Below are 57,671 nucleotides of genomic sequence, written 5' to 3' on the forward strand. Positions count from 1 at the left end.
ACGATCAGTAATGGCACTAGCGATGTACACTGCTTTTGAGACAACCCGGTTGTGTTCCCGGACCTTTATATACATGGCATCCGCAAAAACATAAGGATAATACATGACATTTAAAGGTCGCTTGGACCATTCGTTAATAATGGGGTCAAGCTTTTGGGTAAGGGACGATACAAACGACTTTGAGATGTTTTCCCCACAGAGCTGCTCGACAATGTGAGTGACCCTCCGGGTCGAAACGCCGTTAATAACCATTTCAAGCATGGAGAGAACTAGAGCTTGATCACAACGCTCATACTTTTCAAAGACCGAAGTAGAAAATTCGCCATTTCGGGTCCTGGGTACCTTCAGCTTTAACTTGCCAATACCTAGAATCAATTCACGTTCATAGTAACCGTTTCGGTAGTCCCGGCGCTCCGCAGATCGTTCATAGGCAGCCACCTGTAAATAATCGTCCCTTTCTTTTTCCATAAATTCATTAAGAACTAAGACAAGCGCTGATTTAATCACCATATCTAGGTTAGAATTGATGACGGATTCTTTTAAAAGGTCCATATCTAGGTTAAACTGTAAGTGAGTCATTTTTATTCCTCTTTTCATTGTTTATCGTGGTTGAAAACAGTGTTGCCAAGAGTGAATAAAATGACTCTTTCTTTTTACACAATTATATGGACTTTATCGTCTTGGATACAAAACAGCATAAAAAATAAACAAAACTGTCACCAATAAGCCGTCTTAAAGCACAAAAACCACGTAGAAACCCCATCAAATATATGATCCCCACTAAATTCTTTTAAATTTTCCACAAAAAGTTAATGTCGAATCCAGAATAATTTTTTATAATAAAAGAATATGGGTGAAAATTAATCGAGTCCTAATCGGAAATTGGTTATAATATAAAGTAACTATCTAGATCCGTAAGCAATAACAAAAAAACGGATTCCGGCAAAAGGGGAATAAAGAATGGCTTTAAATCAGGAACAAGTAAATACGAGGGAAGAATATAAAAAAACAAAGTCTCAATCGGTTCAGAAGAAAGACCAAAAGGAAAAGACGGAAGCAGCGGAGAAAGTAACTAAACGAATCAGAATCCGTCTAATTCCGATATGGCTGCGTCTCATCTTGTTGGTCGTCTTTATGGTTGTAGGTTTAATCGGGGGGACTGTTGTCGGATATGGAGTGCTCGGCGGCGGGAAAGTGGCAGATGTGTTTAAGCAGTCCACGTGGACACATATTATAGATTTAGTCGATAAGGAGAAATAATAAGGGAGGGGCGTGATGGCCCTTCCCTTTTTCATACTTTTAATAGTAAAATAAAGTTATTATGTAGTATTAGTAGGAGGTACTAACCAAATGCTTGATATTGATCAAATTAAAGACATCATCCCACACCGTTATCCATTTTTACTTGTGGATCGCATTTTAGAAGTAGAAGAAGGAAAACGTGCGGTAGGCATCAAAAATGTTTCTGCCAATGAGGAATTTTTCAATGGACATTTTCCAGAATACCCAGTTATGCCCGGGGTATTAATTGTAGAAGCACTTGCGCAGGTAGGGGCAGTTGCCGTTTTAAAAAAGGAAGAGAACCGAGGCCGCCTAGCATTTTTTGCAGGAATTGATAATTGCCGATTTAAAAAGCAAGTTAAGCCTGGCGATCAGCTTCGGCTTGAGGTTGAAATGGTTCGTCTGCGCGGACCAATTGGCAAAGGTAAAGCGGTGGCAACCGTAGATGGAGAAATTGCTTGTGAAGCGGAAATCACTTTTGCTTTAGGCGAGAAAAAAGAATAGATCGTTCGTAAATTGTAAATAATTGGCCGGGAGGAAATTCCCGGCTATTTTTTGTTGAAATTTAAACAGCGGACAAGGTATGTTTAGCAAAGAATATTAGTAAAACCGCTATTTAAAGCCAAAGAATAGTTCGACAAATTTCTCAGGAAATATTCCAAGAAATCAGCTATTTCCAAGAAAAGTCTTGGAGACTAGCGCTTTTCCCGCTGCAATTAGTGTTGTCGAAAAAAGGTAGGAATACTGGGGGTTTTAATTAAATCCTCTAGACCTTGTCCCGTTTGTCTAATTTGTGCATAAACCCTTATCCAAGCTAATACAATGATTACAAACCTTTACAAAGAGAGTGTTTGAGGTGAGGAGTCGTTTGAAGTTAGCGGGAATTCAGCCGGGGACATGATTATTCATCGTATGATTCAGAAAGAATAACTTTCTGCCGCATGGTGCCTGACACCCAATTCTGTCGTCGGGACTGTCCACTCCACGTGGACAAATGTCTTTTTGTGGTGCCTGACACCAATCAATATTTCCACCATGCGGATGCAGTATTTCGTCACAGTGATAAGCGGGTCTCATTTCACACTCCACATCCAATTTAGGGAGGGCGAGAGTGTGCACGATTACATCAAAGAGAGGACTATCAAGATTGGAAAGTATATCGTGGAGACGAGGAAAACGGTTCGCGTTATTGCGAAAGAGTTTGGCGTATCCAAAAGTACAGTCCATAAGGATTTAACTGAGAGGCTTCCTGAAATTAATCCTGAGCTTGCAAACGAGGTAAAAGAAATTTTAGATTATCATAAATCGATCCGTCACTTAAGAGGCGGGGAAGCGACCAAAATGAAATACCAGAAAGAAGAAAAGGAGGGAGAGGCGGTAAAATAGCAGCTGATCTAATTAGTGTAAATTTCAAACCGTCTTTCCAGTCTAACCCAATGTATTCTTGAAATCCTCGGATTCCGACACTATTCATCAAAAATTTACATTTACCAATGAAAATGTTATGGAATTTGTAATAAATATGGTAGAATAGACAATTAGGAAAAGTATGTGGAATCTTTCGAGGAGGAAAGAGAAGGAATGTTTGCAAGGGATATTGGGATTGATTTAGGAACGGCTAACGTGCTAATCCACGTAAAAGGCCGTGGAATTGTATTAAATGAGCCTTCTGTTGTTGCCATAGACAAAAATACAAATCGTGTTCTAGCAGTTGGAGAAGAAGCACGCCGTATGGTTGGGCGTACTCCTGGGAACATTGTCGCGATTCGTCCGTTGAAAGACGGCGTAATTGCTGACTTTGATGTAACTGAAGCAATGTTAAAGCATTTTATTAATAAGCTGAATGTAAAGGGCTTTTTATCAAAGCCGCGAATCTTAATCTGCTGCCCGACGAACATTACAAGCGTTGAGCAAAAAGCCATCAAAGAAGCTGCTGAAAAGAGCGGTGGTAAAAAGATATATTTAGAAGAAGAACCAAAGGTGGCTGCAATCGGAGCTGGCATGGATATCTTCCAGCCAAGCGGAAACATGGTAGTGGACATTGGAGGAGGAACGACAGATGTTGCGGTTCTTTCAATGGGCGATATCGTTACTTCTTCCTCCATTAAAATGGCTGGCGATAAATTTGATGCAGAAATCTTGAACTATATTAAGCGCGAGTACAAGCTATTAATTGGTGAACGTACATCTGAAAATATCAAAATTAACATCGGAACCGTCTTCCCTGGCTCACGTTCAGAGGAAATGGAAATCCGCGGGCGCGATATGGTTAGCGGTCTGCCGCGTACCATCACCGTTCGTTCCGAAGAGATCGAGCAGGCATTGCGTGAATCAGTGGCTGTCATCGTACAAGCAGCAAAAAGTGTTCTTGAGCGTACGCCGCCAGAACTATCTGCAGACATTATTGACCGGGGTGTTATTTTAACCGGCGGCGGGGCTTTGCTGCATGGAATTGACATGCTGCTGGCTGAGGAACTGAAAGTACCCGTGCTTGTGGCTGATAATCCAATGGATTGTGTAGCAATTGGAACAGGTATCATGCTTGATAATATTGATAAAATTCCAAATCGGAAATTAGGATAAATAGGAAAAAGTCCCATGAAGCAGGCCGTCACGGCCAAATTCATGGGACTTTTTTTATTATGGCCAAACCACCCAAGGCACTTTACGCATATATATACAATTTTCTGTCGAGTTGAGTCATTTCAATGAAAGCGGTTAAAATAAAGGCATATGAATTCAGGAGGAATTAATGATGACTAGGAAACTTTCAATTATTGGAATGCCAATGGATTTAGGACAAATGCGCCGCGGTGTTGACATGGGTCCAAGCGCTATACGCTATGCTGGGGTTTATGAACGCCTAAAACCGTTATTTGACGCAATTGAAGATTTAGGTGACATCCCAATTGGCAGACCAGAGGTATCCGTCGATGAGGAATCGAATTTACGAAATTTAGATCTAGTCGCTGGGAAAAACACCCTGCTTGCCGAAAAGGTGGATGAGGTAATTCAATCCGGGTCTTTTCCCCTTGTACTTGGCGGAGACCACAGCATTGCCATTGGGACTTTAGCCGGGGTAGCAAAACATTATAAAAACCTTGGTGTGATTTGGTATGATGCGCATGGGGACTTAAATACGTCAGAGACCAGTCCATCGGGTAATATTCACGGAATGCCGCTTGCCGTCAGTGTTGGGCTGGGACATGAGCTGTTAACGGATATCGGCGGCTACTCACCAAAAATAAGGCCGGAGCATGTGGTAATTATTGGAGCTAGATCGTTAGATGAAGGCGAGAGAATTTTAATTAAAGAAAAGGGAATCAAAGTTTACACCATGCATGAAATTGACCGCATGGGTATGGCGAAGGTAATGGAAGAGACGATTGCCTACCTGAAAGACAAAACCGATGGCGTCCATCTATCACTCGATTTAGACGGCTTAGACCCAAGTGAGTGTCCGGGCGTGGGGACACCTGTTATGGGCGGCATCAGCTACAGGGAAAGCCATCTGGCAATGGAAATGCTGGAAGAAGCCAAGCTGATTACATCTGCTGAATTTGTGGAAGTAAACCCAATCTTAGACGAAAAAAATAAAACCGCTTCCATTGCGGTTGGCCTAATGGGTTCCTTATTTGGGGAAAAATTATTATAATAAAAAATGGCTGCTTTTTGTATACAAAGCAGCTTTTTTATTTGAAGATTAAAGTAATACTAAGCCCAAAGCGCTATTTTGCTCACCGGCGAAAAAATGAAACAAGTTTTTAGCAGTATTTAGTAATATTTTGTTAAAATTAAAGGTATTGAGTACTAATTTCGTTAAAAACGAAACCTTTTTGCTAACGATTCGTATTATCGGATAGCAGCATTGGAGCTGAGGTAACAGAATGGAAGCAATTGTTAAAAAGAGAATAAAACAAGTTATCAAAGGCGATCAGGATGCCTTTGGGGAAATAGTTGAAATATACAAAAATAGTGTTTATCAGCTTTGCTTCCGAATGCTTGGAAACCGGCAGGAAGCGGAGGACATTGCACAGGAAACCTTCTTGCGCGCCTATGTAAATATAAAATCATTTAACCAGGACCTGAAATTTTCCACCTGGCTGTTTCGAATCGCTACTAATTTATGCATTGACAGGCTGCGAAAAAAGAAACCGGATTATTATTTAGATGCGGAAGTAGCAGGTACGGAAGGGTTGACGATGTACTCGCAGATTCCGTCCGATACACCATTGCCGGAAAAAGAGCTGGAAAGCATGGAACTGCAGGAAACGGTACAAAAGGAAATCTTAAAATTACCGGAAAAATATCGTTCAGCGATTGTATTAAAGTATATTGAGGACTTGTCCTTAAATGAAATCAGTGAAATTCTTGATCTTCCATTAGGAACGGTGAAGACGAGAATTCACCGCGGCCGAGAAGCGTTAAGACAACAATTAAGGTATGTGTAAGAGGTGAAACTGTTATGTGTCCAGAACATATCATCGAACTAATGCATCAATATTTGGACGAGGAAATCGCCCTAGAAGAAGAACAGGTTTTAAGAGAGCACCTCCAAAACTGTAAAGAATGCGAAGTCATCTTTAATGAATTAAAAAAGACGGAAGCTTTTGTTAAAAGCATTTCCAATATGCAGGCGCCTGCTGATTTCACGGCAAATGTCCTGGCCTGCCTGCCGAAGGAAAAGAAAAGAGTTCTGGCCGTGCGCATGTTCAGAAATCATCCGCTCCTTTCCGCGGCGTCCTTGTTTGTCGTCTTAATGATGGGCAGCCTATTTTCTACCTGGAGTCAAGACCAGGAATTCTCCGTTTCCAAGCAAAAAAACCTGGTTGTGAAAAATAATACAGTCATTGTCCCGAAAGGTGAAGTCGTGAAGGGCGATGTAGTGGTGCGAAATGGCAAATTGAAAATTGAAGGCGAAATCCAAGGCAATGTTACCGTCATCCATGGGGAAAAATACCTAGCATCTGCCGGCCATGTGACTGGTCAGATTGATGAGGTAAATGAAGTGTTTGACTGGATTTGGTATCATATGAAAAAATCTGCGAAAGAAGTCGCGGGATTTTTTGACCAGCAGGAAGCGAAATAAAAAACAAATCACTCTACATGGGTGATTTGTTTTTTTAAACTGCAACATAATAATAAGTACAAGCTACTTTATGTTATAATAAATGAGTTGTATGAAAGCAGGCATTTTAAAGCAAAATTACGGAGGAAAAACCATGCCGTTTGCGGATTGGACATTTTGGAAGTATATATCGAGTATTGTTGATATTCTCCTTGTGTGGTATGTCATTTATAAATTAATCAATATAATCAGAGGGACCAAGGCTGTTCAGCTTTTAAAGGGAATCCTGGTCATTTTAATTGTTCGCGTTGTCAGCGACTTTTTCGACTTAACCACGTTGAGCTGGATGATGCAGCAGGTCATCACATATGGATTTCTTGCGATTATCATTATCTTCCAGCCTGAACTGCGGAGAGCGCTTGAGCAGCTGGGACGCGGGAAGTTTTTCTCAAGAAGCACAAGCCCGGTTGAAGATGGACAAGAGAAAACGGTGGAAGCCATTCTTAAGGCAACCGACTATATGGCCAAGCGCCGGATTGGCGCCCTCATATCGATAGAGAGGGAAACGGGAATGAGCGATTACATAGAAACAGGGATTCCGTTAAATTCGCAGATTTCCTCAGAGTTATTAATCAATATTTTTATCCCGAATACCCCGCTTCATGACGGGGCCGTCATAATTCAAAAAAACAATGTAGCTGCAGCAGCATGCTATCTTCCATTATCTGAGAGCCCGTTCATTTCAAAGGAGCTGGGAACAAGGCATAGGGCTGCATTAGGCATAAGTGAAGTAACCGACAGCCTTACAGTTGTCGTATCAGAGGAAACCGGTGGGATTTCGCTTACAAGAAACGGAGAACTACATCGTGACTTAAAAGCAGAAGAGCTAAGAGATATTCTATCCAGCGAATTATTGAATCATTTCAAATCAAAACAGGCTTCTTCAGCTCTTTGGAACTGGAGGGGGAAACACTAATGGATAAATTAATGGATAATCCTTGGTTTATTAAAGTGCTTGCTTTAGTGCTTGCGATATTGCTGTATTCCTCTATACCTCACCCAGGTAAGAAATTAACAGACGTCTATGTGCCTGGAGAGGAAAAGACAGAGACAATCGCTGATTTCCCTGTTAAGGCCTACTATGATACGGAAAACTTAGTCGTATCTGGTATACCTGATACGGTGGATATTCAGTTAAAGGGACCTATTACGCATATTCAGACGGCTAAAGCATTAAGGAATTTCGAAGTATATGTGGATTTGCGGGATGCCCAAATTGGCAGACAAAAGGTGAAGTTTCAGGTGAGAGATTTATCTGACAAAATCAAGGCAACAGTCAAACCTGAATTTATCTATGTAACAGTGCAAGAAAAGGTGACAAGAGAATTTAAGGTAGATGCGGAATTCAGCAGGAGTCAGATTGCCGATGGATACACGGCGGGACAGCCGATTGTTGAACCAAATAATGTGAAAATTACCGGAGCAAAAAGCCTTGTTGATCGGATTTCTTATGTAAAGGCAACAATTGAAGAAGGTCAGAAGCTAAATGAGACGATTTCGAGAACGGCTGAAATACAGGTACTGGATAAGAATTTAAATAAGCTGGCTGTGACGGTAGAGCCGGCAACGGTCAAAGTGACCATCCCAATTAAGGAAAACAGCAAGAAGGTTCCGATTAGCGTTGTTCAAAAAGGAACACCGCAAGAAGGCGTAACGATCGATAAAATAGAACCTGAAACAAGGGAAGCCGTCATTTCTGCTAATGATGATGTATTAAAAAATATAGATAGTGTGCGTGTAGAGGTGGACGTTAGTAAAATAACGGATAACACGACGCTGAATTTACCTGTAATCATTTCAAATGGTGTCATTAAGGTGTCGCCGCAAATGGTGAAAGTGAAAGTAACCGTCAGCAAAGCGGAAGAAACAACAGTCACCCAGGCAGAAGAAACAACAGTCACCAAGGTTCCGATTAAACTAAGGGGGCTGGCTGACAATTATGATGCAGAAATGGATGACCCGAATAATCAAATGATTAATATCCTTGTAAATGGTCCAAGCGCAGCACTAAAATCAATAGGTCCTAAAGATTTCGATGTATTTGTAGATCTTTCAAATTTGGACGAGGGCAGCCACGAAGTCAATATTCATGTTGAAGGACCATCCGATCTGGATTGGAAGCCGGAGCAATCATCTGCAAAAATTACAATAAAAAATAATGCATAATATCGAGCAATTAATGTTGAAGGAGCGGTTTTTAATGGGTAAATATTTCGGTACAGACGGTGTAAGGGGAATAGCAAATAGCGAATTAACACCTGAACTGGCCTTTAAATTAGGTCGATTTGGCGGCTATGTATTAACAAAGGATAAAGCACGTCCTAAAGTCCTAATCGGGCGGGATACCCGTATTTCCGGTCATATGCTGGAGGGTGCTTTAGTTGCCGGTCTGCTTTCCATTGGTGCGGAGGTTATGCGCCTTGGAGTTATTTCGACGCCGGGTGTGGCTTATTTAACAAAGGCAATGGGAGCACAGGCAGGGGTAATGATCTCAGCCTCACATAATCCGGTAGCCGATAATGGAATCAAATTCTTTGGTCCTGACGGTTTTAAGCTGTCCGATGAACAGGAGCTTGAAATTGAAGAATTAATGGATTTACCACAAGATCAACTGCCCCGTCCTGTCGGTGAGGATCTTGGCTTAGTTATGGATTATTTTGAAGGCGGGCAAAAGTACCTGCAATACCTAAAAAATACTGTGGATGAAGATTTCTCTGGCATTCACATTGCCTTGGACTGCGCCCATGGAGCGACATCTTCGCTTGCGACACATTTGTTTGCCGATTTGGATGCGGATCTATCCACAATGGGATCCGCTCCAAATGGATTAAACATCAACGCAGGCGTCGGTTCGACACATCCTGAGGCTCTTGCTGAAATAGTAAGAGAAAAAGGAGCGGATGTCGGTCTTGCCTTTGACGGCGACGGAGACCGTCTGATTGCGATTGATGAACATGGAAATATTGTCGATGGGGACCAGATTCTCTACATATGCGGCAAATATATGAAAGAACAAGGACGCTTGAAACATAATACGATTGTTTCAACAGTTATGAGCAATCTTGGTTTTTATAAAGCACTGGAAGCACATGATCTTCAAAGTGTTGCTACAGCTGTCGGCGACCGCTATGTGGTCGAGGAAATGAAGAAAAACGGCTTTAATTTAGGCGGCGAACAATCAGGTCATATTATTTTCTTGGACTATAACACCACCGGAGACGGTTTATTAACAGGGCTGCAATTAGTCAATATTATGAAGGCAACTAAAAAGCCGCTCTCAGAGCTTGCGGGGGAAATGAAAAAATATCCGCAAAAGCTTGTTAATGTCAGGGTAACTGATAAGCACCATGTAACAGATAATGTTAAGGTGAAAGAGGTCATTGAACAAGTTGAGGCAGAAATGGCTGGAAACGGAAGAATTCTGGTCCGCCCTTCCGGTACAGAACCGCTTGTCAGGGTTATGGCGGAAGCAGCAACGGAGGAGCTATGTACGACCTATGTTGATCGTATTGTTTCCGTAGTTGAAGAAGAAATGGGTATAAAAGAATAAGAAAGCGGGATATGCATAGGGGAACTTTTACTTCCCTTATGCATATTTTATTATGAATGGAAAATACTATAATATTTTTCTAAATGATTGACTAGACTCCCCTTTTTCAGGTAATATTAGTTTGCTTTTGTTTTTAGCTTTATTTGGAGAAAGGAGGGCAGTAACAGAATAGGATTTTCAAAAGCGCCTGGACTAACCTAAGACGAGAGACGGTTAGTTGACGAGGAGGAGGTTTATCGAAGTTTTCGGCGGATACCTCCCGGTTGAACGCACAACCGAAGATTTCTTCTTTAAAACACGGAGGCAACTCTGTGCACAAAGGGAAGAAAATGCGACAAACTGGATTATCAGATCCAAAGACAATAAAACAGAGATAAGGGGGCAAGATAAGCCCTCGGGAAGTTTCTTGCCCCCTTTACCAGGGAGGAAAAGAAATGTGCGGAATTGTTGGATATATCGGAAATAATGACTCGAAGGAAATTTTGCTTCGAGGTTTGGAAAAGCTTGAATATAGAGGTTATGATTCAGCAGGCATTGCTTTAAAAAATGAAGAAGGGGTTCATGTTTTTAAAGAAAAAGGCCGGATTGCTGATCTACGACGTGCCGTAAATGAAACTATTTTTGCGAATATTGGAATTGGCCACACTCGCTGGGCGACACACGGGGTTCCAAGCAAGGAGAATTCCCACCCGCATCAAAGCGCATCAGGCCGGTTTACACTTGTTCATAACGGTGTGATTGAAAACTATGACCTATTAAAGCGTGAATATTTAGCAGATGTACCATTCAAAAGTGAAACAGATACAGAAGTCATTGTTCAGCTTGTGGAAAAATTTGCCATTAAAGGCTTAGAAGTGTCAGAAGCATTCCGTAAAACACTTACGCTTTTACATGGATCGTATGCCCTTGCATTATTAGACGCTGACGATCACGAAACGATTTATGTGGCGAAAAATAAAAGCCCGCTCTTAGTTGGTTTAGGAAACGGCTATAATGTTGTAGCCAGCGATGCATTGGCTATGCTGCAAGTAACGGATCAATTCGTTGAATTAATGGACAAAGAAATTGTCATCGTGAGGGAGAACGGGGTAACCATTCAAAATCTTAACGGTGAAACAATTGACCGCGCTCCTTATACAGCAGAACTAGATGCCAGCGATATTGAAAAGGGCACCTATCCGCATTACATGCTGAAGGAAATTGATGAACAGCCTGCGGTGATACGGAAGATTATTCAAACGTATCAAAACAAACAAGGCGAGCTGACAATTGATGGCGACATCATTGATGCGGTGAATAAAGCTGATCGGATTTACATTATTGCAGCCGGTACCTCCTATCATGCAGGTCTTGTCGGCAAGCAGTTTATTGAAAAAATGGCGAAGGTTCCGGTAGAAGTCCATATTTCCAGCGAATTTGGCTATAATATGCCGTTATTATCGGAAAAGCCGTTGTTTATCTTCATTTCACAAAGCGGGGAAACTGCAGACAGCCGTGCCGTTCTTGTGCAAGTGAAGGAAATGGGCTATCCGGCTTTAACGATTACTAACGTACCTGGATCAACACTTTCTCGTGAAGCAGACTTTACGCTCTTGCTTCATGCTGGTCCTGAAATTGCCGTTGCTTCAACAAAGGCTTATACTGCTCAAATTGCTGTCCTTTCAATTTTAGCTGAGGTTACTGCGAAGACCAAAGGTTTAGAATTTGGTTTTGACCTTATTCATGAACTTGGCTTAGTGGCTAATGCGATGGATGTTCTCTGTGATTCAAAAGAAATTATTGAAATCATGGCAAGGGAATTCCTATCTGTTACCCGCAATTGCTTCTTTATCGGCCGTGGTATTGACTTCTATGTTGGTTTAGAAGGAGCCCTTAAGCTTAAGGAGATTTCTTATATCCAAGCGGAAGGCTTTGCCGGCGGAGAGTTAAAGCACGGAACGATTGCCTTAATTGAAGAAGGCACACCGGTAATTGCACTTGCCACCCAAGAAAACGTAAACTTGAGCATTCGCGGTAACGTTAAAGAAGTTGTTGCCCGCGGCGCCAACCCATGCATCATCTCGATGAAGGGCTTAAACACAGACGAAGACAGCTTCGTCATCCCAGAAGTATACGAATTATTAACACCACTTATCTCTGTAGTACCATTACAACTTTTAGCCTACTACGCATCACTGCACCGCGGCTGCGACGTCGACAAACCACGCAACCTCGCCAAGTCAGTGACAGTAGAGTAGGAAGCACGGGGACGGTTCTTGTGTTTTATATCTATATATACTAGTACGTTGCTTACAAAAGAAACAAGTTATAAATAATAATAACATTCCAAATCCGAAGGTGATTCTAGTATTTTCTAGATTCCCTTCGGATTTTTTATGTAAAAAAACCTCCTGATTCTATCCCCATTCGGTACTGTTCCAGTTTGGTACCAATCAAAATTCCATTAAACACCACGTAATCTTTTTATGGGGCATAGTAGACGCGCTATGGGGTTTTATTAGAAAGATTAGATTTGGAGAGCAACATTTCTTTATTTTGTTGTATTAGGTTGTATAACAACCTTGTTATAGCAACAAATTATTTTGGAATTCGAAACTTTCATGAAGCGAACGTTTGATTGAAGATTTAACCGCACGGTGGTGTGGGAGTTGGGATAATCTCAATCATTGGAAAGGTTGTTATGCTGGTATAATGATTTTTTACTATTCTAAAGATTAAAAAAACTCGTTTACATAAATTTATAGTTATGCTATATTCAGTATGGTATAACAGTTTTTACTATACACGTAGTAAAAATGTACAGTTGATGGCTAAGAAGGGAGGATTACCAAGGATTATCAATAATTGTATTTCATAAAATATATATATCGTAAAATTGTGAGATTTTAAAAATCGTTATAAAATGGGGTGGAGCTATGGAACAAAAAATTCAAGAAATACCTGTACAAAAAGGGCAAAATAATATTTCTTATGAAAGATTAATTCAAACGAAAGAATTCAAAGAGTTGGTCCAAAGGAAAAAATCATTTATTCTTCCAACAACAATCTTTTTTCTGATCTTTTACTTCACATTACCTTTATTAGCCGCTTACACGAAAGTACTACATTCAGAAGTCGTTGGACCTATTACCGGTGTATGGATTTTTGCCGGCTTACAGTTCTTACTTGTCTGGATATGCGGTTTTGTTTATGTTAAGAAATCAGAAAAATATGATAATTTGGCAGGAGTCATATTACATAAGTATAGAAAGGAACTGAGTGAATGAGTATTCTTTCGATTCTGTTATTCGTAGGAATTATTACTTTAACACTGGCTATTACCTATTTTTCTTCAAAGAAAACTAAAAGTACCAGTGACTTTTATACAGCTGGCGGGGGACTTACCGCTACACAGAATGGTTTAGCTATAGCCGGGGATTTTATGTCGGCCGCATCTTTTTTAGGAATAACCGGAGCGATTTCTTTAATTGGATTTGACGGATTTTATATGAGTATTGGGAATCTATTAGGCTTTCTATTCTTACTTTACTTAGTTGCGGAACCGATGCGCAATTTGGGTAAATACACATTGGCTGATATGATTACCGCTCGTTTTAAATCGAATAAAGTTCGAGGTACGGCAGCAGCCAGCACATTAGTTATTTCAATTTTTTACATGATTGCCCAATTAGTCGGCGGCGGCGCCCTGATTAGTTTAATGCTGGGAATCGATTATTGGCTGGCGGTTGTAATTGTAGGAATCTTAATGACTGTATATGTCATTTTTGGCGGGATGACCGCAACAAGCTGGGTTCAAATTACAAAGGCAGTCCTTTTGCTTGGAGGTTCGCTTGTGTTAACCTTCTTAGTATTTGCCAAGTTTGACTTCAGCATCATTAAAATGTTCCAGCAAATTAAGTCAGCTAGCCCATTTGGTGATGGATTAGCGAATCCAGGTAACAAGTACAGTAATGGATTGGATATGATTTCACTAAATATGGCACTTGTCCTTGGAGTTGCAGGGCTGCCGCATTTGCTGATCCGCTTTTTCACCGTAAAGGATGCGGCGACAGCAAGAAAATCAGTATATTATTCTACTTGGTTTATCGGGGCTTTTTTTCTTATGGTTGTCTTTCTAGGCTTTGGGGCAACTGTTTTTGTCGGCTGGGACAACATTATGGCCGCTAATCCAGCTGGGAATATGGCTGCGCCGATGTTAGCGCTTTCGATGGGCGGTGACTTCTTATTTGCCTTTATTTCCGCTGTTGCTTTTGCAACCATCTTGGCTGTTGTTTCGGCTCTTGTGTTAACGTCAGCCTCTGCTTTCGCTCATGATATTTATGGGCAAATTATTAAAAAAGGGAAAATTACAGAGAAACAGCAAATGAAGGTAGCTCGTATTTCTTCCATTGTAGTGGCCATCGCCTCCATCCTTTTAGCATTAGTAGCGAAGAATTTAAATGTGGCGTTTCTGTCCGTGCTGGCTTTAGGGATTGCGGCAAGTGCCAACCTGCCTGTGATGTTATGTACGATCTATTGGAAACGCTTTAATTCAACAGGTGCTGTAACAGGAATGTTAGTAGGGTTAATCAGTTCGGTTGTACTTGTTTTGTTAAGCCCGAATGTCTGGAACCCAGAAGCAGGTAAAGCAATTTTAACAGGAGATCCTTTATTTCCATTAACCAATCCAACTATTTTTACAGTCCCGCTTGGATTCATTGGAGCATATTTAGGAACTGTCCTATCAGCTAGGAAGAAAGCTAATACAGGATACTTTGAAGAAGTATTATTTAAAACCAACACTGGATTTGGAATAAGCGCTCCTGAAAAACACTAAAGATTAAGTGAGGCAAAGGGACGGTTCTTGTCCTTATGTCCCCCTGAGTTCCTTTCATAAGAAAAAATTTATTGTCGCGTCCGAAGGTTTTCCGGTATCAAATCCGGAGGGCCTTCGGTATTTTTATGCAAAGATTGTCATCGCCAAGGTATTGTACCTTACTAGAGCAGCTTGAAAAAACGGTTAAATAAGGAAAAAACACTATTCCTGCTTGTGTTCTTTTTTGGTCTACTATAATATTCAAATATGAGAGGAATTGGTTATTAAGAACTATGATGGGGGATTTTTCCGACCCAGAAACAAAAGTGGAGAAATTAAAATAGATAAAGACACTTTTTAACTTAGGTATAACTTTTATTTATAGAGTAGGAGAATTTGTTATGTGGGCGATATATTTCTTCATTGGTTTCTTTGCTGCTATAGGAATCTCCCAATTATATTTTCAATATGTAAGGATAAAATCGAAGAAGATGCTTGAAAACCAGCAGACCATCTTTCAATTAGTTGAGGGATCTAAAGATGTAATCTATCATTTTGATGTAAAACCAGGAATAAAATTTAGATATATAAGCCCTTCTCTTGATAAGTTCTTAGGACCTGGAACAATTAAAGAGGCTTTTGAAAGACCGGATGCACCCTTTGAAAGAATTCATCCCGATGATTACGACAATTTATGTAAAAAAATAAGTGGCAAGCTTGATTATAATCAAATTTTAATACAACGATGGAAAGATAATGAAGGTATTTACAGGTGTTTTGAAGAGTTTGTTACTCCAATTTATGAAAAGGGTCAAATAGTAGCGGTTCAGGGAATTATGAGGAATATCGATGAAAAAATAAAACTGCAGCAAGATTTAGAATATCGAATCTATCATGATGCTTTAACAGGTATATACAACCGGGAGTATTTTGAAAATATTTTTACGAAATATGACGAAGAAATAAATTCCCCAATAGCTATCATCTTGTGTGATTTAGATGAGTTAAAATCTACTAATGATAACTTTGGACATAAAAAGGGAGATGCCCTTATTAAGGCGGCTGCGGAACTGTTAAATCAATTTTCCTCTGAAACGATTACTGTGGCAAGAATAGGCGGTGACGAATTTGTGCTGCTCGCTGAAAATAAGGATGAAATTGATATAGAGCAAATGGTTAATGATATCTTAAAAGAGATTGATCGTTATAACGACAGAAGATCAGAACAGCTGATTAAAATGTCAATTGGCTATTCCTTATCTTCATATTCACTTGGGCATATATCGGAAGTGTTTTCCGAAGCTGACAAGAATATGTATAAGGACAAAGTTCGGAGAAAGCAGCTAATTGTGGAGAGAACTGAGTAATTATACAGCACCGTGCTGTGATCAGTCCTTCTGCATCATAAAGCAGAAGGACTAATCTTTTTTACTATTGACATAAAGGTTTTTACGTAGTATTATTATCTCGAATTCGAGATAATTTTGTTTATGAAAATAGCACAGAGCAAAAATTAATTAATTTTTTTTGATAATATATCTTGAATTCAAGATAAATTAATATTTAGGAGGATTTTAAGATGATAAATCTTGGTTTGTTAATAATTCGGTTAGTAATCGGGGTTTTATTTATTGGCCATGGTGCGCAAAAATTGTTTGGTTGGTTTGGTGGCTATGGCTTAAAAGGTACAGGTGGCTGGTTTGAATCCATCGGCATGAAACCGGGAGTAACCATTGCCTTGTTCGCAGGATTAGCGGAACTTATTGGCGGCATTTTGTTTGTGCTGGGACTCTTAACTCCGCTGGCAGGAATTATGATTGCTGGAACCATGGTCATGGCGATTGTGAAGGTGCACGCTGCAAACGGGTTATGGGCAACATCAAATGGCTATGAATATAACCTAACGTTGCTTGCAGTTGCGATTGGTATAGCTTTAATCGGTCCCGGTCAATATGCTTTAGACGCATTTTTATTTTAAAATATCTCGGTTTCGAGATAAGCACACTGGATAATGAATACAATGGACTATACAAAGTTGATACTTAAATATAGAAGGAGCGAATTGAAATGAAACTCTTAGGCTTGCATCATGTCTCCATTTTGACAGGAAAAGCGGAAAAGAATTATGAATTCTTTACGAAGATTCTAGGGATGAGATTGGTAAAGAAAACAGTTAACCAAGATGATACAAAGTCTTACCATTTATTCTATGCGGATGCAGAAGGAACACCTGGTACAGAGGTCACGTTTTTTGACATCCCTGGGCTTGGAAACTCCTACAGAGGAACATCTGATATTTCCACAGTCTCTTTAAGGGTTCCAAGTACAGAATCATTACTGTTTTGGAAGGAAAGATTTAATCAGTTTGGAATTGAATCCGGTGAGATTGAAAAGAGGGCGCAGCGGGATACGTTAGCTTTCAGAGACTGTGATGGGACACGGCTTATTCTTGTGGCTGATAACGGGGAAAAAGGTGTGAGAGCAGGTATTCCGTGGCAGCGAGAGGATATCCCGTTAGAACATGCTATTGTTGGTCTAGGACCAGTAACACTTACGGTTGCAATTGCGGAACCAACGATTGGTGTACTAACTGATGTTATGGGATTTCGTTATGTTGGTTCCTATCCATCTCTTGAAGGAGACTTTGCTGAAATCCTGGTTTATGCAACCGGGGAAGGCGGAAGCGGTGCTGAAGTTCATATTGAAACAAGACCAGACTTGCCAAGGGCACGATTAGGCCGCGGCGGAGTACACCATGTCGCTTTCCGTGTTCCGAATATAGAAGAATATGATCAGTGGGCTGAGCGCTTAAAGAATAATCGTCTTCCAAATTCGGGCAAAGTGGAACGTTATTATTTCAAAGCGTTATATTTCAGAGAACCAAATGGTATTTTATTTGAGCTATCAACAGATACTCCAGGGTTTGCTACGGATGAGCCGATGGAAACGATGGGGCAAAAATTAGCCTTACCGCCATTTTTAGAGACACGCCGTGAAGAGATTGAAGAAAACCTACGGCCGCTAGAGTTAAATTAAACCTAGAACTGGCATGTAGGGAGTTGAACTTCCTGACTTGTCCGGAAAGTCTGTGTTTATTGGTGCTGGAAAGAACGACCCCCTCTGTCCACCAGTGGAATCAACCGAATTACAAACGTTATTAGAAAAAGCAAATGCAACTGTAGAACTTCATTGGGAGAATTGAGGACACCAATTAACGATGCAGGAAGTAGAAGCAGCGGGGAATTGGTATCAAAATTTAAATCTGTAATCTAGAAAAGGCCACTTAAAGTGGTCTTTTCTTTTGGTGTTTTACAATTGTGTCAAAACCTTTTATTAATAAAGAAAGAAACCGTCCATAGGAAAATACCAACCCAAAGAAGAATAATAATGGTTCCGGCAATCCAGTTTTTCTTTTTAACCTTTTCTGATTTCTCGGCATTTTCCCTGCATTCCTGCAGAACTTCTTTAGGTATTAACTTCAACACAAAAATAATTCCTAACGGAACAAGGATAATATCATCTAAATAACCTAATATAGGGATGAAATCAGGTATTAAATCAATCGGACTAAAAGCGTATGCGGCTACAATCATCGCTAACATTTTAACATATAGCGGTGTTTTCGGATGTTGAATGGCTTCGACTAAAATGAAAATATCCCGTTTTATCTTTTTGGCTTTTGTTTTTATATTAGTAAGTGCTTCACCCATTTTATCTCCTCCATTACCTCACTAATGGTAGTTTATTATAAAATATCAAAATGTAGAAGATGAAACACGGGACGGTTCTCCTGCATCCTTGGAAGGGAAGCAAGAGAATTGTCCTTTTGTTTATACTTACTAAATATTACACTATTACCTTAAACTAGAAATATATTCTATTATTTGTTAAACTATTATAGTATTTTCTAAATTTATAGAATTATATGGAGGGGGATTGTATGAACAAAAGAGTTTTTGGAAGAGTAGCATCACTCATGCTCATCTTTTCGCTATGTGTCAGCTTGTTTCAACCGCTTGCTGCGAAAGCTGACAACGAAATACCGGATGAGATGCCGCAGTTGGAAAAAGGGCAAGTTATGGAGGGGGAATTTGTTCAGCCTGGACAAGTTCATTGGTACAAAATTGCTCCAACTCAAGATGAGATATCTAAAGATACTCATATGAGAATCAAATTGACGGGTTCGTTTGAGGGCGCAGTTTCGGTATATCCTGATGCCGATCGAGCCGATAAGGACGAGACGTTTGATTCCTATCGGGCCTATTTAAGCACAGAGGCACCAGTACAAATTGAAATGCCTCATGCCTGGACTGGTCCGTATTATATCAAGGTAGAATTTTACGGTGGGTATTATGATGAAACGGATATGGAAATGGACCCTGAAGCAGAGGAACCTTACGAGCCATTAAACTTCACCTATCAAATTGGCTATGAGGGTGTGAAACTTCCGCCGGGGACGATACTTGGTGAGGCATGCCCTGTTGAATTAAGTACGGAAAAAAAGGCATCAGGCGTGGAAATATTATCCCAGCTTCGCTCTGTTAGGGACAATCTTTTATCGAAAACAGAGCAAGGAAAACAGCTGTCAACCCTTTATTATAAAATGGCACCATACCTTGTAACCAAAATGGTGCTGGATAAAAACATTAAAGAGACAGTGTATAAGGATCTTGTTCAACTGAAACCGCTCTTTAAGGATATCGCTGCAAACAGTGATCAAAGCAGCTATCGCTTCTCAGTGAATGATCAAAAAGCAATTAACGAGTTATATGAAATCGTTATAAAAAATGTGCCTGATCATGTAAAGGCAGAAATTGAAAAGAAAGCATTAGAAATCGGGCTTATCACACTTGCCGATCAAAAAGTGTCGGATGTTCTAAGAAAGTCAAACTTGGCATTTTCAAACAGTGACACAAACCGAATTATCGTTAAACTGAAAGACGGGAAAATAGTAAGCGGCCTTCAACAAAAAGCAAAAACACTTGGCCTCTCTATTGCATCGTTAAAAGCCAATGATCGTGTGCTTGGTAACACATTCGTTTTAAAAGCAAACAGCAATGCCCAAGAACTGGCAAAGCAATTCTCGAAATTGCCAGAAGTCGAGTATGCAGAGCCAGTACAGAAATATCATAAACAATCACAGGATATTCACTATCAATACCAGTGGTCATTGGAAAATACCGGACAAGATTCCGGCAAAACAGCTGCAGATATTAGATATGAGAAATTACAACAGCTAGTAAATCAAAGTAACCTTCAGGATGTTTTAATTGCCGTTGTGGATACAGGCGTTGACAATACATTAGCTGATCTTGAAGGAAAGGTGAGTCGGGATGGTTATGATTTTGTCAATCGTGACAACGATCCTTACGATGATGAAGGTCACGGCACACATGTCGCCGGCATTATTGCCGCTGCGTCTGATAATAATTATTCCATAGCAGGTATCAACCAAAAAGCGAAAATATTACCGGTAAAAGTACTTGATGCTTCCGGGTCAGGTGATAGTGACCAAATCGCTTTAGGGATTAAATATGCTGTAGACCATGACGCAAAAATCATTAATTTAAGTTTAGGCGGAGGGAAAAGCAGAGTTATTGAGGAGATGCTGAAATATGCTGCGTCAAAAAATGTGACTGTTGTCGCAGCATCCGGAAATGATGGAAGTATGGAAGTATCTCACCCGGCTTCTTCAAATCGAGCCATTGCAGTTGGAGCAACAAGCAGACTGGATATCGTTTCTGACTATTCCAATTACGGTGAGGGTCTTGATTTAGTCGCACCAGGGACAGAGATTCCAAGCTTACTTCCTGATGGTAATGTGACATTCTTAAGCGGTACATCCATGGCCGCACCACATGTTTCAGCGGTTGCCGGGCTGCTACTTGCGCAAAATCCAAATTTGACACCTGCTGAAATCAAGCAAATTTTAACGGAAACTGCAGATGATGTGGCTGTTGAAGATGTTAATAATGATGCAGGTTATTATGACCCTGAATACCCTTTTCCGACTCAGCCTGCACAACCTGGATATGATAAAGTTTCAGGCTGGGGGAGATTAAATGCGTGGAGCGCATTAAGTGCAGCTGATTTAAACCTATCTGTTAACGACTTTACAGATAATGAAACAAAACTAACAGGGACCGCTAAAAAAGACACCCAAATTGAAGTGAAAAACGGAGATAACCTGCTAGGAACAGCAAAGGCTGAAGCTGACGGTAAATTCAGTGTGACCATTCAGCCGCAAATGGCCAATCAAGTACTTCAATTGGCTGCGAAAAACGGAAAGTCTGAAACAAAGGTCAAAGTGATTGTAAAAGATACTTTAGTTCCTGAAATGCCATTTGTCAATAATGTTACTAACCTTGATGAGGTGGTAACTGGGGAAGCGGAAGTTGGGACAACTGTGATAGTGAAAACAGCATCAACAGTGCTCGGTGAGGCTGAAACAGAGGCCAACGGTCACTTTACAGTGAAAATTAAAAAGCAAAAAGATGGTACTTCATTATATGTATCAGCAACGAGCCTTTCTGGAAAAGAAAGTGAAGCGGCAAAGATTATTGTTTTGGATAAAATTGCACCAGCAGCGCCAAAAGTGAAAGCCGTTAGTAACCGTGATCAATCCGTGACTGGAACAACGGAAGCGAATGCAACAGTCATTGTAAAAAGTAATGGGAAAACAATTGGAACGAAAGAAGCGGATGCTAAAGGAACGTTCAGCGTACCGATTAAAAACCAGAAGGCAGGAACGGTTCTTCTGGTTACGGCAAAAGACGCGAGCGGTAATGTTAGTAAAACAACAAAAGTAGTCGTAAAGGATAAGACTCCGCCTGCATTGCCAAAAGTAAAGGTTGTGACTGATCAGGATAAGTTGGTAACGGGAACAACAGAAGCCAATGCAACGGTGGTGGTCAAGCTTAAAGGGAAAACAATCGCTTCGAAAAAGGCCAATGCAAAAGGCAAGTTCACCATAATGATTAAAAAGCAAAAGGCTGGAACAGTACTAATCGTAACGGCAAAAGATGCCGCCGGGAATGTAAGTAAAGCGGTAAAAGTAACCGTAAAGGATAAAACCCCGCCGGCTCCACCAAAAGTGAATGCTGTGACCAATCAGCATAAGGTCGTGACCGGAAAAACAGAAGCCAAAGCAACAGTAGTTGTGAAGCTTAAAGGAAAAGTGGTCGGAACAAAAAAAGCCGATGCCAAAGGAAATTTCAAGGTAGCGATTAAGAAGAAAAAGGCAGGAACCGTCCTGACGGTAACGGCAAAAGACGCTGCCGGGAATATAAGCAAAGCAACAAAAGTAACTGTAAAGAAAACGAAGAAATAAACCAATTGAAGCATGAGAACTGTTCTCTCACTTCCTTATCAGGAAGCAGAAGAACAGTCCCCATGCTTTATTTTTTATTTTGAATAACTTGGTGTTGATGTGAATATATTCAGCTTGAGTGTTATTGAACTTTGGTGACACAAATGTAATGGAACGTGTTACGTAAGTGAAAGGGGTGGGTGATTATTCGGTTTGTTGTTTCGAGATTCTTTGAGGTAATCATTGTCCTATTTATTGGCAGTATTCTTTGTTTTACTTTTATTCGAATGCTGCCGGGTGACCCTGCCGCTGCCATGTATGGGGATCAGCTGCAAAAAATGAGTCAGGCGGACCAGCTTCGAATAGCTGGGAATCTTGGTTTAGACCAGCCCCTTTATATGCAGTATGGGAAGTGGCTGCTAAATGTACTGCAGGGTGAATGGGGGCATTCTTATACGACGGGCGAGGATGTAAAAGTAATGGTGGCCAATGCTGTTGAACCAACCGTTATTCTCATGCTATTTTCAACCATTATTATTCTTGTCATTTCGTTATTCTTTGGAATCTTAACAGGCCTAAGCCGTTACTCCGTTTTAGACCACGCGGTGACCATCGTGGGATTTGTATTGATGTCGCTGCCGTCTTTCTGGCTGGCGCTGATGCTGATCCTCGTTTTCTCCGTTTATTTAGGAATTTTGCCGACATCGGGGATTGGCCATGAGGGAATTGATGATTGGCTGAAGCATTTAATCATGCCGTCTGTAGTACTGGCATTAGCCCATATCGGTTATTACATACGGATATTGCGCAATCATATTGCTGTAACAAAAGAAAAAGAATTTGTCTGGGCTTTGCAAGCGCGGGGTATTTCCAAACGAAGGATTCTATATAAGCATTTACTTTCAAATGCCTCCCTTCCTTTTCTGTCTTATATGGGGATGTCGCTTTCGCTCACACTTGCCGGGTCTGTAGTGGTGGAGACATTGTTTTCATGGCCTGGTCTAGGAAGACTGTCATTAAAATCAGCGCTTGCCCATGATTATCCAGTAATTATGGCCGTAATTTTATTAAGTATGAGTGTTGTGATTATCGGAAGTTTTATCATTGATCTCATTTGCTTATGGCTTGACCCGCGCATGAGAGAACAGCTTGTGAAGGAGGGAGGCCGATGATGGGAAAACAAAAATGGGGAGTCCGCTTTATCGTGGGATACCTGCTTTTATTACTGATTCTTACTGTATTTGCACAGGTTGTTACTTCATTTGACCCGCAGGCCGTTGGACTATCTTCTATTTTACAACCGCCTAATGCAGTTCATTTATTTGGGACTGATGAACTCGGCCGTGATGTTCTGACCCGTTTGTTATATGGCGGCCGCGTGTCCCTTGCAGTTGGGCTGGCAGCAATGCTGATTTCCGTTGTGATTGGAGCCGGTTACGGGGCAGTCAGCGGCTTTGTCGGGGGAATCATCGACCGTGTCATGATGAGAGTACTAGATACATTGATTAGTATTCCTAGTATTTTATTAATGATTGGCATTCAAGTGCTGCTCCCGCGTAACTTAGTAACCGTTGTCCTGGTGATCGGTCTGACAAGCTGGATGCCGATTGCCCGCTTAATTCGAGCTGAAATCCTTTCATTAAAGGGCGAAATCTTCATCCAGGCCTCAGCTGTAGTTGGAGCTTCGCCACTCCAGCTGTTAACCAGACATTTATTGCCGCAATGTCTGCCTACAATTACCGTTATGTCAATCAGCGGTGTCAGTCATGCCATTTTGGCAGAAGCAACATTGAGCTTTCTAGGCTTAGGCATTCCGCCCCATGAGCCGTCTTGGGGGAATATGCTGACAGGGGTGCAAAACTATTTGTTATCCGGGGTGTGGTGGATTGCACTGTTTCCAGGCCTCCTGATTACATTAACCGTATTAGCCGTGACATTTCTTGGGGATATCCTGCAAGACCGGTTTGCACTGCCACAATTGAGGAAAGGCGGGAGAGCATTTGGGGGATCAAGTATTAACAGTTAAACATCTGTCCGTAACACGAAAGGAAACTGGAGAACAAATACTTAAGGATGTTTCATTTAGTGTGCCACGGGGGAATATTACGGCCATTATCGGCGAAAGCGGTTCTGGAAAAAGCATGACGGCAAAGGCAATCCTCGATTTACTGCCAAAGGGAATTCATCTATCTTCCGGCTGCGTTGATTTTTTTGATGAGAATGTGTTTGCGATGGGAGAAAAGCGAAAACGGGAGTATCGTGGGACACAGCTGGGATTTGTTTTTCAAGATATGTACGGCACATTTGATCCGATGAAGACGATTGGACAGCACTTTCACGAGCTATTTTCAGTTCATACCAAGGTTTCTAGAAAACTAGCAAAAGAAAGGGCCCTCCAATTATTAACTCAAATGCAGCTGCCAGATCCGGAACATGTATATGGAGCCTTCCCGCATGAACTATCTGGGGGAATGAGACAGCGTGTGCAGCTTGCGTTAGCCTTGGCGCTTGACCCCGTGCTGTTAATGGCGGATGAACCGACTACAGCGCTGGATGTCAGAATCCAGAAAGATGTACTCCGTCTTATTAAGGATTGGAGTATCCGAACAGGTGGCAGTGTTCTCTTTATTACCCATGATCTTGGGGTAGTCGCGGAGATTGCTGATTCTGTTGTTGTCATGAAGGATGGAACTGTTGTCGAGACTGCATCTGTTCATCAGCTATTTGATCAGCCTATTCATCAGCAAACAAAAGAATTGCTGCATCATCACCGGGCATTGACAAAGGTACATAATCGGCTGAATGAGACTTACGCCGATCCGCTCCTAACTGTTCATCAAGCCCAAAAGATTTATTTTAAAAAGAAATGGTTCCAAAAACAAGCCATCCAGGCCGTTAATGATGTTAGTTTTTGCATCGGAAAAAGGGAGATTGTCGGATTAATAGGTGAAAGCGGCAGCGGCAAAAGCACCCTTTCTCGATTATTGCTGCAGCTGGAAGCATTTGACCGGGGGGGAATCAAATGGAATGGAGCGCTGCCGTTCCGAAGAGGAATTCAATGGGTGCACCAAGATCCGCTTGCATCCTTTGATCCCCGCTGGAATGTGGAGAGAATTGTTGGCGAAGGACTGGATTATTGGAAGGATAAAAAGGTTAACAGACAACAGCAGGTGAAAGAGATATTACGAAAAGTAGGTCTAGCTGAATCGGCCTTGTCTTTTTATCCGCATGAGCTTTCAGGAGGAATGCGGCAGCGGGTGGCTCTGGCGAGGTCGCTTTTTTTAGAGCCGGAGCTGCTTATTTTAGATGAACCCTTTGCCAGCCTCGACATGAGCTCGCAAGCGGAATTGCTCACTCTTTTACGGCGATTTAACGAAAAAGAAGGAACGGCCATTTTATTTATCTCCCATGATATTCGAGCAGCGATCGCCCTTTGTCATCGAATTCTCGTGATGGAAAAAGGCCAATTGGTTGAGGAGACAATGGCGGCTGATCTGTCAGCTTCCGTTAATATCTATACGCAACGTTTATTATCGTCGATGCTAGCGATTCATCCAGGCAGACGTTTTCAAACACAAAAAGTACAAGAGGAGAGGGAATATGCCTATCAAAAAGTTTAAATCAATGTTCTTCTCATCGTTCATTACTAGTATGCTTCTGCTGCCTGGATGCAGCGGAGAGCAGGCTTCTTCCAACGCTTCCGCCACAAAGAAACAGCTTGTCTATGGAACTGAGACGGAGATTGAGAAAGTGAATCCTGTTTTGAATGAAAATCAAGAAATTGACAGTCTTCTATTTCGCGGATTGACAAAGCCAACAGAAACAAACGAAATTGTCCCTGACCTTGCGAAGGAGTGGCAAATATCGGATGATCATCTGACCTATACGTTCATATTAAGAGATGATGCCAAATGGGAGGACGATCAACCTGTTACTGCCGAGGATGTCAAATTCACCCTGGATAAAGTAAGGGACCCTAAAACTAATACACCAATTGCCGGTGACTTTAGTGAAATTAAATTGATAGAAGCGGTGAAGGAAAATGAAGTGCGTATTACATTGCGGAACCCTTTTCCGCCATTGCTGGATAAATTAAAAATCGGGATCTTACCAAAGCATCTCTTACAAGATGAAGATATCAATAAAACCGATTTTAATCAGCATCCGATTGGTAATGGGCCATTCAAATTGAAGGAGTGGGGCGGTGACCATACGATTACGCTTGAAAGAAACGACAAGTATTACGGGCCAAAGCCAAAGCTTGAAGAGATTGTGTTCAAGCCTGTTCCCGACCCCAATACACGTGCATTGCAATTGAAGACAGGAGAGATTGATCTGGCTCTGATGGAACCAAGCCAAATGAAAAGTGTGAAAAAACAAGATCGCTTTACTGTCCATTCGCTTTCAACAGCTGATTATCGGGCTGTGATGTATAATTTCCGCAAACCATTGTTTGCAGATACCAAGGTTCGCCAGGCTATGAATTTTGCGGTTGACAGAGAAGCGATTGTGAAAGGGCTGCTATTCGGGAAGGGAGAGCCGGCACTTGGACCGCTTCAAGTATCGTGGGCGGATGCTCCGCAGCAAGAGATGTATTCCTATCAACCGGAAATGGCCAAGGCATTGTTAGCGGAAGCAGGCTGGAAAAAAGGCAGTGATGGCGTCTTAGTAAGAGATGGCAAGCGATTTGAGTTTGAACTTGTTGCTCCGATAACAGATCCTGTCCGTACGGCGCTGGCGAATGTAGTCGCAGAACAATTGAAGTCCCTAGGGATTGCAGTTACCCCTAAGCCGCTTGATTGGAGTGCCATTAAAATTGACCAGGCAGATGCTTTTGTCATTGGCTGGGGCAGTGAATTTGACCCGGATGATCACACTTATCGAATCTTCCACAGCAGTCAAATTGGTGATGGATTATATAATATGGGCGCCTATCAAAATGGCAAGATTGACAAATTGTTAACACAGGCGCGCATATCTGATGATCAGAGTGAGCGAAAGGAACTATATAAACAATTTCAGCAGGAGCTGGCGGCGGATCCCTCTTTTAACTTCCTGGTGTATTTAGATGCATTATATGGTGTTAATAAAAAGGTAACAGGGATCAGCAATCGTACATTAGGTCATCATGGTTTCGGAGTACTATGGAATATTGAAGAGTGGGATAAAAAATAAAGGCGGGGAACAATGTATGCATGATTCTATTGTAAAGAGGTTCGGTGTTTCCATGGACGGCCATTTACTGCGAAAGTTTGATCAATTAGTCAAGAAAAAGGGCTATGAAAATCGTTCTGAAGCCGTTCGCGATCTTGTCCGCGATGCGCTGATTCAACAATCCTGGGAAGAAAGCGAACAATTAGTGGCTGGAAGTATTCTGTTGTTTTACAACCATTCGCAACGAAATCTATTGGAGGAAATGACGCAGCTCCAGCATGACATGCATGACTATATCCTCGCTACAACCCATTTTCATTTAGATCATGACAGCTGCCTTGAGCTGATTGTGGTGAAAGGAAAAGCGAAAGAAATCCAGAAGCTCAAGGATAGACTAACGAGTTTAAAAGGTGTGGAATATGGGAAGTTTACAGTGGCACCGGTAGAACAGGTATAGGGACCCTTTTGATAATGTAACCGAAAGAATATTAAAAACTTGCTGAATACGATATACAATAGTAATTTTAGGATAGTAGTTTCGGTAACATTTTAGAAAAGGGGTCCTTTTTATGAAACAGCTTTGGTATGGCGGAACCATTTATACAATGGAAAAAGAAAATGAAACAGTCGAGGCAGTCTTGGTGGAGGATGATAAAATTCTTGCTGCCGGATCATTTGCTGGATTGGTTGAACAGGCGGATGAACAAATCGACCTGCAAGGAGCAGTCATGTTTCCAGGGTTCGTCGACAGTCACCTTCATATGATTTTTCAAGGGCAAAAGTTAATTCGCTTGGACTTAACGAAAGCTAGTTCAGCTGAAGAAATGATAGAAATGGTGAAAGAAGCTTCGAAGACAACGCCTGCTGATAAATGGCTGTTTGGTGAAGGCTGGAATGAAAATAATTTTATAGATAAGCGGTTTCCGACGATGGAAGAGCTAGATGCCATCCGCGCAGAACCGATTTTATTAACACGTGTCTGCCACCATGTTGTCCTGGGTAATTCAGCAGCACTTGCCGCCGGGGGGATTTCAGAAGCGAGCGAATCTCCAGCTGGCGGTGAAATCGGCCGGGATGCTTCTGGAAAACTAAACGGCCTTTTATACGATAAAGCTTCAGAATTCGTGACAAATGCTATTCCTCGGGAAGGGGAAGCCTATATTGACTCGTTGGTTGACGAGCTGAACTTGGCTGTTGATAATATGCTGTCACTCGGCTTAACAGGCGGCCATACGGAGGATATGAGTTATTTTGGTGAATTTACCAATCCATTAACCGCCTTTCGCCGGGTTATTGGTGAAAAGCACCATATCAGAGTGAATCTGCTCCGTCATAATGCCGTATTTGAAGAGATGATAAAAGCAGATGTCCAATTTGATGAACCTTTTATTGAGCCGGGTGCAATGAAAATTTTTGCTGATGGGGCATTAGGAGGTTCGACAGCGGCATTATCAGAACCGTACGCTGATCAGCCGGAGCAAAATGGGCTATTGATCCAAACAGAGGAGCAGCTGGAGGAATTAGTCAAGCTTGCCCGTAAATATGATGAGGCCGTTGCCGTTCATATCATTGGTGATGCCGGAGCAGAGCAAGGATTGAATGCAATTGAAAAATATCCGGTACCGGAAGGAAAGCGTGACCGCTTGATTCATGGGTGTGTGTTACGCGAAGATTTAGTCGAGCGGATGGCAAAATTACCGGTTGTTATCGATGTCCAGCCAGCCTTTGTTCCATCTGATTTCCCGTGGGTAATCGACCGTCTAGGGAAGGAACGGCTGGAATATGCGTATTCATGGAAAACTCTTTTAGACAAGGGAATTATGTGCTCGGCTGGAACAGATGCTCCGGTAGAGGATATTGACCCGCTTATTTCTATTTACGCAGCAGTAGAGCGGAAGAAGCCGTATGCAGAACATAATGGTTATCTCCCGGAGCAAAAGCTTTCCCGTTTTGAAGCGATTCGAATGTATACCGTCGGCAGCGCTCAGGCAATTTGCAAAGAACACGAGCGCGGACTCATCAAACCGGGCTATGACGCTGACTTCTCCATTTTTGACCGTGACTTATTTGCTGGAACATCAGAAGACATGCTAAAGGCCCAAGCGATCAAAACCGTTGTCGCCGGACGAATCGTCTATGAGAAAGTAAAATAGATATGGTGACGGTCTCTTGCTTCCTTTGGGAAGCAGAGGAACCGTCACTTATGTTTTATTTAAGAAAGTATAACCATTACAAATTGAGAAAAGCTAACTTTGTCACCTTTATTGTGACAAAGTTAGCTTTTCTCTTTGTTGAAGGAGGGAGGTTCGTACTTTACCATTAATTATGTACTAATATTTTGAAAGGATGAGAGCAATGGCTCAATCTAATATAAAAGTCGCTGTTCAGAAGTTCGGTAACTTCCTAAGTTCCATGGTTCTGCCGAATATTGCCGCTTTCATTGCTTGGGGATTAATTACGGCGCTATTTATTCCAACTGGTTTCTTCCCAAATGAAAGCCTTGCCAAACTAGTTGGACCAATGATTACCTATTTACTTCCGTTATTAATTGGTTATACAGGAGGTAAGCTTGTTTACGAACAACGCGGAGGTGTTGTCGGTGCGATTGTAACAATGGGTGTCATTGTCGGGGCAGATATCCCGATGTTTCTAGGGGCTATGATTATGGGACCGCTTGGCGGTTATGTGATTAAAAAGTTTGATCAAATGATTGAAGGAAAAGTTAAGAGCGGATTTGAAATGCTTGTTAACAATTTCTCGGCTGGAATTCTTGGCGGCCTTTTTGCAATATTGGCCTTTTTAGCCGTAGGGCCTGCCGTTACGGTGTTTACAGGCTGGCTTGTTAAAGGTGTTGATTGGTTATTATCAACAGGTTTGCTGCCATTAACAAGTATTATTATTGAACCAGCAAAAATTTTGTTCTTAAATAACGCGATAAACCATGGGGTGCTCTCACCAATTGGTTTAGAGCAAGCGAAAGCAACAGGAAAATCCATTTTATTTCTTCTTGAAGCAAACCCGGGACCTGGTATTGGCGTTCTGCTTGCCTATTGTCTCTTTGGAAAAGGAAATGCAAAAAGGTCGGCACCAGGAGCTGCCATTATTCACTTTTTCGGCGGGATTCATGAAATCTATTTCCCATATGTTTTAATGCGCCCGATGTTATTTTTCGCCATCATAGTGGGTGGAATGAGCGGGGTATTCACCCTAACACTTTTAGGCGGAGGATTAGTTTCTCCTGCATCGCCGGGCAGTATCATTGCTATTATGGCAGTTACTCCGCCGCATGCAAGTACCTATATAGCCAATATTGCCGGCGTTCTTGTAGCTGGAATTGTTTCCTTTATTTTGTCATCCTTTATTTTAAAAACAGGCAAACAACAGGATGAGGATATTGAAGAAGCAGCTAGAAAAATGCAGGAAATGAAAGGAAAGAAAAGCTCCGTTGCGAATGTTTTTTCCACAAATTCTGCTACAATGCCTGAACACGTAAGTAAAATTATCTTTGCCTGCGATGCCGGAATGGGTTCAAGTGCAATGGGCGCTTCACTGCTAAGGAAAAAAGTGAAGGAAGCTGGGCTGGATATTTCAGTAACTAACACTGCCATTAGTAATCTGCCAGCAGATGCTCAAATTGTGATCACTCAAGAAGAGTTGACACCAAGAGCGCAAAAACAAGTGCCGAATGCTTATCATATTTCGGTTGATAACTTCTTATCAAGCCCAGAATACGATCGGTTATTGGACCGGTTAAAAAGTCCTGAAACAGCTGAACTTCAGGAAATCGTTGAAGATGCTGAGGCTGTTGTTCCGAGCGGCACTCCACAGCCAGATGATGCCTTATTGCGTGAAGAAAATATCTTTCTGAATCAAGATTTTGCATCAAAAGAAGAGGCCATCCGCTTTGCTGGCCGGGTGCTGGTCAACGCAGGCTATGTCAAGGAAAGCTATATTGATGCTATGATTGCCCGTGATGAAATGACCTCAACATACATGGGAAATGACGTAGCAATTCCACACGGGACTGAAGAAGCGAAAAAGGATGTTCTCAATTCTGGATTTACTGTTTTACAAGTACCAAATGGTGTAGACTTTGATGGTCAAAAGGTACGTTTAATCTTTGGTATTGCGGGGAAAGATGGTACACACCTTGAAATTCTGTCCGGAATTGCTGTTACTTGCTCTGATATGGCCAATATTGAAAAACTGGTTGCGGCAAAATCAGCCAAAGAGATTATGGACATTTTAAATGATAAATAATGTATTTACTGAATAGAAAAGCCGCTTATGCTGCTTTTCTATTCTCTTTTTCATATTACCCTGAAACGAGTTGGTTGCATGTATATAACCGCACGGGAAAAAGCAATAATTGACTTAATTATTAAAACATCAGGGAAACATACGGCTGCATCCATTGCCGCCTGCTTAAATGTAAGTACACGAACGATTCAACGGGATTTAAAAGCGGTTGAAAAAATCCTTGAGACATTTGATATACGTTTAGAGCGTAACTCAGAAAAAGGATATTTGATTGAAGGGAAGAATGAACAGGTTTTTCGTCTAAGCCAATATTTGATGGGGAATAACCCTATTGATCAGACTCCTCAAGAAAAGAAATTACAACTATTGATCGCGTTGTTACAAGAGGAAGATTACAAGCTTCAGGCTTTATCAAGTAATATCGGTGTAAGCATTACAACATTAACAACGTATTTGGATGAATTAACAGATTGGCTCGACCATTTTCATATACAAATCACTAGGAAACGAGGAATAGGCGTCGAGGTAATCGCCACAGAGTCAGCTAATCGAAGGGCTTTGGCAAACTATATTCTGTTTCATTTTTATGAAGACTTGTTTCAAAGTTTGTTTTTATTGGAAAAAGGAAAATATGAGGAAGACCTCATTTTATATTATTTTTTTCCTGATTACCTTTTAGCCATTGACCGGTTAGTCCATACGTTTTTTAGCAGCTCTAGGCTACGGCTTGCAGATAGTGACTATATTGGGCTCATTGTACATATAGGTATTACGATGCAAAGGACAGAAGACTTCCCTCTTGGAGAAGGAGATTTGGGGCTTTCTGATGAACTGACAAATGAATATCAGTTAATTATGGAAATTGGCAAGGAACTAGAAACTTCCTTTTCCACTAGGTTCAAGAATGAAGATTACATCTATCTAGCAGGAATTTTAAAAGGCTCCAAACTCCATGAAGCAGATGAGATTGCTTATGACAGCCTTGTTTTAAGTAAATTAGTTAAATCTCTTATTGAAGATGTTTCCTCCCAGCTTCATGTTGATCTAACCAATGACTTTCCATTGTATCAGGGTCTATTAGCACATATGGAACCGTCAATTTATCGGATCAAACAGCAAATGGGCTTGTTTAACCCATTAAAAGAGGATATCATTCGCAAATATCCGTTATTATTTTTTGCCGTAAAAAATAGTGTAGAAAAGCAGTTGAAAGAGATTGGTACTTTTCCTGACGATGAAATTGCTTTTATTGTCCTTCATTTTGGCTCGGCGCTTGTTATGAGGGAGGAAAAATTATCGATAGATGCATTGGTAATATGTCCAACTGGTATAGGGACATCTAAGATGCTTGCAAGCCGGATTAGGAAGGAAATAGCCGGGATTGATCATATAGACATTAAATCAATCAAAGAGATACAGGAGAAGGATGAGCTGTCGGGTTACGATTTGATTATCTCAACGGTGAAGCTTCCATTTTTGGGGATAGATTATATTTTAGTTTCCCCGCTCTTAACTGAGGAAAATATATCAGCAATCCGGAATTTTTTAAAAAATAACATTGAGACATTTACTGAAAATAAGCGGTATGCAGGAACACTTACAGATGAGAACTCCTTAACCGGATCAGCGCCAAAAGCAGGCATTGCCGAGGTTTTACAAGAGCTAAAAGTTGTTCAAGAAAGCATTGAGGCAGTATTGAATAATTTTCGTCTGTACAGGATGTCCGATGTCAGTGACCATATGGTGATTATTAAAAGTATGCTGGCAAAGGGAAAAAATGAAGGACTGTTAAGAGATGAGAAAACGGTCTTAAAATCGATACAAGAGCGGGAACGAAAAGGCGGGCTAGGTATACCGGGGACGGCAATGGCCCTTTTCCACTGCAGAGATCAAAACGTTCATGAGCTTATATTTCAAATTACTCATTTGGAGCAGCCTTTACTTGTAAAAGGTATGGACGGTAAACCAATGTACATGAAAAATTTACTCTTAATGTTGGCTCCTGAGGAATTAGCCGTTAGGCAGCAGGAAATAGTAAGCTTGATAAGCACTAGTTTGATTGAGAATAATGAGGCTGCCCTGATTTTCTCATCAGGGAACGAGAAGATGGTCCGAGCAAGATTAGAAATGATCCTTTTGGATTATCTTCATACAAAAATTATAAAGGAATGATCAATATGAAATTAGCAGTCCATTTTGGAGCTGGAAATATTGGAAGAGGCTTTATCGGTGCACTTTTTTCACAGTCTGACTATCATGTTACTTTTGTTGATATCGCTGAACAAGTTATTAATCAGTTAAACACGGAAAAGCGTTATCAAGTAAAATTAGCAACAGATCAACAAGAAACAATGACAATTGACAATGTTTCTGGATTAAATAATTTGACACAGGAACAAGAGGTTGTAGAAGCAATCGGCAAGGCGACTTACCTGACGACAGCGATAGGTCCTAATATACTGCCGCATATTGCTCCGCTAATGGCAAAGGGGATTATGGAGCGGGTTAGGAAGACAGATGAAAAATTATATGTCATTGCCTGCGAAAATCAAATTTCAGCGACAGATCTATTAAAAGGTTATATTTTCGACCACTTAGATGAGGAGACAAAGGAAAAATTAGCAGGGAAAGTTTATTTCTTTAATTCTGCCGTTGACCGGATTGTCCCGATTCAAAATAATAAAGGATCACTTGATGTTCTGGTGGAAGCCTATTATGAATGGGTTGTAGAAGCAAATGAGAGTATTCCATATGTGGAAGGGATGAAAATTGTTTCGGACCTTGCTCCATACATTGAAAGAAAGCTGTTTACTGTCAATACAGGCCATGCTGTTATTGCATATTTAGGATTTTTAGGGAAGAAAGAAACGATTGACCAAGCGTTGGCGGATGAGGCGATTTTAGCTCAAGTACGGGCCACCCTTAGCGAAACGGGTGCCTATTTGATTCATCAATATGGCTTGAATCCAGATGAACACCAGCAATATATTGATAAGATTATCAACCGTTTTAAAAATGCCCACTTACATGATGCGGTAACAAGAGTCGGGCGCTCACCATTACGAAAATTGGGACCAAATGATCGTCTTGTAAAGCCGGCTGTAGAAGCAGCGAAGGCAGGGATTTCCTACTCAAATCTTGCAAAAGCCATTGCTGCAGCCTTACATTTTGATTACCAAGAAGATCCTGAAGCAGTAAAGCTGCAGGAAATGATTAAGGAAAAGGGAGTTCCGGCTGTATTACAGGAAGTATCCGGGCTTGAAGAAAACAACGAAATAACGAAAGAGATAGTAAAACAATATTAAAGACACACAGGGACGGTTCTCCAGCTTCTTTTAAGGAAACAGAGGAACCGTCCCTGTGCTTTTTTAGATTGCCCAGTCTCCGTTACGGAAAATTGGTACGATGGTGCCGTCTTGTTTGATGCCGTCGATGTTCATTTGGTTAGAGCCGATCATGAAGTCGACGTGTACAGTGGAGGTATTCATGCCATTTTTCAGTAATTCTTCTTCGCTCATTTTGGTGCCGCCTTGGATTGTGGTTGGGTAGGCTGCCCCGATTGCTAAGTGATTGGATGCATTTTCATCAAATAACGTGTTAAAGAAAATAATACCAGATTGTGAAATCGGCGATGGATCTGGTACAAGAGCCACTTCACCCAAGCCAGTACCGCCTTCGTTATCAAACACTAATTTCTTAATCGCTTCATCGCCTTTTTCAGCAGAAATATCAACGATTTTGCCGTCTTTAAAATGCACCTCAATGCCTTCAATTAATGTGCCGGCATAGCTTAATGGTTTAGTGCTGCGGACAACACCGTCCATGCGGTGTGTATCAGGGGCTGTGAAGACTTCTTCTGTCGGCATGTTGGCTATGAATTCTTCGCCTTTTGGATTATAGCTTTCCGCACATGCCCAAATATGGTTCTTCGGCAGGCCTAAAGTTAAATCGGTGCCAGGGGCAGTATAGTGCAATGCATCAAATTGGATTTCATTCAATTTTACTGCTTTTTCATTTAACGTCTTTTTATGTTCGTCCCAGGCGGTGATTGGGTCGTCCTCATAAACACGACAGGTTTTGAAAATTTGATCCCATAGTGCATCAACTTGTTCTTCAGATGTTTTCAAGTCAGGAAATACCTTTGCTGCCCAGCCGGCACCTGCTGCAGCGGCAACCGTCCATTTCAGGTCATCATTTTGCGTGGCTGTCCTCTGTGCTTTGAACGCTTTTCCAGCGACATTTTGGTAGGCTGCCACTTTGGCAGGGTCCGCTTCATTCAGTAAGCCAGGGTCACTTGAGATAATGGACAGGCGGCTGACCCGATGGTTTAACACGTGATCTTCGGATTCTTGGATCTCATAGTCAGGAATATTCGTTAATACTTCTGTTGGTTGATGTAAGTAATGTTGTTTCGTAATTTCATCATCGGACCACTTCACGATTACCTTTTCCGCACCTAACGCATAGGCTTCCTTGGTAATTAAGCGGGCTAAAGGCGCTTGATCAACGGTAATCGTCATTTTTACCCAATCACCGGGCTGGACATTGATTCCTTTTGCTGCTAGGAGCTTTGCGTACTTTTGTAAGTTTTCTTCAAAGTTAGGTAAAACCATTCTTTTAAGCCTCCAAAATTTGTTTTCATCATTATAGTAGCATAGTTATCAGAAAACTGACTATTTTTTGACTCACTATAAATCTTCTCTTTCTAGTCGGTTAATTTTCTATATTATAAGTGTTCAAAAATTCCTCTACGGCAATTGTCATGTTTTGCGCCTCTTTTAAACTGGCTACGGGACTGCCTTCAGAGGCTGCTCCAAGAAGTTTCGTAATCTCACGATGTGTAAGAGTATGTGTTTCAAACGTCCTCGTTTTATTGCCGGAGATGTTTGCCAACTTTACGAATGAAGCAGTTGCCTTTCTTTTTGGCCCGATTAACATGGTTGGCGGGAGATGCTGCCCACTTGCATAGGAAACCGGCGATGCTTCCGCCCATACTTGCCGGTCTTGTCCAAAGATCTTTTTATATCTTTCGTTTTTGGGGATATATTCTACCAGATTAATTGGTCCATCTAGGTTAACCACGGAATTAACCATTCCTAGTGAAAGGCCGGCTTGCATCAAATATTTTGGGTTTGTTCCAATGAGCGTAACCAAATGCCCGCCTGCTGAATGGCCCATTAAATTGATTTTGCTTGTATCAATATGATACTGTTCCGCATGCTCATAAACCCATTTAACTGCAGTGGAAACATCATTCGCCATTTCATCGTATGTAGCTTTAGGCGAAAGGCGGTAATTAACAGAGACAAATACATATCCTTTGTTAGTAAAAAAAGCAGGCTTATCGCCAACATTGCTCTTATCTCCTCTCATCCAGCCGCCGCCATGGACATAAACAATAACAGGATGCAGCTTGCTCCCCCCATCATTCGGAGCATAAACATCTAATTTTTGCCTAGGCTCTTCCCCATATGTAACGTCCATTTCCCTAAATTCCTTCCCCTTCGCCGGCTGATAAAAATACATACCAGCCATAAAAACAATTAACGCAAGCAGCCAAAATCGACGCTTCAATACAATCACCCTTTCTTTGAGGAAGCATGGGGACGGTTCTCTTGCTTCATTGAATGAAGTAAGAGAACCACCTTCGTGCTTCATAGGGTGTCCAAAAAAGCGGGGATTATTGATAAAAAAGGGTGGTTTGGAAAAAATTGTTGTAAATATATATGAACCAGTGTACTATTAAGGTAATACACTAAGAATAAAGGAGGAGGATTTGTTGATTAAAGGGCAATTGTATTTGGAGTGGTTGAAGCATCGGAGAAAGGTTTCCGCCACGATGTTAATCGTGGTATTGTTGGGAATTGGGTTAACCACAGTCAGTTATATCAGCCATTTTCATTCTATATCTGATTTTATCATGATGTATCTTTACGGCTGGATGGTGGTGCTGCCATTTCTAGCGGTCATTCCACTGTTTATTAACCTTGAGCAGGATCTGAGAAACCGGCACATTTGGCTTTACACAGAAGCATCCCTCAAGCAGTTATTACTAGCAAAGGTGTTATTTATATCACTTGTCTGCATGGGGTTCATTGTTATCTTCAGTTTGACCGGTTTCATTTTAGAATTGTGTATGAGGGGCGGGAGCGTTTTATCTGCTCTAGTGCTCTTTGTCACTCTTAGCCTGATGACACTTTATAAAATTATCGTTTTGCAGTTTTTATTTTTGTTATTATGGGCCATTTTTCAAGCAGTTACTGTCCTTTCTCAAGCAGCAGGGGTGTTCGTCATGCCAATAAGCTATGCCGTAATCGTCATTCTTTGCTTGAACTTTTATGATGTACTAAAGATGGGCGGTGTGCCGATCCATTTGCGGGGCATTATGATTGGCCCAGAATATGAGCCATTGGGATTGTTTTATCTCGATAAATTTTATATGGGTGAAATATTTGCGGGGTTATTTCTTATTGTGATCAGCTGCCTACTTTCCGCTCGATTTTTACAAAAGAAGGTCGGTGTTTAAATGGGGATGGATTTTGAAAAAGATCGGCCAATTTATCTCCAGCTTGTGGAAAGAATCTGCGGAGACCTTGTGAGCGGCAGACGCAAACCGGGAGATAGGCTGCCGTCTGTTCGCGAATTTGCACTTGAGGCAGGAGTCAATACAAACACTGTGCAAAATGTTTATAAGCAGCTGGAGCAAATGGAGCTGACGGAAACGAAACGGGGCCAAGGGACATTTATCACCCCCGACCCTTTAAAAATAAGTGTGATGCGGGAAGAGTTGAAAAAACAGCTGATCGACCGGTTTTTAAGCAGTGTTGAAACAATGGGATTTACCCAGGCGGAAATTCTTCAATCGTTAAAAGAAAGGAGGGAGAATGAGTGTTAGAGACAAAAGATATTCAGTTTTCCTATCAAAAGCGGCGGCTTGTACTTAGGAACGTCAATGTCCAAATAGAAATTGGGAAAATCGTGGTTCTTGCCGGTGAAAATGGCAGCGGGAAGTCAACATTCCTCAAGGTGCTTGCCAATTTATTACAGCCGCAGAGCGGCCAAGTATGGTTAAACGGATCTGAAGCGACAAGAACGAGCTTGTCTGAGATTGCGTTTATGCCAGATGATCAGTTATACCATCCGTACCTTACTGGGGAGCAGCTATTTACCTTCTTAGAGTCACAATTTCGCGATTTTGAGTGGGCAAGGGCGAAGGAAATTGCGGATTATCTAAGGGTTGATATTACAACAACAGTTTCGGCTATGAGTAAAGGGAATATAAGCCGGCTCAAGCTCGCCGCAGTCTTTGGACGAAAAGCAAGCTATTATCTGCTGGATGAGCCATTTTCGGGATTGGATCCGCTTGTCCGTGAGGAAATAATAAAAAGCATTATCCAGTTTGTTGATTTAGAAAACGCCACAATTTTGTTAAGTACGCATGAACTTGATGACGTATCCAAAGTCGCCGACGAACTGATGATTTTGAAAGATGGAAAGATTACCGCCCACGAAAGTTTAGATAATATTCGCAGTGAATACCGGATGGAACCTAAAGAATGGTTCAAATCATTTTATAAAAAAGGGGAGAACTAAGAATGAATAAATGGACAATTTCATTAGCAGTCTATGTGGCATTATGTATCATCGGGGTTTTCACAAAAGCAAGTGAAGGCTATGACGTTTGGAGCTGGAAGCTATTCGTCGCACAAATATTCGCCATTCCAATTACCTTAATTGTTTTCATTATCCTCCATTTTAAAAGTAAATATCGATGAGATATGGGGGCGGTTCTCCTGCTTTATTTAATGAAGCGCAGAAGAACCGTCCCCATGCTTTCTAAAAAAAGGATTAATAATTCATTAAAATGGCAAATTAATTTAAGAACAGTGGTACATTGTTTAAGAGGGTTTCAGTGAAAATTTTGGAGGCATTTTATGTCTTATTTAATCTCTTTATTTGAACAGCATAGCTATCTTATTTTATTTGCGGGTATTTTTTTAGAGCTCATGGCGCTCCCGATTTCAGGGGAATTATTAATGAGCTATGCCGGTTACTTTGTGTATCAGGGGAAGATGAATTACCTTTTGGCACTCTTGACCGTCTTTTTTTCGGGCGGTGCAGGGATTACCGTAACCTATTGGATTGGCAGGGCAGGTGGATATAAACTCATTGAGAAATACGGAAAATATATTCATCTTGGGCCTGAAAGGTATAAAAAAACAGCGGCATGGTTTGAACGTTCTGGGAGTAAGTTATTAATCTTTGCTTATTTCATCCCCGGAGTCAGGCATTTCACCGGATATATTTCCGGGATTTCGAGAATGTCATTTCAGAAATTTATCATTCCGGCTTATACAGGTTCTTTTTTATGGGGATTTTGTTTTATAACACTAGGGAAAGTATTAGGACCGCAATGGAAGGCATTTCACCATGCAGCAAGTAAATACTTTGTTATGTTTATTATCGTTTTAGCAATTTTATTAGCCTTTTTTCTAGTCTACCGATTTTATAAAGATCAAATTAAGAGCTTTTTTGTTCGTGCTTTAAAAAGGCTGATGGCTCGTCTAAAAACGATAAGAGCAACCGAAATATTTCTTATTTGCCTCACATTAGTGTTAATTGGCATGGTTTCGTTAATGCTTGGATTGGCACAGGATTATTTAGCTAATGACTTTACGGAGTTTAATGAAGTGACGAATTATATCGTTAACTCTGTGGTTTATCAGCCTTGGATGAAAGGGTTCTTTATTTTTCAATCAATATATGTATTTGGGTTTATCACAGCCATTACCATCCTGCGTATATGGAGAAAGGGACGGAACAGGGCCTTGGAGTATCTTTTGCTTTTAATAACCATATTGGGAGCAAAGGCTTTTCATGATTCTATTACACAGGCCTTATCTTTTCTTGAATCCTTTGGTTTCGTAGGAAAATTTCATTCCGAGAATTTCCCTGATTTAAATGCTGTAATAATCATTACCATTTATGGAGTCTGCTTCTTCTTACTTGTCCGCCATTCAAAAAGGGGATTGACGCCAGTATTTGCGGCTCTATTTGCGTTATTTATCTTAATTGGATTAACCGTTGCAAATATAGCTTCGACTAATCTACTGCCTAGTGATATTGTTGGCGGATACGTATATGGCGCTGTATGGATCTTTTTTAACTTCTTGTTATTTGAAATGTTACGGCTTGTATTGGAAAGAGATTAAAGTGAATTAGACAGGGTGATGGCTGCTTCATTGTTGAAGCAGCCATTCCCATGCATTACTATAAATTTAATTTCTTCATTCTGTATTGCAAGCTTTGGCGGCTAAGGCCGAGTGCTTTGGCTGCTTTTGAGATGTTGAAGTCGTGCTTTTTTAGGACGTGTTCGATGTAGGTTTTTTCGAATAGTTCCATTTGTTCCTTCAGTGGTACGGTTTCATCAGTGTTTTCTTTCATGAACGTATCAACGGTGGAAACAGGCATCATGCGCTCTCTTATCTGTGCTTTGCTGCGGTACTGGTATGGTAAATGGGCATACATAATGTACTCTTCATCAATCATGATGTTCATCGCCGCTTCAATAATATGCTCCAGTTCCCGGACATTCCCATGCCAATCATACTCAAGGAATGATGCCTGAACCTCTTCTGATAAGCCTTTTACATTCATATGAAAACGTTGGTTGTATTTTTCAATAAAATGCTCCACCAATAATGGAATATCTTCTTTGCGCTCTTTTAACGGCGGGACAAAAATTGTGACGACTCCAAGCCGGTAAAATAAGTCTTTGCGCATCCGATTATTGGCGATGGCCTCAATTGGGTCTTCATTCATATTAGCAATGACCCTGACATCAACGGGCATATCCTTAGTATCACCAATTCGTCTAATTGTTTTTTCCTGAAGAACCCGAAGCAGTTTTGCCTGAAGGTTAAGATTTAAAGAGTTAATCTCATCCAGCAGCAGGGTACCTCCGTTAGCTTGTTCAAACAAGCCTGGTGTATCCATTGCGCCAGTAAAGGCTCCTCTTTTTGTGCCGAATAGAAGACTTTCAATTAAATTATCAGGTAAAGCAGCACAGTTTTGGGAAATAAATGGGCCAGTTAATCTATTGCTTGCGTTATGAATACTTTGAGCAAAAAGTTCTTTCCCTGTCCCAGTATCTCCGACAATCAATACATAAGATGAGGTTCTGGTAGCCCGTTTGGCTGATTCAATCACTTCTTTAATGGCGGGACTTCTCCCAATAATATTATCAAACGTATATTTAGCTGGCCCCTTGTTCATATTGCTTTTCATTAGCCGTTCAAGCTTTGTTACATCGTTGGCAATTTCAACTGCACCTTGAAGTTTCTCACCATCATAAATTGGAATCGTATTGTTGATGGTGGTAATTTCGTGGCCCTTGTTATTAAAATAGGTCTGCTTGACGTTACTTGTTTCTTTGCCGTCTTGCAGGGCTTTAACGAGTGTACTTGATTGGTCGTCTTTAAACATAAAAACGTCTAATAAGTTTTTATTTATGACATCATGAAGGTCCATCGACTCCATTTGCATCATTTTTTTATTATAAATAATGGTTTTTCCTGTTTCGTCTACGGCATGAACCCCAACGTCCACTTCGTCCAAAATCCGTTTATACATCTGTGTTAAATATCGCAAATCAATTTGTGAATATTTCATGATGGTCCATACCCCTTGTTTATTCTTTATGCACTTATTTAACCAAAAAAACGGCGTTAATGCAAAAATATTTTGCGTTATTTTTTAGAGAAATATATTCTGTGCAAAATTTATTGGCGTGTATTATGTGTCAAATCGCATAAAACCGCAAAAAAATTGTTGGCACGGAAATTGCAATACTTATTTGTGAGTAACAAATGCTTTAGCATAGCTTACGAATATAATAAGGGGTGTCATGTATGTCAGCAAATACACTGGCAAATGAAATAAAAAAGGAACAACAGCAGGAACAGGAGTCATTAAATTTATTTTATTCAACCCAGACCGTTATCCAAAAGGCATTATCAAAATTAGGCTATACAAATGAAATGTTTGAGCTCTTAAAAGAGCCAATTCGCATGTTAACAGTCCGAATTCCGGTGAGAATGGATGATGGTTCAGTCCAAATCTTTACTGGTTATCGTTCCCAGCATAATGATGCCGTAGGTCCGACAAAGGGCGGCGTTCGCTTTCATCCGGAGGTGGATGAGGAAGAGGTTAAGGCTTTATCAATTTGGATGAGCTTGAAGTGCGGTATTACCGATCTTCCATATGGCGGCGGTAAGGGCGGAATTATTTGCGACCCAAGAAAAATGTCATTTAGAGAGCTTGAGAGACTAAGCCGCGGTTATGTTCGTGCAATTAGCCAAATTGTCGGTCCAACTAAAGATATTCCGGCACCGGACGTGTATACGAATTCACAAATTATGGCATGGATGATGGACGAGTACAGCCGGTTACGCGAATTTGATTCACCTGCATTTATCACAGGAAAACCAATTGTTTTGGGTGGTTCAAAAGGCCGTGAAACTGCAACCGCAGCGGGTGTAACGATTTGTATCGAAGAAGCCGTGAAGAAAAAAGGGATGGAATTAAAAGGGGCACGCGTAGTTATTCAAGGCTTCGGTAATGCCGGCAGCTACTTAGCTAAATTCTTACATGATGCCGGTGCAAAGGTGGTCGCTGTTTCGGATGTTTACGGCGGAATTTATGACCCGGATGGTCTTGATATCAATTATCTTCTAGATAAGAGAGACAGCTTCGGCACCTTCTCGAAATTATTTGATAATACGATTACAAATAAAGAATTGCTGGAATTAGAGTGTGATATTCTTGTTCCTGCGGCAATTTCAAACCAAATTACAGCTCAAAATGCGGCCAATATTAAGGCGGCAATCGTTGTTGAAGCTGCTAATGGACCTACAACTCTTGAAGCAACTCATATTCTAACAGAGCGCGGCATTCTGCTTGTTCCGGATATTTTGGCAAGTGCTGGTGGGGTAACCGTATCTTATTTTGAATGGGTGCAAAATAATCAAGGATATTATTGGTCAGAAGAAGAAGTGAAAGAAAAACTCGCAGCTGTGATGACTCAATCCTTTGATAGTATTTATAATACAGCTGAAGCACATGAAGTGGATATGCGTTTAGCCGCTTATATGGTTGGAATCAAAAAAGTCGCTGAGGCATCCCGCTTCCGTGGCTGGGTATAAATGATAATAAAGAAAAACTCTTTCCATTGAGATGGGAAGAGTTTTTTTGCATCTCAGGTGCAAGAATTGATAGTGTAGATATCCTTTCGAAAAGTGTAGATATTGTCACAATTAGTGTAGATATCTGCTATAAATCAAACGTTTGTTTGAAAATCCCGCTATGTTTCCCGACAATTTGTTTTATTTTTACATAGGCTTAATGTCTTCCTATCTGTAATGCCAATAGGGTGTTTTTGGAAGGAATTATTGGCGGTTTCAGAGAAAATATGTTTGAATAAATTGTAAAAAGGGAGAGTTTTTGAAAAGTGACATTTATAAAAAATAGAAAATTAATTGGGATAACGTGGATTTTTGCATTCCTGTTTTTGGTGATTTGTTTGTTAACAATGGCTTATAGTTACTTTAATACCGAAGAAATGAGTTTAGCCGTAGATCAATGTTACAAAAATGGAGGGGAAGTTGTTCTAGAAATTAATAATCATCTTACTAATAGCTATTCTTTTGAATGTAAATAATAAGGCGCTGTGCATAAGAAAGACTGCTTTATGTGTAATTGATGAGTTGGAAGAAACGTCCCTATGCATCACTATGTTTCCTGAATATGGATTGGAATTACATTATTGTAATTTTTATTCCTGTGTGTTAAACTAAAAACTAGTTATTCATTTTGAAATGCATTTTATTGTGTAAATGATAAATTAATATTTTAATTTGTTTAGGAGGAGCCTGTCACCAAGGGGGAAGTATGTCCCTTTGGTGACAGGCTCTTTTTGTATTTAAAATTAAAAAAAGGAAGTGATTGAATGATCATCGGTTTGTCCATCATCTTGCTGCTTGTACTATTCTTGCCTTTCACAAAGTTTGTCGAGCGAAACCTAGAAGTGTTTTTATTTATTATGGGGATTGCAGCTGTAGTGGTTAGTCAGGTATTTTCCTGGCCGCTTGTAAAGGAAGCGTTAATCCATCCAATCAACATTACGCTGGCTGTTCTATTCGCTGGTCTTTTGTTCCGCTGGTTCCAGGGGCCAATTGAAAAAGGAATTGCTTGGATCAGCAATGTTATGCCATATCGCTTGTTTATTGCATTATTTGTTATCGTTTTAGGTCTCATTTCGAGTGTGATTACCGCCATCATTGCTGCTATTATTCTTGTAGCTGTAGTTGGTGTTTTACGCCTTGATCGAAAGTCAGAAATCCGCCTGGTGGTCTTAGCGTGTTTCGCCATCGGCTTAGGGGCAGTGCTGACACCAATTGGGGAACCGCTTTCAACGATTGTGGTTAGTAAATTAAATGAGGATTTTCTTTATTTATTTAAATTAGTAGGGGCCTCTGTTATCCCTTCCGTCATTGTTTTTGGCGTACTGGCTGCTTTTATGATTAAACCTCGAAACCAGTTTGATAGTATTTCAGGGAAATCTGAAATTGCCGCTGGATTAGAGGCAGAGGGACAAACCCCTCAGTCAAATGTAGGTAGGCAAACAGAGAAGGAATCTTACGGGGAAATCATTATCCGCAGTTTAAAAATTTATTTGTTCGTTATGGCGCTTACGTTTCTTGGCGCTGGGTTCGAGCCATTTATCGAGGCTTATATCCTAGGCTTAAGTCCAAAGCTTATGTATTGGATCAACATGGTGTCGGCGATATTGGATAATGCCACACTTGCTGCCGCGGAAATCAGTCCTGTCATGAATGACGAAACTATTAAGGATATTCTGATGGGACTTCTAATTAGCGGCGGAATGTTAATTCCAGGGAATATTCCGAATATCATTGCCGCAGGTAAATTAAAAATTACAAGCGGTGAATATGCCCGGTTTGCCTTCCCAATAGGACTGGCAGCAATGGCCATCTACTTTATTGTCATTCTTGTAGTCTAACAACTTAATTGAAAAGCCGGCCTTCGCTAAAATCAAGCGGGGCCGGCTTTTTTTAAGCACCAGAACCGCCCCCCGTGTTTTACTTGAATACAAACTAATGTATGGATTGAGCAGTTGCTATGGGATGGAGTTTTCCCTCTTGTGCAAAAGAGACTTTACCGGTCTCTTCTGATACAACTAATACAAGAGCATCACATAGCTCTGATAAACCTAGTGCGGCGCGGTGACGGGTGCCGAGTTTTTTTCCGATTATAACTGCAGTTGTTAAGGGAAGGACGTTTGCCGCTGAAACGATTTGATTACCACGAATTAACACGGCTCCATCATGGAGAGGGTTTCCGGGATAAAAAATGGCTTCTAACAATGCAGGGGTTAAGGCAGCTCTAATATCTGTTCCTTTTTGGATTAACAAATCTAGAGAATCATTTCGTTGGACCACTATTAACGCACCATGGCGGCGTGCCGACAACCTCTCAACACAAATGGATAAGTCCTCATATTTTTCTGTAAATGCAGATAAATAGCAGTTTAGATAAAAGGAAGATGCAACTGATTCGATTTGTATCATTTTATTCTTAATTTCCTCTAATTTACCCAAGAGACAACAGTTTTCGTTATCTAAAATTTCTAAGCTATATTGGAGTTCATTGGTAATATGCTGTATTCCTTTCGACAATTGCTGCTTCATTGGGGAAAAATCACAATTAGTTTCGTTCACATGTCTACAACTCCAATCATTACAATTTTAAAAAAACTCTTTTAAAAATAGACCTAGTTTGCTTTTTAACATAGCAGGTATTTTTATCATAAACTCACCTGACGTTTAAGTGCATACCTTAAATTATGATCACTTTAGGAAATCAAATGATTTTTTGGGGAATCATAAATTCATTCACTAATATTCCCGATTGAGGAAAGTGTAATCCTAATTGCCAAGCACCAATTCCTCTTAACCGATAATTTACAAATAACTGGAGCTTTTGAGCGCGGGCCCTGGCGTCTTCGAACCATACAATGTGTCTTTTTCCCGTTTCGTCTCGATATTGAAAGAAAGGCTGTTGATATTCTGTAGAATATTGGATAGGTACTTGATATTTCATAGCAGTTTCTATTGCGCTGGAAACAGAAACTGCACGGGCACTTTCTACAGTTCCATTTGTCATGGTCCAGTCGTACCCATAGCGAGGAACACCCAGGATAATTTTATTTCCTCTCATATTATTAAGAGCATAAACGATTGTTTGTCTTACTTCTTTAATTGGAGCCACAGGGCCAGGGGGACTGCTTGCTTCGTGCCAGTCATAAGCCATAATAAAAACAAAATCAACAGCTGCTCCAATTCCACCGTAATCATACCCCTTTAACCAAGGTATATCATCACTTGTCTTAGCTGGTACGGCAACAGATGTATAATAACCTTCTGGCCTCAATCGTTCACTCAGCGAACGTAGGAAGCCGCTATATATATCCCTTTCTCCTTCACGTATTCGTTCAAAATCAATATTCACACCAGCATAATTTTTAGTTTTTACTAGGTTATAAATATTTGTAATCAATCGCTCTCTAATTTCCGGAGTATTTAATACCCTTTTTGTTAATTCGGGATTAAATCCAGTCTCGGTTAAATTCGTAATAACGGCAAGAGGTGCTACATTGTTCTCTCGTGATAGCCTAATGAGCTGCTGATCATTTAAAGTACTCAAACCTCCATCTTCAAGGACATGGTATTCGAAAATGCCAAAAAAGGTATTAATCGGTGCAAATCTCTGTACAAGCCATTGGTTCATCTCAGGTGTAGAAGGAGTTATATAACTAAAACCTTCCGCTTCATATTTAGGTCTTGGGGGCAAGTATAATTTCATACCAACCATTAAGGTATCAGATTGTAGACCATTATATAAACGTATTGTTTCAACAGGAATGAAACTCATCTGGGAAATCAAATAGAGTGAATCTCCAGGCTGAACAATATACATATCCGATGGAATGAGTAAATCTTGCCCTGGGACTAATCGATCTGTTTTTAATCCATTTATTATACGTATGCTGTCCATAGTAACTTGATATTTTGTTGCAATGGAAAAAATGGAATCCCCCGTTTTAACGATATATATAAACATAGTTCCACCTCGCCTCAGAAGTTTGTATTAATTCAATATATGTGGTAGTTTTTTTGGAATGTCTGAAAAATGAACACCTTTGATTAAAGAGGGGGCGAGTAAACATGGAAAAATAGAAAATATACCGCTAAAATTTGGAGGGGCATAAAATGACGAACAGGCTACTTTTTACCAGAAGTACTGTTCATTTTATGCACCTTGGCTAATAATAGAATTAAGAATTGAAAGGAAAGAAGGCATACCGAATTGTTTAAAAAATGGGGAATTCTCATCTTATTAGTCGTTGTCGTTTTAAATGCCTGTGGACCTAATCTTCAGCCAAAAAATCAAACACCTATTGAAAAAAATATCACTACTAAGGGGGAATTCCCAAACATTGATCATATTGTCATTGTGATTGAAGAAAATCGATCACAAGAAGCAATTGAAGGGAATAAGAAAGCCCCTTATATTAATTCACTAATGAAACAGGGCGCCAACTTTACTAATTATTATGCCATTGAACACCCGAGTCAACCTAACTATTTGGATTTGTTTTCTGGATCTAATCAGGGTGTGACAGATGATAAGGTTCCTAACGCGAAATTTACAACAGATAATTTGGCAAGTGAGCTGACTGCCAAAAATTATACATTTGCTGGCTATTCCGAAGACCTTCCTTCTATTGGCTTTGAGGGGGAATCTACAGGTCCTGGGGGGTATGCACGTAAGCATAATCCTTGGGTAAACTTTACGAACGTCCCTAAAGAGGCAAATCAGCCATTAACAAATTTTCCAAAGGATTTTTCAAAACTGCCGACAGTGTCATTCGTTATCCCGGCCTTACGCAATGACATGCATGACGGCTCCATTAAGGAAGGAGATAATTGGCTGAAGGAACATATCGATCCATATGTCCAATGGGCGACAAAGCATAACAGTTTATTAATTGTTACATGGGATGAGGACGACCATTCACAAGACAACAAAATCCCGACCTTTTTCGTCGGCCCAATGGTCAAGCCAGGCCAATATAACGAAAAATTAAATCACTACAATCTATTAAGAACCCTTGAAGACCTATACGGTTTAAAGCATTTGGGTGAAAGCGAGAGGGTAGAATCTATAAAAAACATATGGAAATAACATAAGATTAAATACGGGACGGTTCTCCTGTTTCATTTGCAAGAAATGAAACGCAGGAACCGTCCCCGTCTTTTAGCAAATCTAATTGATAAATCCTTTTTGCAGTTGATTAGCGGCGAATAAAGCATTCTTATCATTCAGAATGTCTCCCGGTTTATTTCCTTCTCCTAGAATGTACCCTTCAAATGAGATTCCCATAAAATCAAAGATATGTTGAAACTGTTGTATCATTGGTAATCCTTTGATATTAGGGGCATCTCCTCCTACAGCAATGACATATGCTTTTTTCTGTGACATTTGCTTTTTAAAATCTAGGTATTTTACATCTCTTAACGTTTGTGACCATCGATCAATAAAATTCTTCATTGTACCTGACATGCTATACCAGTAAATAGGTGTAGAAAAAATGATAATGTCATGTGGTAAAACCCGATCAATTATGGAGTTATAATCATCATCTACAGCTTGGAATCCTTCTTCTGCATGACGACCATCGATAATCGATTGAATATGAAAGTCCCGTAAATATATTTTTTCTACTTCTATCCCTTGAATGGCTTGTTCCGTTAACGTTTCGGAGTTTCCGTCAGGACGGGTACTTCCGTAAATAACTGCGATTGTCATGAGTTAAATCTCTCCTTTAAATAACTTTTATTACCATCATTGATATTTTATAATGTAATTATAAATCAATAAAGATGATTATTTTGATTGAATCAATCGGAAACGGCGATTAGGGTGATGAAATGGAAATTAAACAATTGATTACATTTAATATGGCTGCAGAAACTTTGAATTTTACGCAAACGGCTAAACTTTTAAATTTTGCACAATCAAGTGTTACAGCACAAATAAAAGCACTTGAGGCTGAAATGGGCACACCTTTATTTGAACGTCTTGGGAAGCGATTATCATTAACAGATGCTGGATGCCGGTTTAAAACCTATGCGGAAAAAATGATCAGAATTAGTGAAGAGGCAAAGTTGATTGTAAGTGGAACAGAGGAACAGACAGGCACCCTGATGGTAGGAGCACAGGAAAGTCAGTGTACCTACCGACTTCCATCAATTCTAAAAGAATTTAAATCTTTATTCCCTCAGGTAAAGCTTATTTTCAAACCGGCTCATTCTGATGAAATGGCGAGGGAACAGCTGGCAGGGGGAGTACTCGATGTAGCCTTCATTATGGATACATGCAGGCCCGGGGAAGCGCTGGTAATAGAACCATTAATTAAAGAGGAACTCGTAATCGTGGCGTCATCTACCCATCCATTGTTGCAGAAATCAGAAGTTTCACCAGAAGATCTGGAACATGAAACACTTCTGTTGACTGAAGCAGGCTGCTCCTACCGTAATATTTTTGAGGACATTTTCCGTGCAGCAGGAGTGTACGCATTAAATAAAATAGAATTTGGAAGCATAGAAGCCATAAAACAATGTATAATAGCAGGGCTTGGCATCGCTTTGTTACCGAAGATGGCAGTAGAGGCAGATATTAAAGCGGGAAGAATGAATGAGCTGGGGTGGAAAAATACCGCAGCACCAACTTATACTCAAATAGCATGGCATAAAGACAAATGGATGACACCACCTTTAAAGGCTTTTATTGATTTAACACGACAAACATTTAAAAACTATTAACTCAAAGGTCTAGTTTTTTGAAATACGGAGACGGTTCTTTTGTTTCATTCAAAAGAAATGAAACAAAAGAACCGCCAGCATGTATTATCTATTTCCACTAACCTTTTTATCTTTTTCCAATAAAACAATTAATCCTGGTAACAATATCCCTCTGATTAGGAAGGTGTCGAGTAAGATTCCGACTGCTACGATGAATCCGAAGATAAACAGCAGTTGGATTGGCTGGGTCATTAATACGGCAAAGGTGGCTGCCAGTATCAGGCCGGCTGAAGAGATGACACCGCCCGTATTAGTAACCGCAATTTCTACCGCTTCCTTGACACTATGCTTCGCTCTTTCTTCCTGGAACCTTGAGACGAGCATAATATTATAGTCAATTCCCAAGGCGACCAAGAAGACGAAGGCATAAAGCGGCACACGGTCGCTGATGGTATCAATTCCGAAAATCAGATTACTTAAGAAGGTCCCTAATCCTAATGCCGCAAAGAATGAAATGAGGATAGTGCCCATCATATAAATCGGCATTTTAAACGACCTTGTTAAAACAATCAACAGGACGAAGATTAAAATCGTCTCCAGCGTTACAATCACAGTAACATCCCGGTCATTGACAATACGGTCATCCACTTTAACGGCTGTTTCGCCGGCAAAAAACAACTTACCCTCAAGCCCGCTGTCAGCAACAATTTTCTTGGAATGATCAATTGTTTCTTTTAGTGCATCAATCGTTTTAACCGAATACGGATTTCCTTCAAACGTCAAACTGTAATAAAGCACTGAATCGTCTTTTGTTTTACCACCTAAGCGGACGTTGTCTACGTGCGGCCGACTCTCCAATGCGGTTTTTAATTTTTCCTGCTGTTCAGCTGTAACGGCGCCATTAGATTCAAACACCACAGTAGTCGGCGCCAGATCCCCGCTTCCAAATTCCTTTGCTAAAATTTCATAGCCCTGACGTGAAGGCATGTCTTTAGGGAATGATTTCATCGTGTCATATTCATACTTTAAATTAAACAGGTTACTTGCAGACACTAATAGGAAAATCCCGATAATAACAACTGAAAGCCCGGGTTTTTTCGTAACAAAACGGCCTATTTTCCCCCAAACTATATGCTTGCTGGCATACGCTTCACCAACATGAGGGATTTTCGGCCAAAATGACTTTCTGCCAAACAGGGTAAACAATGCAGGAACGAGCGTGATGGATGCCAGCATAATCACGGCCATTGTCGTTGCAAAGGTTGGGGCAAAGTTTCGGTAGTCACCAAACTGAGCAAAGAATAACACCAGCATGGCGGCCAGAACCGTTCCGCCTGAAAAGAAAACCGGCATCCCTGTTTCCCGCATCGCTTCCTTCATCGCCTGAAACTTGCTTTCATGACTTGTCAGCTCTTCACGATACCGAGAAAAAACGAATAAGGAATAATCAATCATTGCGGCAAATAACAAAATCGACATTATCGACAATGTCTGATTACTTAAAGCAAGCCCTGCTGCGCCCATGATTCCCAGTATTTGATTAACAACTTCATAGACAAAGACAGCTGCAAGAAGTGGAATAAATGCTAATAACGGCGAGCGGTAAATCACGATTAACAAAATAAGAATTAAACCGACTGTAGATAAAATCAGAACAACATCAGCTCGGGAAAATAGATCAAGAGAATCAGCAGCAATCCCGGCAGGTCCGGTAACAAACAATTTATAGTCCGTTGCATCTGCCGCAACTTTCTTCACCTTAACTAATGAATCCCTAATTTCCGTATTTTCAAGTGAAGCATTAAAGCTTAACGGAACGATGGCCGTTTTCTTGTCCTTTGAGAAAAAGCCAGCCGTTGCTTGAGGAGGAAGGGAAGCAATCGGGATAATCTGATCAATTCCTTTAATATTTTCTTCCTTTATTTTGTCTAGAACCTGACCAAGCTTTTGGAGCTGCACTTCACCATCTTTTGATTGAAAAACTAATATAGCAGGGGTTCCCTCATTATTAGGGAAATATTGGTCCATCTTTTTTTGCGCAATCACCGATTTTGCATCGTCAGGCAGGGAATCAATTCGGGATACTTCATAATCCTTGGCACTTGGTGCAAATATCGCAAGTAACATGGTGATAACCAACCAAGCAGCAAGCGTAATCCACATTCCCTTTTTGGTCGAAACGCGGTCGGTAATGGCTTGTAGAAATGACTTCATCGAGTTTGTTTACTCCCTTCTTTAAAGAAATCTTAAGGTAACACAAGTGTCACTTTAGGAAAAATAAAAAGACACTATTGTCACTTTTATTATCTTTTAAAGTAACATATGTGTCAATTTAGTTGTTTATGAACATTCCATGACAAATAATTTCTTTAATGGAGCTGACCCAAATGGGATGTGGGATATTGGAATGATTGGGGATGGCAACAGATTGGAAAATGTATCCTAAAATCAAATTGTTTGGAAGGTCTCGCTTCAGTTTTCTTTCCTTTTTCCCTAATTCCACAAATTTCTGTAAATGCTGGTACATATCCGTATGGAGTGTCTTAAATTTTTCTTCATGGTGTGGTACCCGCTGACCGATTTTAATGAGCTTCTGAATATCAGAGTAACTAAACATCAGGTTTAACAGGTAATTAAATTGTGCTTCAAACCCTTGGTGTAAATCTATTTGTTTTAGCTTGAGCAAATATTGATCCATTTCATAAAAGTAATAGTTCGTGATGAGCTCTTCCTTATTTTCATAGTATTTATAAAGTGCACCCCGAGATACCTGTAAGCTGTCAGCCAGCAAACTAAACGTAAAGGCCTCATAGCCATGACTTAGCAGCAGCTCCTTAGTTGCTTGAAATAATTCATCTGTGGAGAATTTGCGTTCACGCGCCATACACTCACCTCAACACCTATTATAAGCAAAAAAAGGGCGAATGGTAAATGAACCGTACCTGTGTTTTAAAAATAAATGAGAAACAGTATTGGTAAAATCCCGAATGCGATGTTAACGATGAAATGGCAAATGATAAGAGGAAATAATCTTTTTTGTTTGTGATAAATAACCCCGCTGCCAACTCCCCATACAAAGAAAGCTGCCGCGTAGACAATAGCACCATGAATACTAACCGCCAATATCATGTGCTGTAACGCAAAACCAACCGCCGGAATGGTTATTCCAACCCACACTTTTTTATAATGTTTGATTATTAATGGCTGTGCATAGCCTCGATACATTAGTTCTTCAACAGGTGCATTCAATAAAGGAAAAATAATAGAAATGCATGCGGTTAACCAAATAAGCCAGTCAGGCCGTGAAAAAGTATAGATTTCTTCATTTCCTATAAAAACAGTATGAAAGTGTTGGAATAAATCTGGTCCATACATGACAAACATGATTCCTAAAATTGTAACCACAAACGGAATATACAAGACAAACAGCCATAAAATGCCCAACAAGATATCTTTAATAACCCGTTTACGGTGAAAACCGATTAAGTCTTGAATAGAACGACCTTCTTTTTTTAAAAGATGATGTAATAGAAAAAAACAAAGTACATTTACTATAGTAAAGTAAACAGTTGAAAATTCGGGTAGGTAGGGAAACTGAAATTGGATTCCGGCTTTTTTAAGTAATAAAAAGAAAATGAGCAGCGTCATGATTAGCATCGGAAAGCGGATGAATGAAACCAGCCATGCGTTCTTCATAAACTTGACACCTCCGTTATTCCAAAATACTCAGAGCCCTTTATTTTTATGAGTTAACATTATAAATTCAATTTTTGGCAAAAAGATCATGTTATAGCAGGGGATTTGTAAGATTATGGTGAATTATGTAGTTTATAAGGAAAATGTTTGGAAATTCATTATGATTCAATAAAGCAACTATTACAAAAGGGGAAAGTATGCGGAAGGTATTAAAAATTGTATTGGTACTAGGTTTCTGATGTTGTTCGAAAAACTCTGATGACCATGTAGTAGGTTATGAAGTTATTTATAAAGCAACTTTTGAACTACAAGGAAGTTAGAACAGAATTATAGAGGAAGCTATTAAAGAAGTATCCTGATGATAAACGAGTGAAAAAAATTATAAAATAGATCTGGGCTTATTGGAATCAGTTTATCTGAGAAGTTTTTATGAGAACAAAACTATCTAAAAAGGAATCCAAATTGTCCTCATAAAGCGTTCATGAGAACTGGAATCACGAAAAGCAAGGCCATTTTGTCCTCATGAAGCGTTCATGAGAACTGGAACCAAGAAAAGCGCGGTAGTTTTGTCTTCATGAAGCGTTCATGAGAACTGAAACCAAGAAAAGCACGGCCGTCTTGTCCTCATGAAGCGTTCATGAGAACTGAAACCAGGAAAAGCGCGGCGGTCTTGTTCTCATAAAGCGTTCATGAGAACTGAAACCAGGAAAAGCGTGGCGGTCTTGTCCCCATGAAGCGTCCATGAGAACAGATACCAAGAAAAGAGCGACGTCCTTGTCCTCATGAAGCGTTTATGAGAACTGGAACCACGGAAAACGAGGCCGTTTTGTCCCCATGAAGTGTTCATGAGAACTGAAACCAAGAAAAGCAAGGCCGTTTTGTCCTCATAAAGTAATTATCAGGATCTTTTGAATAAATGGAGGGAAGGAAGATTGTCAACATATTGGGGAAGACCAAAAATAAACATTCCCAAATCAAAGAGTGAATGGATTTGGGATATTATAGGATATTTCTGTTATTTTGGCTCTATCATTCTTTTACTCATTGTTTGGGGAACACTTCCGGATGAAGTACCAGGGCATTATAACGCTGCCGGTGAGGTAGACCGTTGGGGCTCAAAATGGGAACTTCTGATTTTCCCGTTTATCGGGGCGTTTATTCTAATTTTCCTGTCCGTTCTTGAAAAATTCCCTGAGGCCCATAATTACCCAAAACGGTTGAATGAAACGAATGCGGAACACTTCTATTTACATAGCCGGAAAATATTAAATCAAATAAAAAATATTTGTTTAATTATTTTCTGCCTCGTTGAGATAGAATCCATTTCTATTGCTTTGGGATGGGGCGGAGGTTTTGGTGCGTGGTTTTTACCGGTCACGATAATAGGCACGGGGATTCCAATCATATTAGGAATCATCCAGCAAAGACGAATAAGATAGTTAAAAGGTTCAGTCCCCGTAAATAATGGGGAACTGAACCTTTTTTAAAGCATTCGATATTTCGCCTTAAAATACTTTTTAAAACCGTCGGCAAGCAAAAGGAAAGTAATAATCATCACCGAAATAAATAAGACTGTGTACAACGGGACCCAGTAGCTGCTCCAGATTTCTTTCGATATAAGTTGAAGATGCATCGGATAAGCAAGTGATATATTTTCCGCCGAGTAACTTCCGTCCATTTCAGATGTGAATTTTTGATCCACAAAAAGATTGAAGACAGCCAATTGTGCTAGTAAAAACAAAACTCTGGCCATGTCGTTCACGAAACTGGTGATCAGCTGTGATTTCAGATGCGGGAAAATATGCCGCGTAAATAAACTAACTTTGGTAGTGCCGGTAGAAATGGCCGCCTTGATAAAAAGCTGATTGGATAAGTAAGTCACATCGTTTTTTACCAACGTCGCCAGACGCCCAACCTCAATTCCGGACAAGATTATAACAAACCATAACGGCGAGAAGTTGGAAAAATAGATAAAGGGGATTCCAAGCAGCAGTGCCGCTAGAAAAATTGGCGGAATAAACGATAAGACATAATTCCAGCCGCTTAACAATGCATTAACCGGTTTTGAAATTGTCGCAGCCATTCCAAGCGGGACTGCAACGATATATCGAATAACGGCAATTACCGTAACGAGCAGCAATGTTTCTCCCGTCCCCATCACAAACAAACTCAGCAGATCCCTTCCTTTCCGGTCGCTTCCAAGCGGGTGCTCAGCTGATGGTGGGTAGGGCGGGATTTGAATTTTCCCCTCCTCACTCATTTTCATGGTTTCTTCTTTTAAACTAGCATCAACAAAGGGAAGGTGCGAACCAAAGAATGCGAATACTAGAAAAATCGCCAAAAGCATTGTCCCTATTATAAGTTGGATATTTTTCAAGACATATCCCCCTCTTCTTGAAGGTCATATGGTGTTAAGAAATAATGACAGATTTGGCTGATTAAATGAACGAGTAAGATAATAAACGTAAAAATAATCGTATAAGAGATAGCTAATAATGCATTCCCTAAATCCCTGCTTTGTCCGACGGCAAATGTTGTTCCAGGAAGAACGACCTTTAGAAAATAGAAACCTGCCCCACGGTAATCGGTGAATTTTTCAATAATAAATAAATTCGATAACACAAAAAGTGCGATTGTATTCAGATGCTGCAAAATCTTGATGATGGCATTCCGAAAGATATGTATATAGACTACTTTTTTAAAAGGGACCCCTTTGGAAAATGCTGTCCGGATATAATCCTTTCCTTCCTCATCCTCTAAGCTGGTATAGGTTATTTTAGCTATATAAAACAGGGGATAGATTGTTAAATAAATAATACATAGAATGATATTTTCAAAGTTTTCACTGCCGAATAAGGTGATATGGGGCAGCAGACCAATATTAGAGAGATACATCAGGATGATTTGGATGCAGATGACGATGAAAAAGTCCGGGATGGACAGGAAAAGCCAAGTTGCGCCATTACTAGGAGCACTCCAAAATTTATATTTCGACAGGCGGTAATCCAACATCCCTTTTAGCACGCCAAGGAAAAAAGCAAGACCCAATGCGGGAATGGCAATGTACAAGCTTTTCTTCATTGTCCGAGAAAGCAGTTCGCTATTTGGGTAGTGCGGCATATACTCTCCGAGGGACTTGTTGTCCTTGATGTAAGCAAAGAAGTCAATAAAGGAATCCTTGTGTTTTGTGAAAGAGTAGTGATATTCCACACCTGTAAAGACATTGCCGGTTGTTGTTTCAAAGGTCACGTCTCTTGGCATTAGAATGATAAAAATAATAATAAAGGTCGCGAGCAGCCAGGCAAGGATGCTTTTTCCTAATTGGTAAATGAGCGGCAAAAGTAGTCCTCCTTTACTAGTGCTATATAGGAATAGTATATCAGACTTTGCTGAATTTTGGATATATTGGGAATTGATAGAAGATCAATTGTTTATTAAAATAAAGCTAAAACGGATCTAGGGGGAAAAGGCATTGGAGCTGTTGATTATTCGGCATGGGCAGTCGGAAGCTGATTTATTAGGAGTGCATGAGGGAAGAGCGGACTTTCCGTTGA

At 40.5% G+C, this 57,671-nt stretch carries 50 protein-coding genes and 1 pseudogene (1 of these 51 running past the window's edge); 38 read left to right on the forward strand and 13 right to left on the reverse strand.

All coding sequences use genetic code 11. The features are described from left to right. Window positions 1-579 (reverse strand): IS256 family transposase (locus A6749_RS13540; RefSeq protein WP_180321128.1); only part of this gene is annotated, 579 nt, incomplete at its 3' end. Between the two features lie 381 nt (window positions 580-960). On the opposite strand from A6749_RS13540, the gene A6749_RS13545 reads away from it, so the two are divergent. The 17 genes and pseudogenes from A6749_RS13545 to A6749_RS28940 form a co-directional block, all read left to right on the forward strand. Then, window positions 961-1,260 (forward strand): DNA-directed RNA polymerase subunit beta, encoded by a 300-nt coding sequence (locus tag A6749_RS13545; protein ID WP_066390265.1) that lies wholly within the window; start codon window positions 961-963, stop codon window positions 1,258-1,260. Between the two features lie 90 nt (window positions 1,261-1,350). Then, a complete protein-coding gene (gene fabZ / locus A6749_RS13550; RefSeq protein WP_066390266.1) occupies window positions 1,351-1,785 on the forward strand; it encodes a 3-hydroxyacyl-ACP dehydratase FabZ in 435 nt (144 codons plus the stop codon). 609 nt (window positions 1,786-2,394) lie between these two features. After that, window positions 2,395-2,667, forward strand: a complete 273-nt coding sequence (spoIIID, locus tag A6749_RS13555; protein ID WP_007086083.1) for a sporulation transcriptional regulator SpoIIID — start codon at window positions 2,395-2,397, stop codon at window positions 2,665-2,667. 195 nt (window positions 2,668-2,862) lie between these two features. Beyond that, window positions 2,863-3,864, forward strand: a complete 1,002-nt coding sequence (mreB, locus tag A6749_RS13560; protein ID WP_066390268.1) for a rod shape-determining protein — start codon at window positions 2,863-2,865, stop codon at window positions 3,862-3,864. Between the two features lie 172 nt (window positions 3,865-4,036). Then, a complete protein-coding gene (gene rocF, locus A6749_RS13565; protein WP_180321129.1) occupies window positions 4,037-4,936 on the forward strand; it encodes an arginase in 900 nt (299 codons plus the stop codon). Window positions 4,937-5,168: 232 nt separating this feature from the next. Beyond that, window positions 5,169-5,732, forward strand: a complete 564-nt coding sequence (gene sigW, locus A6749_RS13570) for an RNA polymerase sigma factor SigW (protein ID WP_066390270.1) — start codon at window positions 5,169-5,171, stop codon at window positions 5,730-5,732. Between the two features lie 14 nt (window positions 5,733-5,746). Next, complete coding sequence (locus tag A6749_RS13575; RefSeq protein WP_066390272.1) at window positions 5,747-6,370, forward strand: anti-sigma factor family protein; 624 nt, start codon at window positions 5,747-5,749, stop codon at window positions 6,368-6,370. Window positions 6,371-6,503: 133 nt separating this feature from the next. Further along, complete coding sequence (cdaA, locus tag A6749_RS13580) at window positions 6,504-7,325, forward strand: diadenylate cyclase CdaA (RefSeq protein ID WP_066400956.1); 822 nt, start codon at window positions 6,504-6,506, stop codon at window positions 7,323-7,325. Next, window positions 7,325-8,575, forward strand: a complete 1,251-nt coding sequence (locus A6749_RS13585) for a CdaR family protein (protein WP_066390275.1) — start codon at window positions 7,325-7,327, stop codon at window positions 8,573-8,575. Before cdaA ends, A6749_RS13585 begins: the two co-directional genes overlap by 1 nt. Before the next feature lie 34 nt (window positions 8,576-8,609). Further along, window positions 8,610-9,959 carry a phosphoglucosamine mutase gene (gene glmM / locus A6749_RS13590; protein WP_066390279.1) on the forward strand — a complete coding sequence of 450 codons (1,350 nt, stop codon included), beginning with the start codon at window positions 8,610-8,612 and terminating at the stop codon, window positions 9,957-9,959. A 434-nt stretch (window positions 9,960-10,393) separates the two neighbouring features. Then, entirely contained in the window at window positions 10,394-12,196 is a 1,803-nt protein-coding gene (gene glmS / locus A6749_RS13595; protein WP_066390281.1) for a glutamine--fructose-6-phosphate transaminase (isomerizing), read from the forward strand. 678 nt (window positions 12,197-12,874) lie between these two features. Then, window positions 12,875-13,225: a DUF485 domain-containing protein gene (locus tag A6749_RS13600; RefSeq protein ID WP_066390286.1), complete on the forward strand. Its 351-nt coding sequence runs from the start codon at window positions 12,875-12,877 to the stop codon at window positions 13,223-13,225. Continuing rightward, on the forward strand, window positions 13,222-14,775 hold the full coding sequence (locus tag A6749_RS13605; protein ID WP_066390290.1) for a solute symporter family protein: 1,554 nt from the start codon (window positions 13,222-13,224) through the stop codon (window positions 14,773-14,775). Before A6749_RS13600 ends, A6749_RS13605 begins: the two co-directional genes overlap by 4 nt. A 380-nt stretch (window positions 14,776-15,155) precedes the next feature. Continuing rightward, on the forward strand, window positions 15,156-16,121 hold the full coding sequence (locus A6749_RS13610; protein WP_066390291.1) for a sensor domain-containing diguanylate cyclase: 966 nt from the start codon (window positions 15,156-15,158) through the stop codon (window positions 16,119-16,121). Window positions 16,122-16,333: 212 nt separating this feature from the next. Further along, window positions 16,334-16,732, forward strand: coding sequence for a DoxX family protein (locus A6749_RS13615; RefSeq protein WP_066390293.1), 399 nt, complete (start codon window positions 16,334-16,336; stop codon window positions 16,730-16,732). An 89-nt stretch (window positions 16,733-16,821) separates the two neighbouring features. Next, entirely contained in the window at window positions 16,822-17,790 is a 969-nt protein-coding gene (locus A6749_RS13620; protein ID WP_066390295.1) for a ring-cleaving dioxygenase, read from the forward strand. A 19-nt stretch (window positions 17,791-17,809) separates the two neighbouring features. Then, a pseudogene (locus A6749_RS28940) lies at window positions 17,810-17,956 on the forward strand (carboxylesterase); the annotation flags it as partial. A gap of 118 nt (window positions 17,957-18,074) precedes the next feature. On the opposite strand, the gene A6749_RS13625 reads toward A6749_RS28940, so the two are convergent. After that, window positions 18,075-18,464 carry a YkvA family protein gene (locus tag A6749_RS13625; protein WP_066390301.1) on the reverse strand — a complete coding sequence of 130 codons (390 nt, stop codon included), beginning with the start codon at window positions 18,462-18,464 and terminating at the stop codon, window positions 18,075-18,077. A 230-nt stretch (window positions 18,465-18,694) separates the two neighbouring features. Here A6749_RS13625 and A6749_RS13630 point away from each other — a divergent pair, with 230 nt between their 5' ends. The 10 genes from A6749_RS13630 (at window position 18,695) to A6749_RS13675 (ending at window position 34,782) form a co-directional block, all read left to right on the forward strand. After that, a complete protein-coding gene (locus A6749_RS13630; RefSeq protein WP_066390303.1) occupies window positions 18,695-22,084 on the forward strand; it encodes a S8 family peptidase in 3,390 nt (1,129 codons plus the stop codon). A gap of 179 nt (window positions 22,085-22,263) precedes the next feature. Continuing rightward, the gene (locus A6749_RS13635) at window positions 22,264-23,235 is read left to right on the forward strand and encodes an ABC transporter permease (protein ID WP_236719666.1); all 972 of its coding nucleotides are present in this window, start codon (window positions 22,264-22,266) and stop codon (window positions 23,233-23,235) included. Beyond that, window positions 23,232-24,089, forward strand: a complete 858-nt coding sequence (locus tag A6749_RS13640; protein ID WP_236719667.1) for an ABC transporter permease — start codon at window positions 23,232-23,234, stop codon at window positions 24,087-24,089. Before A6749_RS13635 ends, A6749_RS13640 begins: the two co-directional genes overlap by 4 nt. Beyond that, on the forward strand, window positions 24,064-25,683 hold the full coding sequence (locus A6749_RS13645; protein WP_066390306.1) for an ATP-binding cassette domain-containing protein: 1,620 nt from the start codon (window positions 24,064-24,066) through the stop codon (window positions 25,681-25,683). The genes A6749_RS13640 and A6749_RS13645 overlap by 26 nt, the downstream gene beginning before the upstream one ends. After that, the gene (locus tag A6749_RS13650) at window positions 25,664-27,238 is read left to right on the forward strand and encodes an ABC transporter substrate-binding protein (RefSeq protein WP_066390308.1); all 1,575 of its coding nucleotides are present in this window, start codon (window positions 25,664-25,666) and stop codon (window positions 27,236-27,238) included. Before A6749_RS13645 ends, A6749_RS13650 begins: the two co-directional genes overlap by 20 nt. Window positions 27,239-27,254: 16 nt before the next feature. Further along, complete coding sequence (nikR, locus tag A6749_RS13655; RefSeq protein ID WP_066400959.1) at window positions 27,255-27,674, forward strand: nickel-responsive transcriptional regulator NikR; 420 nt, start codon at window positions 27,255-27,257, stop codon at window positions 27,672-27,674. Between the two features lie 112 nt (window positions 27,675-27,786). Continuing rightward, window positions 27,787-29,370 carry an amidohydrolase gene (locus A6749_RS13660; protein ID WP_066390309.1) on the forward strand — a complete coding sequence of 528 codons (1,584 nt, stop codon included), beginning with the start codon at window positions 27,787-27,789 and terminating at the stop codon, window positions 29,368-29,370. 202 nt (window positions 29,371-29,572) lie between these two features. After that, complete coding sequence (locus A6749_RS13665) at window positions 29,573-31,477, forward strand: PTS mannitol transporter subunit IICBA (protein WP_066390310.1); 1,905 nt, start codon at window positions 29,573-29,575, stop codon at window positions 31,475-31,477. 78 nt (window positions 31,478-31,555) lie between these two features. After that, a complete protein-coding gene (locus A6749_RS13670; RefSeq protein ID WP_066390311.1) occupies window positions 31,556-33,649 on the forward strand; it encodes a BglG family transcription antiterminator in 2,094 nt (697 codons plus the stop codon). A 5-nt stretch (window positions 33,650-33,654) separates the two neighbouring features. After that, window positions 33,655-34,782, forward strand: a complete 1,128-nt coding sequence (locus A6749_RS13675) for a mannitol-1-phosphate 5-dehydrogenase (protein WP_066390318.1) — start codon at window positions 33,655-33,657, stop codon at window positions 34,780-34,782. A gap of 63 nt (window positions 34,783-34,845) precedes the next feature. Here A6749_RS13675 and A6749_RS13680 read toward each other — a convergent pair whose 3' ends face one another. Together A6749_RS13680 and A6749_RS13685 are read right to left on the reverse strand one after the other, a co-directional pair. Then, window positions 34,846-36,090 carry an aminopeptidase gene (locus A6749_RS13680; protein WP_066390319.1) on the reverse strand — a complete coding sequence of 415 codons (1,245 nt, stop codon included), beginning with the start codon at window positions 36,088-36,090 and terminating at the stop codon, window positions 34,846-34,848. Between the two features lie 100 nt (window positions 36,091-36,190). Further along, complete coding sequence (locus A6749_RS13685; RefSeq protein ID WP_236719794.1) at window positions 36,191-37,060, reverse strand: alpha/beta hydrolase; 870 nt, start codon at window positions 37,058-37,060, stop codon at window positions 36,191-36,193. Window positions 37,061-37,256: 196 nt separating this feature from the next. On the opposite strand from A6749_RS13685, the gene A6749_RS13690 reads away from it, so the two are divergent. The 5 genes from A6749_RS13690 to A6749_RS13710 all read left to right on the forward strand — a co-directional run bounded on the left by A6749_RS13690 (window position 37,257) and on the right by A6749_RS13710 (window position 40,689). After that, window positions 37,257-38,003 carry an ABC-2 family transporter permease gene (locus A6749_RS13690; protein WP_066390321.1) on the forward strand — a complete coding sequence of 249 codons (747 nt, stop codon included), beginning with the start codon at window positions 37,257-37,259 and terminating at the stop codon, window positions 38,001-38,003. Next, the gene (locus A6749_RS13695; protein ID WP_066390323.1) at window positions 38,004-38,372 is read left to right on the forward strand and encodes a GntR family transcriptional regulator; all 369 of its coding nucleotides are present in this window, start codon (window positions 38,004-38,006) and stop codon (window positions 38,370-38,372) included. Next, on the forward strand, window positions 38,366-39,070 hold the full coding sequence (locus A6749_RS13700) for an ATP-binding cassette domain-containing protein (RefSeq protein ID WP_066390324.1): 705 nt from the start codon (window positions 38,366-38,368) through the stop codon (window positions 39,068-39,070). The genes A6749_RS13695 and A6749_RS13700 overlap by 7 nt, the downstream gene beginning before the upstream one ends. A gap of 2 nt (window positions 39,071-39,072) precedes the next feature. Beyond that, the gene (locus tag A6749_RS13705; RefSeq protein WP_066390325.1) at window positions 39,073-39,252 is read left to right on the forward strand and encodes a DUF4017 family protein; all 180 of its coding nucleotides are present in this window, start codon (window positions 39,073-39,075) and stop codon (window positions 39,250-39,252) included. Window positions 39,253-39,411: 159 nt separating this feature from the next. Beyond that, window positions 39,412-40,689, forward strand: a complete 1,278-nt coding sequence (locus A6749_RS13710) for a DedA family protein (protein WP_066390326.1) — start codon at window positions 39,412-39,414, stop codon at window positions 40,687-40,689. A gap of 58 nt (window positions 40,690-40,747) precedes the next feature. On the opposite strand, the gene A6749_RS13715 is transcribed toward A6749_RS13710, so the two are convergent. Continuing rightward, window positions 40,748-42,148: a sigma-54 interaction domain-containing protein gene (locus A6749_RS13715; RefSeq protein ID WP_066390327.1), complete on the reverse strand. Its 1,401-nt coding sequence runs from the start codon at window positions 42,146-42,148 to the stop codon at window positions 40,748-40,750. Between the two features lie 239 nt (window positions 42,149-42,387). On the opposite strand from A6749_RS13715, the gene A6749_RS13720 reads away from it, so the two are divergent. Together A6749_RS13720 and A6749_RS13730 are read left to right on the forward strand one after the other, a co-directional pair. Then, the gene (locus tag A6749_RS13720; protein WP_066390328.1) at window positions 42,388-43,680 is read left to right on the forward strand and encodes a Glu/Leu/Phe/Val family dehydrogenase; all 1,293 of its coding nucleotides are present in this window, start codon (window positions 42,388-42,390) and stop codon (window positions 43,678-43,680) included. A gap of 803 nt (window positions 43,681-44,483) precedes the next feature. After that, entirely contained in the window at window positions 44,484-45,557 is a 1,074-nt protein-coding gene (locus A6749_RS13730; RefSeq protein WP_066390340.1) for a DUF1646 family protein, read from the forward strand. Between the two features lie 94 nt (window positions 45,558-45,651). On the opposite strand, the gene cdaS is transcribed toward A6749_RS13730, so the two are convergent. Continuing rightward, on the reverse strand, window positions 45,652-46,275 hold the full coding sequence (gene cdaS / locus A6749_RS13735) for a sporulation-specific diadenylate cyclase CdaS (RefSeq protein ID WP_066390343.1): 624 nt from the start codon (window positions 46,273-46,275) through the stop codon (window positions 45,652-45,654). 142 nt (window positions 46,276-46,417) lie between these two features. Further along, complete coding sequence (locus A6749_RS13740) at window positions 46,418-47,677, reverse strand: glycosyl hydrolase family 18 protein (protein ID WP_066390347.1); 1,260 nt, start codon at window positions 47,675-47,677, stop codon at window positions 46,418-46,420. 246 nt (window positions 47,678-47,923) lie between these two features. On the opposite strand from A6749_RS13740, the gene A6749_RS13745 reads away from it, so the two are divergent. Beyond that, window positions 47,924-48,802 carry an alkaline phosphatase family protein gene (locus A6749_RS13745; protein WP_066390349.1) on the forward strand — a complete coding sequence of 293 codons (879 nt, stop codon included), beginning with the start codon at window positions 47,924-47,926 and terminating at the stop codon, window positions 48,800-48,802. A gap of 81 nt (window positions 48,803-48,883) precedes the next feature. Here A6749_RS13745 and A6749_RS13750 read toward each other — a convergent pair whose 3' ends face one another. Further along, on the reverse strand, window positions 48,884-49,426 hold the full coding sequence (locus A6749_RS13750) for a flavodoxin family protein (protein WP_066390350.1): 543 nt from the start codon (window positions 49,424-49,426) through the stop codon (window positions 48,884-48,886). 122 nt (window positions 49,427-49,548) lie between these two features. Between A6749_RS13750 and A6749_RS13755 the strand changes: the two genes are divergently transcribed. Beyond that, window positions 49,549-50,442 (forward strand): LysR family transcriptional regulator, encoded by an 894-nt coding sequence (locus A6749_RS13755; protein WP_066390351.1) that lies wholly within the window; start codon window positions 49,549-49,551, stop codon window positions 50,440-50,442. Between the two features lie 84 nt (window positions 50,443-50,526). On the opposite strand, the gene A6749_RS13760 is transcribed toward A6749_RS13755, so the two are convergent. The 3 genes from A6749_RS13760 to A6749_RS13770 form a co-directional block, all read right to left on the reverse strand. After that, window positions 50,527-52,635, reverse strand: coding sequence for an MMPL family transporter (locus A6749_RS13760; RefSeq protein WP_066390352.1), 2,109 nt, complete (start codon window positions 52,633-52,635; stop codon window positions 50,527-50,529). A gap of 118 nt (window positions 52,636-52,753) precedes the next feature. After that, complete coding sequence (locus A6749_RS13765) at window positions 52,754-53,305, reverse strand: TetR/AcrR family transcriptional regulator (protein WP_066390358.1); 552 nt, start codon at window positions 53,303-53,305, stop codon at window positions 52,754-52,756. 65 nt (window positions 53,306-53,370) lie between these two features. Continuing rightward, window positions 53,371-54,117 carry a CPBP family intramembrane glutamic endopeptidase gene (locus A6749_RS13770; RefSeq protein WP_066390360.1) on the reverse strand — a complete coding sequence of 249 codons (747 nt, stop codon included), beginning with the start codon at window positions 54,115-54,117 and terminating at the stop codon, window positions 53,371-53,373. A gap of 932 nt (window positions 54,118-55,049) precedes the next feature. Here A6749_RS13770 and A6749_RS13775 point away from each other — a divergent pair. Next, window positions 55,050-55,556 (forward strand): DUF1648 domain-containing protein, encoded by a 507-nt coding sequence (locus A6749_RS13775; protein ID WP_066390362.1) that lies wholly within the window; start codon window positions 55,050-55,052, stop codon window positions 55,554-55,556. 44 nt (window positions 55,557-55,600) lie between these two features. Here the strand turns inward: A6749_RS13775 and A6749_RS13780 are convergent, their stop codons facing one another. Together A6749_RS13780 and A6749_RS13785 are read right to left on the reverse strand one after the other, a co-directional pair. Then, entirely contained in the window at window positions 55,601-56,494 is an 894-nt protein-coding gene (locus tag A6749_RS13780; protein ID WP_066390364.1) for an ABC transporter permease subunit, read from the reverse strand. Beyond that, the gene (locus A6749_RS13785; RefSeq protein ID WP_066390370.1) at window positions 56,491-57,456 is read right to left on the reverse strand and encodes an ABC transporter permease subunit; all 966 of its coding nucleotides are present in this window, start codon (window positions 57,454-57,456) and stop codon (window positions 56,491-56,493) included. Before A6749_RS13785 ends, A6749_RS13780 begins: the two co-directional genes overlap by 4 nt. A 133-nt stretch (window positions 57,457-57,589) precedes the next feature. Here A6749_RS13785 and A6749_RS13790 point away from each other — a divergent pair, with 133 nt between their 5' ends. Continuing rightward, window positions 57,590-57,671, forward strand: partial view of a histidine phosphatase family protein gene (locus tag A6749_RS13790; RefSeq protein WP_066390373.1) — the beginning only. Its footprint extends 542 nt past the window's final position; 82 of the gene's 624 nt are visible here — the first part of the coding sequence; it begins with the start codon at window positions 57,590-57,592; its stop codon lies beyond the right edge, outside the window.

This window comes from Neobacillus mesonae, from assembly GCF_001636315.1.
In the GTDB taxonomy this organism is placed as follows: Bacteria; Bacillota; Bacilli; order Bacillales; family Cytobacillaceae; genus Neobacillus; species Neobacillus mesonae.

Coding starts and splice junctions, on each gene's coding strand:
- A6749_RS13545 (WP_066390265.1), top strand. CDS start 961: ATGGCTTTAAATCAGGAACAAGTAAATACGAGGGAAGAATATAAAAAA.
- fabZ (WP_066390266.1), top strand. CDS start 1,351: ATGCTTGATATTGATCAAATTAAAGACATCATCCCACACCGTTATCCA.
- mreB (WP_066390268.1), top strand. CDS start 2,863: ATGTTTGCAAGGGATATTGGGATTGATTTAGGAACGGCTAACGTGCTA.
- rocF (WP_180321129.1), top strand. CDS start 4,037: ATGACTAGGAAACTTTCAATTATTGGAATGCCAATGGATTTAGGACAA.
- sigW (WP_066390270.1), top strand. CDS start 5,169: ATGGAAGCAATTGTTAAAAAGAGAATAAAACAAGTTATCAAAGGCGAT.
- A6749_RS13575 (WP_066390272.1), top strand. CDS start 5,747: ATGTGTCCAGAACATATCATCGAACTAATGCATCAATATTTGGACGAG.
- cdaA (WP_066400956.1), top strand. CDS start 6,504: ATGCCGTTTGCGGATTGGACATTTTGGAAGTATATATCGAGTATTGTT.
- A6749_RS13585 (WP_066390275.1), top strand. CDS start 7,325: ATGGATAAATTAATGGATAATCCTTGGTTTATTAAAGTGCTTGCTTTA.
- glmM (WP_066390279.1), top strand. CDS start 8,610: ATGGGTAAATATTTCGGTACAGACGGTGTAAGGGGAATAGCAAATAGC.
- glmS (WP_066390281.1), top strand. CDS start 10,394: ATGTGCGGAATTGTTGGATATATCGGAAATAATGACTCGAAGGAAATT.
- A6749_RS13600 (WP_066390286.1), top strand. CDS start 12,875: ATGGAACAAAAAATTCAAGAAATACCTGTACAAAAAGGGCAAAATAAT.
- A6749_RS13605 (WP_066390290.1), top strand. CDS start 13,222: ATGAGTATTCTTTCGATTCTGTTATTCGTAGGAATTATTACTTTAACA.
- A6749_RS13610 (WP_066390291.1), top strand. CDS start 15,156: ATGTGGGCGATATATTTCTTCATTGGTTTCTTTGCTGCTATAGGAATC.
- A6749_RS13615 (WP_066390293.1), top strand. CDS start 16,334: ATGATAAATCTTGGTTTGTTAATAATTCGGTTAGTAATCGGGGTTTTA.
- A6749_RS13620 (WP_066390295.1), top strand. CDS start 16,822: ATGAAACTCTTAGGCTTGCATCATGTCTCCATTTTGACAGGAAAAGCG.
- A6749_RS13625 (WP_066390301.1), bottom strand. CDS start 18,464: ATGGGTGAAGCACTTACTAATATAAAAACAAAAGCCAAAAAGATAAAA.
- A6749_RS13630 (WP_066390303.1), top strand. CDS start 18,695: ATGAACAAAAGAGTTTTTGGAAGAGTAGCATCACTCATGCTCATCTTT.
- A6749_RS13640 (WP_236719667.1), top strand. CDS start 23,232: ATGATGGGAAAACAAAAATGGGGAGTCCGCTTTATCGTGGGATACCTG.
- A6749_RS13650 (WP_066390308.1), top strand. CDS start 25,664: ATGCCTATCAAAAAGTTTAAATCAATGTTCTTCTCATCGTTCATTACT.
- nikR (WP_066400959.1), top strand. CDS start 27,255: ATGCATGATTCTATTGTAAAGAGGTTCGGTGTTTCCATGGACGGCCAT.
- A6749_RS13660 (WP_066390309.1), top strand. CDS start 27,787: ATGAAACAGCTTTGGTATGGCGGAACCATTTATACAATGGAAAAAGAA.
- A6749_RS13665 (WP_066390310.1), top strand. CDS start 29,573: ATGGCTCAATCTAATATAAAAGTCGCTGTTCAGAAGTTCGGTAACTTC.
- A6749_RS13670 (WP_066390311.1), top strand. CDS start 31,556: ATGTATATAACCGCACGGGAAAAAGCAATAATTGACTTAATTATTAAA.
- A6749_RS13675 (WP_066390318.1), top strand. CDS start 33,655: ATGAAATTAGCAGTCCATTTTGGAGCTGGAAATATTGGAAGAGGCTTT.
- A6749_RS13680 (WP_066390319.1), bottom strand. CDS start 36,090: ATGGTTTTACCTAACTTTGAAGAAAACTTACAAAAGTACGCAAAGCTC.
- A6749_RS13695 (WP_066390323.1), top strand. CDS start 38,004: ATGGGGATGGATTTTGAAAAAGATCGGCCAATTTATCTCCAGCTTGTG.
- A6749_RS13705 (WP_066390325.1), top strand. CDS start 39,073: ATGAATAAATGGACAATTTCATTAGCAGTCTATGTGGCATTATGTATC.
- A6749_RS13710 (WP_066390326.1), top strand. CDS start 39,412: ATGTCTTATTTAATCTCTTTATTTGAACAGCATAGCTATCTTATTTTA.
- A6749_RS13715 (WP_066390327.1), bottom strand. CDS start 42,148: ATGAAATATTCACAAATTGATTTGCGATATTTAACACAGATGTATAAA.
- A6749_RS13720 (WP_066390328.1), top strand. CDS start 42,388: ATGTCAGCAAATACACTGGCAAATGAAATAAAAAAGGAACAACAGCAG.
- A6749_RS13730 (WP_066390340.1), top strand. CDS start 44,484: ATGATCATCGGTTTGTCCATCATCTTGCTGCTTGTACTATTCTTGCCT.
- A6749_RS13740 (WP_066390347.1), bottom strand. CDS start 47,677: ATGTTTATATATATCGTTAAAACGGGGGATTCCATTTTTTCCATTGCA.
- A6749_RS13750 (WP_066390350.1), bottom strand. CDS start 49,426: ATGACAATCGCAGTTATTTACGGAAGTACCCGTCCTGACGGAAACTCC.
- A6749_RS13755 (WP_066390351.1), top strand. CDS start 49,549: ATGGAAATTAAACAATTGATTACATTTAATATGGCTGCAGAAACTTTG.
- A6749_RS13760 (WP_066390352.1), bottom strand. CDS start 52,635: ATGAAGTCATTTCTACAAGCCATTACCGACCGCGTTTCGACCAAAAAG.
- A6749_RS13765 (WP_066390358.1), bottom strand. CDS start 53,305: ATGGCGCGTGAACGCAAATTCTCCACAGATGAATTATTTCAAGCAACT.
- A6749_RS13770 (WP_066390360.1), bottom strand. CDS start 54,117: ATGAAGAACGCATGGCTGGTTTCATTCATCCGCTTTCCGATGCTAATC.